Genomic DNA, 57,671 nt, shown 5'->3' with positions numbered 1-57,671 from the left:
ACCACCATCATCGAGACCGGTATCGACGTGCCGAGCGCCAACACCATCATCATGGATCGGGCTGATCATCTCGGTCTGGCCCAGTTGCACCAGCTGCGGGGCCGGGTTGGCCGCTCTCACCATCAGGCCTATGCCTACCTGCTCACCCCCCATCCCAAGCTGATGACCAAGGATGCGGCGAAGCGGCTGGAGGCGATCGCCTCGCTCGAAGATCTCGGCGCCGGTTTTGCGCTGGCGACCCACGATCTGGAGATCCGTGGCGCAGGCGAGCTGCTCGGCGACGATCAGAGCGGCCAGATCGAATCGGTCGGCTTCACCCTCTACATGGAGATGCTGGAGCAGGCGGTCGAGGCGCTGAAAAATGGCAAGGAGCCCTCGCTGGAGCAGCTGATGAGCCAGCACACCGAGGTGGAGCTGCGCCTGCCTGCGCTGCTGCCGGACGACTATATTCCGGACGTCAACATGCGCCTCTCCATGTACAAGCGGATCGCCAGTGCGGCGGACGAGCAGGAGCTGCGCGAGCTGAAAGTGGAGCTGATCGACCGCTTTGGCCTGCTGCCGGAGGCGACCAAAACCCTGCTGGAGCTGGCAGCCTTCCGCCAGCGTGCCACCGCCCTTGGCATTCGCCGGGTGGAGATGAGCGAGCGCGGCGGCTATCTCGACTTCACCCAGGAGACCAAGGTCAATCCGGCCTATCTGGTCAAGCTGCTCTCCAGCCAGCCACGGGTCTACAAGATGGACGGGCCGACCCGGCTGCGTTTCCAGATGCCAACCCAGGATCGCGCCATGCGCCTGAAACTGGTCGATGGCTTGCTGACGGATCTGGCCAACAACAGCCTGTAGGCGGAAAGCGAAACAAAACGGGAGCCACAGTGGCTCCCGTTTTGTTTATGTTGGCTGGTGACGAACGTCTCCCTTCTCCCCTTGTGGGAGAAGGGCCGGGGATGAGGGGGGCAGTGAAAACCATTCCCCTCACCCTGCCCTCTCCCAGAGGGAGAGGGAATCGCACCGGTAAACGTTGGGCTTCGCTGCGCTCAGCACCAACCTACACCTCTGACGATCAACCCTGATTAGCCGGATCCTCGTGGGCGGAGAACTCGCGCATAAAGGCCTCGGCCCGCTCCACCATCTTGGTCGAGCCCACGAAGTAAGGGGTACGCTGGTGCAACGCAGTGGGCTGGATATCCATGATCCGGCCAAAGCCGTCGGAGGCCTTGCCACCGGCCTGCTCCACCAGAAACGCCATCGGGTTGCACTCATAGAGCAGGCGCAGCTTGCCGTTCGGTGAGTTGGTGCCGGACGGATAGATGTAGATGCCGCCCTTGAGCAGGTTACGGTGGAAATCGGAGACCAGCGAGCCGATATAGCGGGAGGTGTAGGGTCTGTGGGTCGCCTCGTCGCGCTCCTGACAATATTTCAGGTACTTCTTCACCCCGTCCGGGAACTTGATGTAGTTACCCTCGTTGATGGAGTAAATCTTGCCCTCTTCCGGAATACGGATGTTCTCGTGGGAGAGGCAGAAGCAACCGATGGAAGGGTCGTAGGTAAAGCCATTGACGCCAAAGCCGGTGGTGTAGACCAACATGGTGGAGGAGCCGTAAACCACATAACCGGCGGCGACCTGACGGTTGCCCGGTTGCAGGAAGTCCTCCAGCGTCACCGGCGAACCCTGCGGGCTCAAACGGCGGTAGATGGAGAAGATGGTCCCGACCGAGACGTTGACGTCGATATTGGAGGAGCCATCGAGCGGGTCGATCAGCACCACATACTTGGAGTTTTTGGAGAGCGGCGAGTCAAAGGCCACGAAGTCCTCTTCCTCTTCCGAGGCCATGCCGCACACCTCGCCGCGCGCTTCCAGTGCCGCCTTGAAGCGTTCGTTGGCGTAGACATCCAGCTTCTGCTGCACCTCGCCCTGTACGTTTTCTGCGCCCATGGAACCGATGATATCCGCCAGTCCCGCCTTGTTGATCTCCCGGTTCACCACCTTGGCAGCAAGGCGGATCGAGCTGAGCAACGAGGTCAGCTCGCCAGTCGCGGTAGGATAATCCGCCTGCTTTTTGACGATGAACTCACCCATGGTGATCATGTTTCGCATTTTTGTTCCTTTAGATCGCATCCGTTGGCGTTGAAAACGTTTGCAGGCATCGGCAAAAAAAATGCCGATCTCCGGCGGCCTTGATTTGTAACCTAATGTAACGTCTGTTTTTTGTTTTTGCAGCGAATTAAGCAGCCTAATAATTAGGCTATTTCAGCTGATTTTATGGTAACTGGCGCCTTTTATACGGTTTCATTCGATAACTTTTGGCCCCTTAATTCGTGGTAATAACCTGCTGCAAGCCACGATCTGACTGGCCTTGCGCCAATAAAAATGGAGTCTGATGGGCCTGCTCATCCTTCAGCCATTGCCTCTTGAGATCCGATCGCCAATCCAGCACACTGATTTCGCTTTGGAAGCAAATAAAACTCAAGGATTATCAATGAACAAGACTCTCATTGCCGGCATGGTAGCCGGACTGTTTGCCCTTCCCGCCTGGGCTGCCCAGGTGCCTGCCGGTACCAAGCTGCTGCCGGATGCCCAACAAATCTACGTGACCAATATCGGCACCGAACCCACTACCATCGACCCCCAGCTGGTGGAAGAGAGTGCCGGCAGCGAGATCGTCAACGATCTGTTTGAAGGGCTCTACGTACTGGATAGCAAAGGCAAGACCCAGCCCGCAGGCGCTGTCAGCTACGAGGTCGACAAGACTGGGACCATCTACACCTTCAAGCTGAGACCCGAGGCCAAATGGTCTAACGGTGAACCGGTAACCGCCGCCGATTATGTCTACGGCTGGCAACGGGCAGCCGATCCCAAGACCGCCTCCAACTACGCCTGGTTTATCGAGTTAACCGGTGTGGTCAATGCTGGCGAGGTGATCCAGGGCAAGAAGAGCCCGTCAGAGCTGGGGATCAAAGCGCTGGATGACTACACCCTGCAGGTGACCCTGAAAAATCCGGTCCCCTTCTTCCTGAAGATGCTGGCCCACTACACCACGTTCCCGACCCCCAAGGCCACCATTGAAAAATTCGGCAAGGAGTGGGTCAAACCGGGCAACATCGTCTCCAACGGCGCGTTCGTGCTCAAGGAGTGGACCCCCAACGAGCGGCTGAGTGCCGAGCGCAATACTCACTACTGGGACAACCAGCACACCGTCCTGAACAAGGTGGTCTATCTGGAGATCGTCTCCGAAACCGCCGCTTACAACCGCTACCGCACCGGCGAGCTGCACTACACCACCTACCCGCTGGAGCAGTACAAGCACATCAAGAGCCAGAGCCCGCAAGATCTGGTCAGCGCCCCCATGCTCGCCACCTATTACTATGTGTTCAATGTGAACCGCAAACCGTTCGATGATCCGAAAGTGCGCAAGGCGCTCTCGCTGGCCCTCGACCGGGAGACCATCACCGACAAGATCCTGGGACAAGGGCAACTGCCCGCCTTCAGCCTGACCCCACCGAGTGTCGATGGTTTTGACCTGAAAAAACCGACCAGTCAGCAGCAGAGCAAAGAGGAGCGGATCAAGCAGGCCAAAGCGCTGTTGGCCGAAGCGGGCTATGGCCCGGACAAACCGCTCAGCGTGGATATCCTCTACAACACCAACGAGAGCCATAAAAAGATCGCGCTGGCTGTCTCCTCCATGTGGAAACACAACCTGGGGGTCACCGCCACCCTCAACAACATGGAGTGGAAAACCATGGTCTCGGCACTCAACGAGGGGGATTTCGGGGTGAGTCGCTACTCCTGGAACGGGGACTATAACGATGCCTCCACCTTCCTCGATATCCTGACCTCCAGCAGCAGCGCCAACAGCGGCAAGTGGTTCAACAAGGAGTACGATGCCCTGCTGGCCAAGGCCCACGACTCGCAGGATGCTGCCGAGCGCAATCAGCTCTACCAGCAGGCAGAAGCATTGATCGAGGCTGACGCCCCTATCGCGCCGCTCTACTTCTACGTCAAATCGCGACTGCTCAAACCGTTCGTCAAGGGTTATCCCTATGAGAGCCCGCAAGACATCGTCTATAGCCGGGACCTCTATCTGGTCGCCCAATAGACACTGACTACACAGACCAGCCAGATTTTGACGCCGCCATTGTTTTAGTTACAGCCGAAGGGGCTGGCTCAAGTCCAGACAATCTGAGTGAGACCACGGATATCTACAACAAGGAAACTCCAGAGCCACCTTCTGAACGACAAAACCCCCGATACAGCGTATCGGGGGTTTTGAGGTACAAAACACAAGCTAAAATGGGTAACCCGATTTCAGCCTCTAGATAAGGCTACATTGCACTTGATAGCTTGGCTCAACTGGCCCAAGTGATTATGTGATCAATCCACTCACCAGCCTGCTCCTCGTGAACCACTTTGCCACGCACGGATTGACCCGCCTGATGCATGGCGGAGCGACTGCCGGTCAGCAGCGGATGCCACTCTGGCAGAGTATCCCCGTCAGCCAGTAAACGATAGGCGCAGGTAGACGGGAGCCAATCATATTCGGCAATCTTGTCGTGAGTGATCTGCAGACAGTCAGGCTCTTTTTTGAAGCGATTAAGATAATCGGAACACTGGCAGGTCTTGGTATTGAGCAGGTTACAAGCCACATTGGTGAAAACCAGCTCATCTGTATCTTCATCAATGAGCTTGTTAAGGCAACATTTGCCGCAACCATCGCAGAGGGATTCCCACTCGGATTCAGTCATCTGCTGCAGACTCTTGGTCTGCCAAAAGGAGGATTGCATCATACCGCTCACTTAATATACCTGATGAAACGCGTGGTTATACCTATTGTTATCCCGAATTTCAAGGTTGGCATTGTCCACGGAGTTCTTTAGCAATAAAACCAGACATAAAAAAACCGGCGCCTTGGCGCCGGTTTTTGCTCACTGCGTCTCGATTACAGAGAAGCGGTGAAGGTACGGGTGATGACGTCTTGCTGTTGCTCTTTGGTCAAAGAGTTGAAGCGAACGGCATAACCGGATACGCGGATGGTCAACTGCGGATATTTCTCCGGGTTTTCCATGGCGTCCAGCAGCATTTCACGGTTCATCACGTTCACGTTCAGGTGCTGACCACCTTCCAGGTTGGACTCGTGATGGAAGTAACCGTCCATCAGGCCAGCCAGGTTGGCTTTCTGGGCTTCCATATCTTTACCCAGCGCGTTCGGCACGATGGAGAAGGTATAGGAGATACCATCTTTAGCGTAAGCGAACGGCAGCTTGGCGACGGAAGTCAGGGAAGCAACTGCCCCCTTCTGGTCACGACCGTGCATCGGGTTGGCACCCGGGCCGAACGGAGCACCTGAACGGCGGCCATCCGGAGTGTTACCGGTCTTCTTGCCATATACCACGTTAGAGGTGATGGTCAGAACAGACTGGGTAGCAACAGCACCACGGTAGGTGTTCAGCTTCTGAATTTTCTTCATGAAGCGCTCAACCAGGTCACAGGCGATGTCATCGACGCGAGCGTCGTTGTTACCGAACTGCGGGTATTCACCGTCGATTTCGAAGTCGATGGCAACGCCATCTTCGTCACGAACCGGCTTGACCTTGGCGTACTTGATAGCAGACAGGGAGTCAGCGGCTACGGACAGACCCGCGATACCACACGCCATGGTGCGATATACGTCACGGTCGTGCAGCGCCATCAGAGAGGCTTCGTAGCTGTACTTGTCGTGCATGTAGTGGATGATGTTCAGCGCAGCAACGTACTGCTTGGCCAGCCAATCCATGAAGCTATCCAGACGAGACATGACATCGTCATAGTCCAGGAACTCGGAGGTCACCTTGTCAGTTTTAGGACCGACCTGGATCTTGAGCTTCTCGTCGATACCGCCGTTGATTGCATACAGCATGGTCTTGGCCAGGTTGGCACGAGCACCGAAGAACTGCATCTGCTTACCAATCACCATCGGGGACACACAGCAAGCGATGGCGTAGTCATCGTTGTTGAAGTCCGGACGCATCAGGTCATCGTTCTCGTACTGAACAGAAGAGGTCTCGATGGATACCTTGGCGCAGTACTTCTTGAAACCGACCGGCAGCTTCTCGGACCACAGGATGGTCAGGTTCGGCTCAGGGGACGGGCCCATGGTGTACAGGGTGTTCAGCATACGGAAGCTGTTCTTGGTGACCAGGGTACGGCCATCAACGCCCATACCGGCCAGGGTCTCGGTCGCCCACATCGGGTCGCCGGAGAACAGTGAATCGTATTCCGGGGTACGCAGGAAGCGAACCATACGCAGCTTCATGACCATGTGGTCCATCAGCTCCTGGGCTTCTTGCTCGGTGATCAGGCCTTTCTTCAGGTCACGCTCGATGTACACGTCCAGGAAGCTGGAGGTACGACCAAAGGACATGGCGGCACCGTTCTGGGACTTGACTGCCGCCAGGTAGGCGAAGTAGGTCCACTGTACGGCTTCTTTGGCGTTCTTGGCCGGTACGGAGATATCGCAACCGTACTTGGCAGCCATCACCTTCATCTGTGCCAGGGCACGGTGCTGCTCGGAGATCTCTTCGCGCAGACGGATGGTGGCTTCCAGGTTGACGCCGTTTTCCAGGTCAGCTTGCAGGGACTTGAACTGGGCCAGTTTGTCGGCCATCAGGAAGTCGATACCGTACAGAGCGACACGACGGTAGTCACCGATGATACGGCCACGGCCGTAGGCATCCGGCAGACCGGTGATAACACCAGACTTGCGGCAGTTCAGGATGTCTTTGGTGTAAACGTCAAACACGCCCTGGTTGTGAGTCTTGCGGTACTCGGTGAAGATCTTCTCGACCATCGGGTCCAGTTGACGACCGTACACTTCGCAAGAAGTTTTAACCATCTTGATACCGCCGTTGGCGATGATGGCGCGCTTCAGCGGCTTGTCAGTCTGCAGACCAACGATCTGCTCCAGGCTCTGATCGATATAACCGGCATCGTGTGCGGTAATGGTGGAGGGCAGGTCAGTATCAAAATCGACCGGCGCATGAGTGCGGTTCTCGATCTTGATGCCTTCCATGACCTTGTCCCACAGCTTGGTGGTTGCTTCGGTCGCGCCAGCCAGGAAGGACTCGTCACCTTCATACGGGGTGTAGTTCTTCTGGATGAAGTCACGGGTGTTGACAGAGGTCTGCCATTCACCGGCCGCGAAGCCTTCCCATGCTTTTTGGAACTGTTCGTTAAGTTCTGCCATTTTTCATTACCTCACACGGTATTGATGTAGTATCCCGAAATCATCCTTAATGATGACGACGGAAGATAAACCAGTAAGTCAGACCAACCATCACGCCACCACCGATGATATTGCCGATGGTAACAGGGATGAGGTTGTGTAGGACGAAGTTGGATACGGTCAGGTCAGCAAAGGTTGCCGGATCCTGGCCGATGGCCTGCCAAAATTCCGGACTAGCCACGCTGTGGATAGCGATACCAACCGGAATCATAAACATGTTTGCGATGCTGTGCTCGAAACCTGCTGCAACGAACATGGCAACCGGCAGCAGCATGACGACTACCTTGTCAGTCGCGCTGCGGGCACCGAAGGCCATCCAGGCAGCAAGACACACCATCAGGTTACAGAGGATACCCAGCGCCACCGCTTCGAAGAAGGTGTGGTGAATTTTGTGTTGGGCCACTTTCAGGGCATTGAGGCCCCACTGACCATCCGCCGCGGTGTATTCCGCCGACATGATGATGAGGCCAACCATCAGCAGACCACCGATCAGGTTACCGAAGTAAACCAGCCCCCAGTTCTTGAGCAGTTGCGCCCAGCTGATGCGATTGGCGGCCTTGGCCACCAGCGTCAGGGTGGTGGAGGTGAACAGCTCGGCACCGAGCAGCACACACAGAATAAGACCGAGGGAGAAACAGAGACCACCAACCAGCTTGGCCATGCCCCAGGACATAGAGCCGGAACCGGTCGTGACTGTGATGTAGAAGATAAACGCGATGGCGATGAACGCGCCTGCGGTGATGGCCAATGGAATGACCTTGTATGCCGGCTTGGTGGCCTTGGCATAGGTGATGTCTTCAGCCAGTGCAGCGATGGCTTCGGGCTTGAGACAATCGAATGGGGATTCAGCTTTCAATTATTTTCTACCTGAATGTTTTGCCTGTTGAAATCATAACAAAGGCCCAAATGGCCAAAATTGACATTGATCAAGTTTATCAGACTGCGAATGTAATTTTACTACAAATATTTTAGTGCAACGGCTGCGCCAGTTTACACCAGGTTTCAGCTGAAACAGAAATGCCACGTTTTTAATACAATGATTTTAAAGAATTTATTGGCATGCACGTAAAGCAGGTATTGGCAAGATATCTTTGCAGTCCGGTTGCACATCCCCTGCCCTGTCATCAACCCCATTAGGGGTATTTTTTGTTTTTTATTTCATCTTTGAATAACAAACCCGTGCCTTGCCGCACGATAAACAGAAGGGGCCACACGGCCCCTTCCTTTACAGCAACGATCACGCCCAGTGATGGGCTCGCTTGGCTTTTTGCAGCTTCTCGTAGGCAGCCAGCAGCTTCTGGTGCAGCGGGAACTGGGAGAGCGACAAGTCGGCCGCCTCCAGCCCGTGGAAGCGCGCTTCGCCACTGGCGTTGGCCCATGCCTGGACCAGGGTATCTTCGCCATACATGCGGGTAAAGACGGCACGATACTGCTCCGGATCCCGCTCCTCGTCGAGGAACAACTCGACGCAGGCGCGCAGGGCGCGGTAGTAGCTGGCTCGCTCGGCAGTGAACACCGACTGGTTGAACTCCATGGTCCAGTCGATGAGATCCATCGCCGTCTCCAGCTCACCGGCGGCCAGCGCCAGCATGGCTTTCAGCTCGCCAACGCGCAGAGTGTGCAGTGCGGTGCCCTTAGCGGCGGCGATACCCAACAGCTCGCGGACACGAGTGCGCTCGTCGTGCCCCTCTTCATCCAGTTGATCAAACAACGCCATGTACTGTTCAGCATCCCACTCTAGTGATGGCAGCGCCAGGATCACTTCGCGCAGGTTGGCGCCCATGTTGTTGTTGGCCAGCAGCAGATCTTCGGCCGGATAGATGTCGGACATACCCGGCACCAGAATGCGGCAGGCGTAGACCCCCAGATGCTCGTAGTCGGCGATATAGACCGGCTGCTCCAGCTCGTGGAAGATGCCGATCAGGTGATCAAACTCCTCCTGCGAGGTGCCACGAAAATCCCAGTCGGCAAACTCGAAGTCCGCATCCTGCTTGAACAGATCCCAGCTGATAAGGCCGGAGGAGTCGATGAAGTGGGTCTCGAGGTTGTGGTGATCCGCCACCTGCTCGTTGTCGAATGATGGCGGCACGAACACATCGAGATCCTTGAGGCCACGGCCCTGCAGCAGCTCGGTGACGGTACGCTCGAAGGCCACTTCGAAGCGCGGATGGGCACCGAAGGAGGCAAAGCAGGTGCCGTTGCTCGGGTTGAGCAGCACCACGCAGATAACCGGATAGCGGCCACCCAGGGAGGCATCGAAGCTGTAAATGGGGAAGCCTTCGGCTTCCAGCGCGGCGATGGAGGCGGCAATCCCCGGATAACGGGCAATCACCTCGTCCGGGATCAGCGGCAGGCTCAGGGCCTCGGCGATGATCTTGTTCTTCACGTGGCGCTCGAACACTTCGGAGAGTGCCTGGGTGCGCGCTTCGGTGCGGGTGTTACCGGCACTCATGCCGTTGGAGACATAGAGGTTGCCGATGATGTTCATCGGGATATAGACCGTCTGGTGATCGGATTGGCGCTCGAACGGCAGCGCGACGATACCGCGTTCCTCGTTGTTTGACTGCAGATCCACCAGCATGTCGGCGGTCACTTCACCGTCCGGGTTGTAGAACTTGCGGGTGAAGCTGTCGAGCAGACCGGCCGGGAACTGATCACCCTCGATGGGGAACCACTTCTCGTTCGGGTAGTGAACGAAATCGCCATTGGCAACCTGCTCGCCCAGATAGAAGTCGGCGAAGAAGTAGTTGGTGGAGAGACGCTCGAAATATTCGCCGAGGGCGGAGGCGAGGGCCGCCTTCTTGCTGGCACCCTTGCCGTTGGTGAAGCAGAGGGCGCACTCCTTGTCCCGAATATGCACCGACCAGACGTTCGGCACGGGGTTGAGCCAGGAGGCCTCTTCGATATCAAAGCCCAGGGCTTGCAGCTTGGTCTGGAAGCGTTCGATGGAGTCTTCCAGCGCCGCGTCCTTGCCGGGAATAAACGTGTGGTCAGTCATCACAATATCCTGATTTTTATTGGCTCATGTTCGGCCGCAGATAATAGCAGGGGTCGGCGGCTTTGGCAGGACAAAAATCAGCAAACAGGGATGAGTCGCACGGTGAGAAACCGGCTTGTCCCCTCTCCCCCGCCACAAACAGAGCGGGCCCGGGGGTTACCCGGGCCCGCTGGTTACGCGACGCGAGAAACCGTCAGAGCTGCTTGCCCTGGCTGGCGATCACCTGGCTGTACCAGTGGAAGCTCGCTTTCTTGATCCGGCGAAGGGAGCCCCCCTGCTCGTCACGCTCCACATAGACGAAGCCGTAACGCTTCTGATAGCCATTGAGCCAGCTCAGGATGTCGGTGAACGACCAGGCGCAGTAGCCGAGCAGCTCGACGCCATCCTGCATCGCCTCCTGGCACGCCTTGACGTGGCTGCGCAGATAATCGATGCGGTACTCATCGTTCACCTTGTCGCCCGCCTCCAGCTTGTCGAACTCGCCGAGGCCGTTCTCGGTGATCATCAGCGGCAGACCATAGCGGGAAGAGAGGCGACGCAGGGCGATACGCATCCCGGTCGGATCGATGGCCCAGTCCCAGTTGCTAGTCTCAAGGTGCGGGTTGGGCGCCGTCTTGTAAAGACCCGGAATGCCGCTCGATGGCGTGGTGCCCTTCTTGCCGGTGGTGTTGATGCGCTGCAGGGTCTGACCACCCAAGGGGTTATCTGTGTAGGTCAGGGTGTAGTAGTAGTTGACGCCGATGTAGTCGGGCGTGCCCTCGCGCAACAACTCCAAATCGCCGGGCAGGATCTCCGGCGCCTCACCGTTTTCCCGCAAGTAAGCGAGCGCCGCCTGCGGATAGCGGCCAAAGCAGTAGGCATCCAGCCACCAGAGGTTGTTGAACTCCTCGGCATTCTCGTAAGCCAGCATATCTTTCGGGTCGCACGACGCCGGATAGGCAGGGGAGTAGGCAAAGCTCGGGCCAATCAAGCCATTTGGCACATGCTGGCGAAACGCCTTGATAGCACGGGCATTGGCCAGAAATGCGATATGGTTGGCGGCGAAGAAGCGCTTGCGGTCCTGCACTGCGGGCGGATGGGTGCCGAGCTGATAGGCGTTGGTCAGGTTGTAGTTCTGCTCGTTGAGCGACACCCAGTATTTCACCTTGCCCGCAAAGCGCTGATAGAGGGTCACGCAGTAGCGCTCGAAATCGGCGATGATCCGTCGATCTTCCCAGCCGCCGTATTCATCTTGCAGCGCTTGCGGCAGATCCCAGTGATAGAGGGTCAGCACCGGCTCGATCTTATGGGCCAGCAGGGTGTCTATCAGCTTCTCGTAGAAGGCCAGACCCGCCTCGTTCATCTCCCCCCGACCGGTGGGGTAGATGCGCGGCCAGCTCACCGAGAAACGGTAGGCCTTGAGCCCCATCTCGGCCATCAGCGCCACGTCCTCTTCCATGCGGTGGTAGTGATCTACCGCCACATCGCCGTTGCTCCCTTCAAAGGTCTTGCCCGGCAGCTTGGTGAAGAGATCCCACACCGAGGGCCCCTTGCCATCGGCATTCCAGCCCCCCTCCACCTGATAGGCAGCGGAGGCGGCGCCCCACAGAAAATCGCTCGGGAAGTCGTTGAACTTGTGGTGATGCATCTGGTGTTGCTCCTTCTGCGCTGATGGTGTCAGCCATCTCTGATAACTCGGCGCTCCTGTATGGGAGCGCCCGAAATGAATTGGCATCAGCATCCAACACTTCTAAAATTCCGTCCAATGACAAATATGACCACTCAACATTCCCGACAGGAATGAAAGGAGCCCTGATGGAGCTACGGGATCTGAAAGCCTTCGTCACTCTGGGGGAGGTATTGCACTTTGGCCAGGCGGCGGTGCGCCAGCATGTTACCCAGTCGGCCCTGAGCAAACAGATCAGGCGGCTGGAGGAGGAGCTGGGCGGCGAGCTGTTCGAGCGCAACGCCAGCACCACCCGCCTCACCGGACTGGGCAGGGCGCTGTATGAGGATGCCCGCGCCGTGGTCGTCCAGAGCGAGCAGCTCTCGCGCACCGCCCGCGACGTGCTGGCGGGCAATGTCGGCACCCTGCGCATCGGCTTTGGCGTGGCCACCAAGATCCTGGTGCCCGCCGCCATCGCCCGCTTTCGTGCCGAGCGACCGCAGGTGACCATCGAGCTCAACGATCTCTCCACCCACCACCAGCTACTGGCGCTCAGTGAAGGCAAGCTGGATCTCGGCTTTTGCCGCCTGCCCGCCCCCAAGGGGTGGCACGCCCTGCCGGTGGTCGAAGCCCACTTTGTCGCCGTGCTGCCCGCCAGCTACCGCGATGTGAGGGAATTGGCCGATCTGGTGGACAAGCCGCTGGCGATCCTGCGCCGGGACAAGGCGCCATCGTTTTACGATCACCTGATGAACTATCTGGCCCAGAGCGGGCTGCGTTTTCAGGGTATCCAGTACGTCAACGACTTCGCCGCCGGTGTTGCCACCGCAGCCGCCGAGATCGCCTGGACTCTGGTCCCCTCCTCCACCACCATAGAGCATCCGGATGTGCTCACCCTTCCTCTGAGAGATGGTGAAGCCTGCTGGACTATCGGGCTTATTCGTCCGCCCCACAGCAAGGGGCCCTTGATCGATGCCTTCTGGGCAACCATCGCCGATATGACGCCGAGATAGACACGCAGTGGAAAAACAGCAGATGGCAACAGCGCATCAACGATAGCGCGCTTCGATACGAGCCAACTCGCCACTTTGCCGCAACTGTTGCAGTACCCGGCTGAATTCATTCACCCGGGTATTAAAGCGGGAATGGTTGCCAATGCAGAGGTTGAACGGGGTCGAGGCGAGCCGCAGTGGCACCTCGACCACCAGCCCGGACAACCCCAGCTGGTTGAGTTTGAAGCGTGCCACCAGCGGATCGGTCACCATCAGATCGCCCCGACCCGCCGCCAGCATTTTGAAGACGTTATCGACGTTGATGGTGTGATGAACGGTGAAGCCGGCCAGATTCTCCTTGCCCCAGCCGTTGCCCAGATAGTCGAGAAAGGTGAACGTCTTGAGGTCGCCCAAGCCTCTGGCTTGCTGAAATTCCGCCATCCGGGGGTGACCAAGCTGAGTAAATATCGTCATGATCGTCGATGTGACTGGCTCAGCCACCATCAGGGTATAAGTGCGCCGCTCCAGTGTGGCGACAGTCACGAAGCCATCTGCCTGCGCCATCAGCACCATTTTTTGCGCCCGTTGCCACGGATAGCCTTCGTGGCGTATCCGCAGCCCCATCTGCGCCGCCACCCGATCCATCACGTCGATCATCAGCCCGCGCATCTTGCCCTGTTCGTCACGCCACGAATATGGGGCGAAGTCGTCAAAGTAGGCCATTTTCAACTCGCTAGCGGGCGCTGCCAGGGCACTCTGCCACATCAGCAATCCCCACAAGATTGCGCTCCCCAGACTGACTCTCATGGCCGCGACTCCATCCACCTCTGTCCACTCTGAGCCTAGTGCAAAGCAGGCTGCGGCAAGGTTCAGGATCCAGTGTAAAAAGTAGCCAGCAAAAAGAGAGGGGAAGCAGTGGCTTCCCCTCTCTCGTTAGCTTGTCAGCACACCACCTTATCGATGGCGGTCACAGCCTTCTGGTTACGCCAGCTCGGCGCGCAGCGCCTTGGTGGCATTGACCATCACCTTGAGCGCGGCCTCCGTCTCTTCCCAGCCGCGGGTCTTGAGGCCGCAATCCGGGTTGACCCACAGCCGCTCGGCCGGGATCTGTTTGGCCGCCTTGCGCAGCAACCCCTCAATCCAGCTCTGGCTCGGCACGTTCGGCGAGTGGATGTCGTAGACGCCCGGGCCGATTTCATTGGGGTAATTGAAGCGCTCGAACGCTTCGAGCAGCTGCATCTGACTACGGCTGGTCTCGATGGTGATCACGTCCGCATCCAGCGCCGCCACCGCCTCGATGATGAGGTTGAAGTCGCTGTAGCACATGTGGGTGTGGATCTGGGTGCTGTCCGCCACCGGGCTTGCGCTCAGACGGAAGGCGCGCACCGCCCAGTCGAGATAGGCCTGATGATCCTGTTTGCGCAGGGGCAAGCCTTCGCGGATCGCCGGCTCGTCGATCTGGATGATTTTGATGCCCGCTGCTTCCAGATCCGCCACCTCGTCGCGAATGGCCAGCCCGATTTGCAGGGCGGACTGCTCGCGGCTCACGTCTTCGCGCGGGAAGGACCAGCAGAGGATGGTCACAGGGCCCGTCAGCATCCCCTTGACCGGCTTGTCGGTCAGGCTCTGGGCAAACTGGGTCCACGCCAGCGTCATGGGGGTCGGGCGGTCGATATCGCGGGTGATCACCGGCGGCTTGACGCAGCGGGAGCCATAGCTCTGTACCCAACCGAAGCGGGTGATGGCAAAGCCGTCCAGCAGCTCACCGAAATACTCCACCATGTCGTTGCGCTCGGCCTCGCCGTGTACCAGCACGTCCAGCCCGATGGCCTCCTGACGCTTGATGGCATCGCGGATCTCCGCCTGAATGCCCGCCTCGTAGGCGCTGTCGTCGATGCGACCGGCGCGCCAATCCTGACGCAATACCCGGATCTGCGAGGTCTGCGGGAAGGACCCGATGGTGGTGGTGGGCAGCAGCGGCAGTTTGAGATCCGAGCGCTGCAGCTCGGCCCTGACCGGATAGGGGCTATGGCGATCAAAATCGCTGTTGGTCAGGCTGGCCAGACGGGATTGCACCGCACGCTTGTGGACCCGGCTGTCGGACTCCCGATCGACGATGGGCTGGCTGTAGGCGGTGATCTTGTCGAGCTCGCCGCCATCCAGATACTCTCTGAGCAGCCCCAGCTCGAAGCATTTTTGCAGGGCGAAGGCGAACCAGCTGCGGGTCTGGGGATCCAGCTCCTGCTCCAGGGTCAAATCCACCGGACTGTGCAGCAGGGAGCAGGAGGAGGCCACCCAGAGCCGCTCGCCGAGTCTGGCTTTCAGCGCCTTCAGGGTCGGCGCCAGCTTGGCCAGATTGGCGCGCCAGACGTTGCGACCATTGATCACCCCGGCGGAGATGACCCACTGGGCGGGCAGATGCGGCACCAGCGTCTCCAGCTGCTCGGGGGCGGCCACCAGATCCAGATGCAGGCCATCCACTTTCAGGCTGGTGATGATGTCGCGCTGATGAGCCACCGAGCCGAAATAGGTGGTGAGCAGCAGCTTGCAGGGGCCCACGAGGCGCTCGTAGGCATTGAGGTAGGCCAGACGCCACTCGTCCGGCAAGTCCAGCGTCAGCGCCGGTTCGTCGATCTGCACCCACTCCACCCCTTGCGCGGCCAGTTTCGCCAGGATCTCCTGATAGACAATCAGCAGGCGATCGAGCAGTTCAAGGCGAGAGAAGCCGCTCTCTTTCTCCTTGCCAAGCCACAGGTAGGAGATTGGCCCCAACAGCACCGCCTTGACCGGCAGCCCCAGCGCCTTGGCCTCTTCAACCTCGTCAAACAGCTGGCTCCAGCCCAGCTTGAAGCGCTGGTCACGGCTAAATTCCGGCACCAGATAGTGATAGTTGGTGTTGAACCATTTGGTCATCTCGGCTGCAGCCGCCGCCGGGCCGGTCGGCGCACGACCACGGGCCACCCGGAACAGGGTGTCGAGATCGGTCTCGCCATGACGGTGACGGGCAGGCACCGCATCCACCAGCAGGCTGGTACCGAGCACTTGGTCATACCAGGCAAAATCCCCCACCGGCAGCAGATTGACCCCAGCGCCGTGCTGGGCCTGCCAGTGGCGTTCACGCAGCGTCTTGCCCACGGCAACGAGTTCGGCCTGAGTGGTCTCGCCACGCCAGTAGGATTCGAGGGCAAATTTCAGCTCGCGCTTGGCGCCGATACGGGGGAAGCCCAGGGTGTGTGCGCGTGTCATAGGTTCATGTCCTTATGCTCATTCATCTGATGGGAAACTGGATGATTTAGCCATCCAGATGTTTACACATCCAAAATGACAAGATAAGGTGACGCTGGCTATTGAATCCTCTTCAACTGGCTCTCAAAGAATCCTCAACTGACCGCAAGTAAGGTTCATCGCGAGGATACAGAGGCCCGTTTTTACAAGAGTTAAGAAGCGCAGGAGTAAGAAGGCAGGATAAAGAGGTGCAGGAGGCTAAAGGTCAGGCCGCGCCGACAGCAACATCAGCGCCATACGCAATCTCACAAGGAGCCATCTTATGGCAGTGCCAAGCAATTTAGGGATAGAGATCAAACACTTGAAAACATTGACCGCGCTGGCCGATCAGGGCTCGCTGGCCGGTGCGGCGCTGACCCTCAACCTCACCCAGTCCGCCCTCTCCCACCAGCTCAAAGAGCTGGAGACCCGCCTCAATCTGGAGCTCTACCTGCGCAAAAGCCGCCCGCTGGTGCTGACCGCGGCAGGCAGCCAGCTGCTCGCCCTCGCCCGTCAGGTGTTGCCCGCCCTGGCCCAGACCGAGAAGCAACTGCAGGCCCTGCAGAGCGGCGATGCGGGCAGGCTGCATCTGGCACTCGATTGCCACAGCTGCATCCAGTGGCTGCTACCACTGTTGCCGGAATTTCGCCGCCAGTGGCCGGGAGTGGATCTGGAGGTGGAATCGGTGCCGGGCTTTGATGCCATCAATGCCCTGCTAGGCGGCCAGCTCGACCTGCTGCTCACCTCCGACGTGCAGGCCCGCGGCGATCTCCATTTCGAGCCGCTGTTTGCCTTCGATCTCACTCTGGTGATGGCGCCGGATCACCCCCTCTGCCACCAGAGCCGCATCGAGCCGGGCGATCTGGGGGCGGAGGTGCTGCTGGTCTATCCGGTGGAGCGCAGCCGCATGGATATCTTCAGCCGCTTTTTGCAGCCCGCCGGGGTGGAGCCCGCCCGCTGCAAGCCGGTGGACAACACCTCTGTTATGTTGCAGATGGCCGCCGCCGGGCTCGGGGTCGCCGCCCTGCCGCGCTGGGCCAGCGACGAGTTTGTCAGACAGGGGATGCTCTGCGCCCGCCCCCTCGGCAGCGGTATTCGTCGCCATATGTACGGCGCGGTGCGGGCCGCCGACCGGGATCAAGCCTGCCTGCAGAGCCTGTTCGCACGCATTCGCGGCAAGATGGGGGATGGTTGGAGCGCGGAATAAATCACAGCAGTGGCAGGCAATGCTGGCCTGACAAGGGGCAGATCAGTATCCTGATACTTTAATTTTGCTTAACGGTAGCCGCCATGTCTCAAGTCGATCTCAATCTCTTTCGCGTCCTTGATGCCGTGATCCGCTATGGCGGCGTCACCACGGCGGCCGAGATGATGGAGATGACCCCCTCCGCCATCAGTCAGGCCATCAGCCGTCTGACTGCGCTGGTGGGCGAGCCGCTGTTTGTGCGGCAGGGGCGCGGCATTACCCCCACGGCGCGGGCGCTGAGCCTGCACCACGAGATCATGGTGCCGCTGCACGACATGGAGCGCAGCCTGCAACGCACCGATCTCTTTGACCCCCATACTAGCCGACGCACCTTCCGCATCGCGGGGGTGCCCGATATCGACATCTTCTTCCTGCCCGAACTCAACCACCTGCTGCAGACCCAGGCACCCAACTGCCAGCTGGAGTGGAATACCCAGGTGCAGGACGAAGCCCTGCGCCAGAACAGCCTCTATCTGCACAGCGTGGATCTGGTGCTGGCGACCAAGCCGATGGCAGAGCAGGGGATCGAAAATGAGCAGATCATGTCGCAAGCCCTGCGCATCGCCTGCCGCAAGGATCACCCGAGGATCCGCCAGGCCCCCGACATGACCGCCTTCTTCAACGAAAAACATGTGGTGTTGCAGGCCAGACGGCTCGACAACCTGCTGCTCAACACCCTGACCAAGGCGCCGCTGCCCCCGCGCCAGATCGCCTACGAAAGCGACTCCCTGCTCACGGCCCTTCATCTGGTGAGTCGTACCGACTGGCTCTGCGTCGCCAGCCAGTGGCACATGGAGATGCTGGGTCATACTCTGGACCTGGCCAGCTACCCCCTCCCCTGGCTCTCGGAGGATTGCCCGGTCTACATGAGCTGGCACAAGAGTTCCAATCAGGATGCCGGGCTCAACTGGCTCAAGCAGCAGGTGAGAACCGTCTGCTCGATTTAAGCCGACTTAACGGTGAGCAACAGCCAGCACGGATCCTCGTCCTGACGGCGGCCCAACTGGCCTTCAGACTGACAGCGTCGTGCCGAAATAGCTGCGCAGCGCCTCCACCACCCGCCGCACCTTCTCCGGGATCTCCCGCTGCGGCGTGATGGCGTGGATCTCCATCGGTGCCACCCGAAAACCGGGCAGCAGTTCGAGCAGACGCCCCTGCGCCAGATCCTCACTGATTTCGCCTTCCGGCTGCAGCGAAATCCCCTGCCCCGCCAGCGCAAACTGGCGCAGGGGCAACACGTTGTTGCAGAGCACCTTGGGCTTGAATCTCACCCTGTGTTCCCCCCCTTTTTCATCCAGCAGCAGCAAGCCGCTGCCCAGCATCTCGCCACAGAGCCAGTCGTGGGTCGCCAGATCGGTGGGGGTGCGAGGCGTTCCCTTGCGCGCCAGATAGGCGGGCGCGGCGCACAGCAGCATCCGGGTCTGGCCCAGCTTGCGAGCCACCAGGGTCGAGTCAGGCAAACTGCCAACCCGCAGCGCCACATCGATCCGCTCGGCAATCAGATCCCGTTTCTCGTCATCTGCGATGATCTGGATGGTGAGGCCGGGGTGGGCCTGCAACAGCGGCGAGAGCGCCAGTGCCAGCGGCTGGCCCGCCATGCCCACCGGCGCGGTGATCCGCACTTCACCGAGCAGAGTATCGCGCACCTCCGAGAGGCGCAGCTCGGTCTCGCTCAGGGTCTGCTGCAACGCCCGGCACCCTTGCCACACCACCTCCCCCGCCTCGGTCAGACTGAGCCGTCGGGTAGAGCGATGGAGCAGGGTCAGCCCGAGCAGGTTCTCCAGCTGGCTGATATGCTGACTGACAGCAGAGGGGGTCATGCCGAGAGATTTGGCCGCCCCGGTCATGCTGCCCGCCTCCACTACGGCGGCGAAGATGGCGTAACGTCTGAGCTGTTCCATTATTAAATTCAGCTTATAAGTGAATGCATTTTTGCGGTGATTATTAAATCACATCCGGGGGCGTAGGATAGCCCCATTCCAACAGTGAAGGAGAGTTTCTCATGAAGATTGCCCTGATCGGTGCCAGCGGTTTTGTCGGTTCAGCCATCCTGAACGAGGCCGTCAGCCGCGGCCATCACGTCACCGCCATCGTTCGCGATGTCAGCAAGGTGGCCGCCCATCCGCAGGTCACTGCCGTGGCGGTGGATGCCCAAAACCCTCAGGCGCTGGCCGAGGTGCTCAAGGGGCACGATCGGGTGATCAGCGCCTACAACCCGGGTTGGAGTGCGCCGGATATCTACGACCAGTACCTCAAAGGGGCCAGCGCCATTGTCGAGGCGACCAAAGCCATCAATGGCTGGCTGCTGGTGGTCGGTGGAGCTGGCAGTCTGGAGGTCGCTCCCGGCGTACAACTGGTGGATACCCCGGAATTCCCGACCGAATGGCAACAGGGGGCCCTGGCCGCCCGTGACGGTCTCACCGCCCTGCGCCGTGAAACCGCCCTCGACTGGCGCTTTGTCTCTCCCCCGGTGTTCCTGGAACCCGGCGAGAAGCGCGGCGGCTATCGCATGGGGGGTGATCAGGTGCTGTTCAGTGGTGAACAACCTGCCAGGATCACGGTTGGCGATCTGGCCGATGGCGTGCTGAACGAGGCGGAAAAACCGGCTCACCTGCGCCAGCGCTTTACCCTGGGTTACTGAAAACCACGGGTGATTCAGGCCAGATATTCGCGGTCACTCCCCCGTTACTCCGGTCAGGTGAAAAACCGCTAAACCACAAGGGAGGCATCAGCCTCCCTTCTGCTTTGGGCATTTTCTGTTTTGGTCATTTTGCCGCTGGCAGCTTGCCTCTGGTTGCCCCTCCTCCGCTCATCATTCCACTTTCCCCCTCAACGGCTGCGCAATAAACAGCCACCCCATCAAGTGCCGAATTCCATTTCGAATTTTGTATATAACTAAGAATAATTTGTTGTTTCCGTCTTATAACACCGAACAGTAGCATCACCCTCATTCCAGATGGCGCCATACAGCAAGCACATACCGCCGTGCTGTCGTGCCACCCGTTTGCCGCTCATCAGGCCTGCCAACAGCGGAGGCCATGCAAGAGATGGCGCCAGAGATAACGAAAGAGTGAGGAGGTGTACATGGAACAGTCATCACTGCCGATCATCGATCTGGCTGCCCTCAAGGGGGCACCCGACCTGCGTCGCACTATGCTGGCCAAGTTGGCTGCGGCCGCCCGCGACGTCGGCTTTTTCTATCTGACAGGACACGGTCTGAGCGAGACCGAACAACGGGAAACCCTGGCGCTGGCAGAGCGTTTCTTTGCTCTGCCGGAGCAGGAGAAGCTGGCGGTGCAGATGGTCAATAGCCCCCACTTTCGCGGCTACAACCGGGTCGGCGCCGAGCTGACCCGCCAGCGACCGGATCTGCGGGAGCAGTTCGATATCATGAACGAGGCGCAGGCCCTGCCTTCGGCTCAGATCCGTGAACCCTGGCAGCGGCTGATCGGCCCCAACCAGTGGCCGACCGCCTTGCCCGAGATGAAAGCCCATCTGCTGGCGTGGCAAGATCGGCTGAGCGACATCACCCTCACCCTGCTGGCCGCTTTTGCCGAGGTGCTGGAGCAACCGGCCCAAGTGTTTGACGACAGCGTCCGCGTCGCCCCCTACCAGCACATGAAGCTGATTCACTACCCGGGGCAAGATGCGGGCGGCAGCAGTCAGGGGGTCGGCGCCCACAAGGATCCCGGCTACCTGACGCTGGTGATGCAGGACAATCACTCGGGGCTTGAGGTCGAGACGGCCGACGGCTGGATATCCGCGCCCCCCCTGCCAGGAGCGCTGGTGGTCAATATCGGCGAGCTGCTGGAACTGGCCTCCAACGGCTATCTCAAGGCGACCCTGCATCGGGTGGTGAGCCCGCCGCCCGGGGTTTCGCGCCTCTCCTGCGCCTTCTTTATGGCGGCGCGGCTCGATGCCACCGTGCCGCTGCTCACCCTCTCCCCCGCGCTGGCAGCACAGGCGCAAGGGCCGGAGAGTGACCCGGCCAACCAGCTCTTCTATCAGGTAGGGGAGAACGTGCTTAAAGGACGGCTGCGCTCCCACCCGGATGTGGCGGCGCGTCACTATGGGCCAGTGGAATCCGCTCGCCTCCCGCGCACTGAAAGCGAAGCGATACCGGCCTAAGCAGCGCAGAGATCCGCAGGCGGGTATATGCATAAGCCACAAGCCGCATGCACATACCCGCGTTGACAACAAACAACAAGCAACGAACTACAAAACACAACCAGTCATGGCCAGAGCGTGGCCAGAACGGAGTAATACGATGAAATTCAAGACCATGAGTGTGCACAGCGGCCAGCGGATCGATCCCCAGACCGGCGCCCTCACCACCCCGCTCTATCAGAGCAGCACCTTCAGCTACTTCAACGCTCAGGCGGGCAAGGAGCGTTTCGCCGGTCAGGCACCGGGCTTTATCTACAGCCGCTTTGGCAACCCCACTACCGCCGAGCTGGAGCAGAAACTGGCAGCCCTCGAAGGAGCCGATGAAGCGTTGGTAGTCGCGAGCGGCATGGCGGCAGTGAGCGCCATCATGTATGCGCTGGCCGACAGCGGCGATGAGGTGGCCTATATCGGCCCGCTCTATGGCGGCACCGATGCGTTTCTCAAGCAAACCTTCAGCCGCGCCGGTATCAAGGTCACCGCCTACGAGAGCGATCAGGATCTGCTGGCCAACATCCGTCCCGCCACCAAGGTGGTACTGTTCGAAACCCTGACCAACCCCACCCTCAAGGTGGTGGATCCACGGGTGGTGGTAGAGGCGGCCCGCAAGGTGGGTGCAATCACAGTGTGTGACAACACCTTCCTTACCCCCTACCTGCTGCGCCCGCTGGAGCTGGGCATCGACATCGTCATGCACAGCGGCACCAAGTATCTGGGCGGCCACGGCGACATTATCGCCGGGGTGGTAGCGGGCTCCCACGCCCTGATGAAGTCCATCCGCACCGTGGCCCTCAAGCATATCGGCTCCCCCATCGGCCCGCAGGAGGCCTACCTGCTGCAGCGCGGGGTCAAGACCCTGCCCCTGCGGATGGATGCCCATCTGCACAATGCGCAGAAGGTGGCCGAGTTTCTGGCGGCCCATCCGGCGGTGAAGAAGGTGATCTACCCGGGGCTTACCAGCCATCCGGGCCACGATGCCCTCGGCGCCTTCGCCAGCGGCTTTGGTGGCATGGTGAGCATTGAACTTGAAGGAGGGTTTGCACGCTGCGCCACCCTGCTCGACAACCTGCAACTGTTCGTGCAGGCGGTGAGCCTGGGCGATCTCGAGAGTCTTGCCTGCCATCCGGCCAGTACCACTCACGCCGCCATGGACGAGGCAAGTCGCCTCGCTGCCGGGGTCAATGACGACCTCATCCGCTTCAGTATCGGAGTGGAAGATGCGGACGACCTGATCGCCGATCTGGCAGCCGCGCTGGCGCAGATCTAACCGAGAGCTCGTTTCTCACTCCCGCCACATAGCTGCGAGTGAATAACCCCCAAACACAACAACGGCCCATCAAGGGCCGTTGTTGTTTGTCGCGATGTGGAAAATGCGGGATTTACTCCTCCCACACCACCACTTGCGATGAAGGCCAGCGCTCCCCGACATGGGCATATTTTTGCTCCAGCAGGTGACGCTTTATCTTCATGGTGGGGGTCAGTACGCCGTTCTCGATATTCCAGGGGGTTTTCACCACCAGAATGCCGCGAATTTTGGCATGGGATTCCAGCTGATCGTTGACCCGTACCCGCGCCGCTTCCAGTCTGGCGTTGATCTCGTCCCGATTGCCTTTCATGGCGCTCTCGGCCAGCTGCACCAGCGCAATGGGCTGGGGCATGCCATAACCGATTACGCAGAGCTGCTCGATGATGGGCTCCTGCCCCAGCAACCCTTCGATGGGCACCGGTGCCACATACTTGCCCTTGGCGGTCTTGAACACATCCTTCATCCGGCCGGTGATGGTGAGGTAACCCTCCCGGTCCAGCTTGCCCATGTCGCCGGTATGGAGCCAGCCCTCAGCATCGATGGCCTCGGCGCTGTGCTCGGGATCCTTGTAGTAACCCAGCATCATCCCTTCGCAGCGGCAGAGGATCTCCCCCTCGTCGGAGATCTTGATGGTCACCCCGAGCCCCGCCTTGCCGACGGTGCCGATCTTGTCGGCACGGAACGGGTAGTTGATGGTGGAGTAGGCGTGGTTCTCGGTCATGCCCCAGGCTTCCGTCACCTTGAGGCCGATGCTCAGATACCACTGCAGCAGCGCAGGGGAGACCGGCGCCGAGCCGCAGCCGAGCACCCGGGCCTGATCCAGCCCCAGCCCCTTTTGCAGCTTGCGTTTGATAAGACCGGAGATGAGCGGGATCTTGAGCAGCAACTCCAGTTTCTTCTGGGGTAGCTTCTCGTGGATCTTGATGCGGAACATGGCCCACAGCCGTGGCACCGAGATAAAGACGGTGGGACGGCAGCGTTTGACGTCTTCGATAAAGGTGTCGAGGGATTCGGGGAAGGCGATCTCGGCGCAACCATAGAGGCTGCCGCCGTAGACATAGACCCGCTCGGTAATGTGGGCCAGCGGCAGGTAGGAGAAGCCGCGATCATTGGCGCACAGCCCCACCGTCTCCACCAGCTTCTCGCACGACCAGGCGTAGCGCTCGACGCTCAGCATGGCCCCTTTCGGCTTGCCGGTACTGCCGGAGGTGTAGACCAGACTCAACAGGGAGTCAGGGGCCTGCACCGGGCTGTCAGCAATGGGCTCGTGCGCTTCCAGCAGGTCGTCCCACTGGTGGCTGGCCGGCATGGTGTCGTAGGGGAAGGCGATGCGCAACAGATCGGCGGGCACGCCAGCCTCCTGACTCTTCCAGTCATCCAGCTTGCCGACGAAGATCGCCTTGGCTTCGCTGTGGCGCAGCACATATTCGATGGTATCGACGTTGGCCGTCGGGTAGATGGGCACGCTCACATACTGCCCCATCTGCATCGCCAGATCGGCGATAAACCACTGGGCGCAGTTCTTGGAGAGCAGCGCCACCTTGTCACCGGCTACCAGCCCGAGGTGGCGCAAGGCCGTCACCATCCGCCGCGCTTCATCGGCCACTTCACCCCAGGTGAAGTCGACATATTCGCGGTTGATGGTTTGACGCAGGTAGGTTCGATCAGGACACTGCCGCTCCCAGTGATAGAGCATCTCGAGCGGCAGTTTATTGGCAATGCGTGAGGAGGAGGCCATAGTTTAATCCCTGAAACAAAAGGCGAAACTTATTATTAACCTTTCACTAACTTCAGGGAAGAATAAACTCAAACTTCTGTTTGAACTGTGTATCCGATCAAGCTTCTGCCTGTTGTTGCAAACGAATCCACATTGCCTGCACCAGTTTCTCATCCTCTTCGGAGAGCTCACCTTGCAAAATGGCCTCGTTGAGGCTGCGCAACACATAGCTCTTGACGTCCCGCACCAGGGTCTTGCCTTCCAGCTCGGCCCGGGCAACCGCCAATGAGATATGACCTCGCAGGTAACCCCCCGCAAACAGCTCATCGTCGGTTGCGGTGGCAACCATGCTGTCGATCAGTCCCAACAACTTGTGCTCAAAATCGTGAATCGTCATGTAACGCAGCCTCATTTGCGGCAAAAAATTCGGGGGTATGGAACCGCAATCCGGTTGATTGCGGCTCTCTGGCGCCAGGCCAGCAGCATCCCTGGCGTCCTATTCCGGGTTGGCCACCGGGTAGATGACCTGATCCTTGTATCCCGTGGTTATTCGCAGATAACCACGCAACGCCCGGTTTAATTCGGGATCATCGGTGTCCACCAGCAGCGGCCTGCCCGCAAGAGCGGCAAGCTTGGCCTTGGTTGCCAGCACCTGGATATTATCCAGCCCGACACACCGAATCACCTCTGGACTCAATTGCTGATTTCCGCGCCCGAACAGATGTCCCTGTCCGCCGATCAGGGTAATGATCAGTCGGCAGCGACGGCCGCGGATCCGGGTCAGGATCTCGGCGGCGCTGAGATCCTGCCCGATAAGTCGGCCATTTTCCACCAGATCCACACCGAGCAAGGTATTTTCCAGACCCAGCTCGGCCATGCAGGCCGCCACCGTGCTGCCGGAGCCCATCAGATAGAGGGTATCGGTCTCCATCTGCTCTACCACACCGGCAGCGAGATCCGCCAGCACCAGCTCTTCAGACTCCTTGCCCCCCTGCTTGACTGCTTGTATGTAACGCAGATCGCCGGGCACCTTCAGCTGACCGTAGTGGCGGGCCCGCACCTTGCCCGCGCGAAATGCCTCCTCGTCGATGTCGCGCACCTCGGCATCGATCAGGCTGAGCAGTTCACCGGCGATCATCCGCGCCACCACTCGCCCGCTGGCGGCGGGCGTCACCCCGTAGACACCGGAGTGGATCTTGCATCCCGCCGGAATGCCGAGCACATGGCAGGACGCCCCCACCGCCGCGCAGATATCGCGCGCCGTGCCATCGCCACCGGCAAACAGCAGCAGATCGACCCCGGCTTCGCGCATCAGCCCGGCGGCGTGGCGGGTGTCATCGGCCGAGGTGCTCCCCCCGAGCGGTTGATAGATGATCCGACAGGGCAATCCCAGCTCGCGGGCCACCGCCTCCCCCATCTCTCCCGCCACCGTCAGCAGCTCGAACGGTGCCGTCAACTCGCACAGTGGCAACAAGGCTTGCCGCGCCCGCTCTTGCGCTTTGGGCACGGCGCCACGGGCCAGCGCCTCGGCCACCACCCCGTCACTGCCCTTGAGCCCCACTGCGCCGCCTATCCCGGCGACCGGATTGATGATGAATCCTAATCGAAACATGCCTGCCTCCCTTGCGATGGCCACCATTTTTATCTTTTCCCCCCTCAGGGACAAGCGCTGGCGCCCCTGCTAGAATGCGCTGCTTCAATTTTCCAACCAATTTTCAACCAAGGTTCAATCATGCTGGAATGGGTTCTTGATCCCTCTGCCTGGGTCGCACTCGCCACCCTTACCCTGCTCGAGATCGTGCTGGGTATCGACAACATCATCTTTATCTCCATCCTGGTGGGTCGCCTGCCGGAGGCGCAGCGTCAAAAAGCGCGCATTCTGGGTCTGGGGCTCGCCATGGGTACCCGGATCCTGCTGCTGCTCTCGCTGGCCTGGGTGATGCGCCTCACCGATCCGCTGTTCACCGTGCTGGGTGAGGCCATCTCCGGCCGCGACCTGATCCTGCTGCTGGGGGGCCTGTTCCTCATTGGCAAGAGTGCCCACGAGATCCACGTCACCCTGGAAGGGGCAGCCGAGCCGGAGAGTGTCAGCAAAGCGGCCTCGGGCTTTATCAGCACCCTGATCCAGATCGCCATTCTGGACATCGTGTTCAGCCTCGACTCGGTGATCACTGCGGTCGGCATGGCCGATCACGTGCCGGTGATGGTGCTGGCCATCATGATCGCCGTCTTCATCATGATGTTCGCCGCCAAATCCATCGGTGATTTCGTCGATGCCCACCCCACCATCAAGATGCTGGCCCTCTCCTTCCTCACCCTGGTGGGCTTCGCCCTGATGGCCGAGGGGATGGATCTGCACATTCCGAAGGGCTACATCTACTTCGCCATGGCCTTCTCGCTGGTGGTGGAGATGATCAACATCCGTCTGCGCAGCCATCACGACAATAACGGGCAAAACAGCGCGCAGTAATCTCACGCCACATGCCCCCGCGACCCCAGCTGTCGCGATCAAAAAGAGCGCCGGTCAGGCGCTCTTTTTTTATGGGTAACAAAACGATAAGAAGGGGTTATTGATCGCTGATGACGATGGCGACCCGGCGGTTGGCGGCCCGCCCCTCTCTGGTCTTGTTATCCGCCAGCGGCATGGTCTCGCCACGGCCATGGATCTCCAGATTGGTGGGCTTCATGCCGACCGAGACCAGCACATCGGCCACCGACTGGGCCCGCTTCAGAGAGAGCTGCTGGTTGTAGCTGCTCTCGCCGGTATTGTCGGTGTGGCCATCCACCCGCGCCTTGTCCAGCCCTACGCCAAGCAGGGTCTTGCCCAGCTTTTCAACGGATTGGCGAGTCTGGGGATTGAGCGCCCCCACGTTGTTGGCAAACAGCACCCGGTTGGCCAGATCCAGCGTCCACCCCTCATCGGTCAGATAAAAGCCCTGCTCCTTGAGCACGGCAATCTGCTCCGGGGTCAACCCCTTGGGCGCGCTCTGGCAACCGGCCAGCAGCGACAACATCAACCCCAGCAGGGTGACTTTCAACAGGTGGGTGATCTTCATGGTTTGCTCCTCTCTTTTTCTATGTTGTTCATGCCTGTTGAGCCAGCTCGTCCGGCTCTCTGTGACGCCCCCGTTTAGTCTGATACATGGCCGCATCGGCCTGCTCACACAAGGCGCTGGCACTCATGCCTGCCTGATAGATGGCAAAGCCGATGCTCACCCCGGCCACCAGCTGACGGCCATCACGCAGCGCCACCGGCTCGCTCATCGCCTGTTGGATGCGGCCTATCACCTCATCCACCTCATGCCGCTGATCGAGCGGGCCAACCAGCACCGCAAACTCGTCGCCACCGAGGCGAAACACCAGATCGTCAGGACGCAGCTGATGTTGCACCCGTCTCGAGAGCGCGATCAGCACATCGTCGCCGCCGTTGTGGCCGAAGGTATCGTTGATCTGCTTGAAGCGATCGCAGTCGAGATAGAGCAGCGCAAACCCCTCTTGCTCGCCAAGGGAGATGGCCTGCGCGAGCCGCGCTTCAAACAGGGCGCGATTGGGTAGACCGGTGAGGGCATCGTGGGTCGCCTGATGGAGCAAGCTCGCATTCTCGCGGGCTTGCTGGGCCTGCCAGGCTTGCAATTCATCCAGCAGGGAGTTGAAGTCATCCCCCAGCTCGTTTAGCTCAACGATATCGGCCGGTGGCGCCCGCATCCCCAGGGTGCGTTGCCGGCGTACCGAGTGGGCAACCCGTGCCAGTTTGCGCAGCGGTGCGGTGATGGAGACCTGCATCCGGCCAGCCACATAGAGAGCCACCAAGGCGCTCACCACCAGACAGACCACCATCGCCAGCAGTGCCGAGAGTAAAAACAGCAGCAGGTACTCGCCATGACCGCGCAACTCGATGGTGGCGATCTGCTCGCCACCCCGCAGCATGGGCGTCTTGACCGGCCCCGGCATCAGCAGTTGGGCCAGATAGTCTTCGAGCGTCACCAGCGGATTGCTTCTGGGCCGCACCCAGCTGGCGAGCGGTTTCCCATCGGTAAGGACGATGCGAGCCTCGGCGACCTCCTCGTGGGCGACAATCCCGCCGAGCGCCTCGCTCGCCGCCTCCTCATCGTGGAACACCACCGCCGCCTCGGCGCTGTAGCTGATGGCGCGGGCTACCAGCTCCAGATTGTGGGCGGCGTAAAAGCGCACCACCAGCAGGGCAACCAGCGTAAAGAAGAGTCCCGCCACACTGACGGCTGTGATGGCGGCCACCAGATGGGTTCGCCCCAGGCTCTGACGCAGGGTCAGACGGCGGGGAGCCGCGCTCACCTGTCGTCTCATGGCACCCCCTTGTCGGCATGGGCCAGCTTGAGCACGGCGGGATGCACCCGCACGCCACTGAGCGCCAGGGCATCGAGGTTGACGTTAAAGCGCACCCGTTCACTCTGCGGCGAGGCCTGCAGACAGAACACCGAGCTGGTAGAGCAGTCGTGGTTGTATTCGCTGATGCTGAGCACAGGGTGGCCCTGCAAGCGGGCAAACAGCGCAAGCCGGGTCGGTTCATCGAGTACCCCCAGATAGAGCACATCGCAGTTGTCGCTGATCGCGGGGTCGCTCGCCTCGTAACGATTGACCTGAACGGTGCGGCCATTGGCCTGACGATCGATGGTAAAGAGGGCGCCGGCATATTCGGTCGGCGCCGCCACGCACAGGCGCAGCACCGCAGGTTCGGTGGGCCAGCGGGTATAGCTCAGAATATCGAGCACCAGCTCTCTGACGGCCATCGCCCGGCTCTCCGCCGCCGTTTCCGCCAGTGCGCGGGGCAACAGCAGCCCGAACGCCACCAACAGGAGCGCCAGACGAGCAAGGGGACGGGGGGAAACGAGTAACAGCATGATCAGATACTGGCCGCCTTGACAATACCGCAGCAGTGGCACTGCGGTTCGGGTAAATGAACCCTGATAGTAAGGTGGCTTATGCTGCTCTGACAACTCTCCCCTGCCCTCGTTTTCGGGCGCAGTGTCAATAAACGCAAGAGCCCGTCTGGTGACGGGCTCTGTGATAGCAGGCATCAAGCGCGAGCTCACTTCTTGCTGATGCCATATTCCCGCAGCTTGTTGGCGATGGCGGTATGCGACACGCCCAGGCGCTTGGCCAGCTGGCGCGTTGACGGGAAGGCGGGATAGAGCCGGGCCAGCAGCTGGCTCTCGAAGCGCTTCACCGCATCGTCCAGATCCCCTTCAAACCACTCGTCGATAAGCGGCGCGGTATCGGCCGCCACCGGCAGATCGATCTGCTCGGGCCCCAGCTCATCCCCTTCCAGCAGGGTCATGGCGCGATAGAGGCAGTTGCGCAGCTGGCGCACGTTGCCCGGCCAGCGGTAAGCGGTCAGGTAGTCGGCCATGTTGCGGGTAAAGCGCGGACGGGGCCGCTGCAATTCGCTGGCAAAGCGGGAGACAAACTGCTGGGCCAGCACCATGATGTCCGCCTTGCGCTCGCGCAGGGGGGGCAGTGCCAGACTCAGCACGTTGAGGCGGTAGTAGAGATCCTCGCGGAAGGTTCCCTCGTGCACCAGATCCAGCAACTGCTTCTGGGTGGTACAGATGAAACGCACGTTGACCTTCACCTCCTGCTCGTCACCGACCCGGCGAAATACCCCATCCTGCAGCACCCGCAAAAACTTGGTCTGCAGATGAGGAGACATGTCGCCGATCTCATCCAGCATCAGGGTACCGCCGCTGGCCAGCTCCAGCACGCCGCGCTTGCCCTCGGTGTTGTTGCCAAAGGCGCCGGGGGCATAGCCAAACAGCTCGCTCTCGGCCACGTTATCGGGCATGGCCGCGCAGTTGAGGGCCATAAAGGGGTGGCTGGAGCGCAGGCTGGCACCGTGACAGGCGCGGGCCAGCAGCTCCTTGCCGGTGCCGGTCTCGCCGACGATCAGCAGCGGCGCGTCCTGCATCGCCAGTTTGCGTGCTTGCGACAGCACCTCTTTCATCTTGGGGCTCTCGGCCTGCAGATGCTCGAAGCCCCCCACTTCCACCGCATGAAGCGCGCTGAAGTGCAGGCCGACCCGACGGGCAGATTTGAGCACCACCACGGCTCCGGCCAGCGCCTGCTTGCCGCGAGCTTCTGCCACGAACAGCGGCATCAGGTCAGCGAGATACTCTTCGCCATTGAAACTGAGCTTGCAGGTCTGCGGCTTGATCTCGCTCGCCTCCAGCCAGCGAGTGAAGGAAAAGCCCTTGACCAGCGAACCGAGCGCCACACCGCGCACCTCCTCCACCGGCAAGCCGAGGGTGGTGAGGGCCGACTGGTTGGCCTGGGTCACCTTACCCTTGCTGTCGAGGGAGAAGACCAGATCCGGCAGCGCCTTGAGCAGCGCCTCAATTTCGTGGTGCTCTCGCTCGGAGGGCATGTAGGGGATGGTCTTGACGTCGTAGACGCCGGGAATGCGGCGGATCTCCGGCATCAGGTGCTGAAAATCACTGAACTCCAGCTCGGGAAAGTTGAGATAGATGATGCCTGAGGTATCGATTTCGATGCCGCGCAGATCGATATTGTGCTCCACCAGGCGGTCGAGCAGTTCCCGGGTCAGGCCCAGGCGGTCTTCACAGCTGACTTCAAGACGCATTCGGGACACACTTCCTAGCTAACTCTATGAATGAGCGGATAATACAGTCTCGATCCCCCCAGTGCGAGCGCCAGCCCATAAAAATGCGGGCCCGCCCCGCTTTCGCAGGCAGGCCCAAACCAGCACGAGTCACGGTTTGCGCACATCGTCAGCTGATTAATTGATCCGTGCGCGCCGCCATAATGAAGTCGTTGCGGTGCAAGCCGCCAATCTTGTGGGTCCACCAGCTGACGGTCACCTTGCCCCACTCGGTCAGAGATGCAGGAAGAGGGATGATCCGCCTCAACCTGCTCTCAACTTATCTGGGCAATTGATCGGTACGTGCTGCCATGATGAAGTCGTTGCGGTGTAATCCGCCGATCTTGTGAGTCCACCAGCTGACGGTCACCTTACCCCACTCGGTCAGAATGGCCGGATGGTGAAACTCCGCCTCCGCCAGTTCCCCTAGGCGGTTGGTAAAGGCCAGCGCCTCCTTGAAGTTGCGAAAAGTAAATTCCCGCCGCAGTTGCAGCGCCCCCTCCACCACCAGTGGCTGCCAGTCGGGAATAAGCTGCATCAACTCGCGCAGCTCCTCATCGCTCACCTTGGGGGCATCGGCGCGGCACGCTTCACACTGCTGGCTGGCCAGTTCGGACATGGGTTACTCCTGCTTGAATTAATGAAAAATTAATGAATATGAAATAGGGTTGTTTGCCTGTGGTCAGCTCGCCTGCTTGCCGCTGGCAACCTCAAAGCGCGGCGGATAGAGGCCAAGCCGACTGGCCTCGGCCAGAGCAGCCATGATCTCCTCCCCGGTCAGCTGGTAGAGATGATCGAGACTCGGCAGCACAAAATAGGTGGGCTGCATGATGTCGATACGATAGGGAGTGCGCAGCACGGTCAACAGATCGAAGGGTTGCAGTAGCGGCTGGCCGGAGAGGGCATAGGCGGTCTCGCCGATAGAGGAGAGAATGCCGCCGCCGTAGATCCGCAGCCCGTCAGGTGTCGCCAAGAGGCCAAACTCCACAGTGAACCAGTAGAGCCGCGCCAGAAAGACCCGCTGCTCCTTGCTCACCTGCTGCCCCAACTGGCCGTAAAGGTGGGTGAAGTGGGCAAAGGCCGGATTGGTCAGCATGGCGCAGTGGCCGAAGATCTCGTGAAAGATATCGGGCTCCTGCAGGTAGTCGAGCTCGTCCCGCCGCCGGATAAAGGTCGCCACCGGAAACTGGCGATTGGCCAGCAGGGCGAAGAAGCGATCGAACGAGATGAGCGCTGGCACTGCCGCCACCGACCAGCCGGTCGCAGGCTGCAAGACGGCGTTGATCTCGGCCAGCTGGGGGATGCGATCACGGGGCAATCCCAGCCTGTCGAGACCGGCCAGATACTCGTTACACCCCTTGCCAGCAAGAGCGGCGAACTGGCGTTCGATCAGGATCTGCCAGGTGTCATGCTCCTCGTTGCTGTAGTGGATCACCCCGTCAGCATCCGGCTGGTGTGCGGTATAACAGGTTGCCATAGCGGTTCCATCCTCTGGCGCCACATCAAGGCGCCTTGCCGTTTCATCACGGTTTCACTGTAACGAAATGGCAACAAAAAAAGCAGCCGACCCATGAGTCGGCTGCCGGAAATAGTTGTAAATAAATTGTGACAACCCGCTAACCAATCCCCACTACAACTTGACCATGATATGGCGCGGCACCGTGTAATCCTCCAGCGCATAGAGGGAGAGATCCTTGCCGTAGCCCGACATCTTCATGCCGCCGTGGGGCATCTCGGAGGTGAGCATGAAGTGGGTGTTGATCCAGGTGCAGCCATATTGCAGGTGGCTGGCCACCTTGCTGGCGAGACTCAAATCCTTGGTCCAGACCGACGAGGCGAGACCATAGTCCGAGTCGTTGGCCCACTGCACCACCTGCTCGGCGTCGCTGAAACGGGTCACCGACACCACGGGACCGAACACCTCGCGCCGCACGATCTCATCCTCCTGCCGAGCCCCGACAATCAGGGTCGGCTCGAAGAAGAAGCCGTTGCCGGGGCGGATCTTGCCGCCCGCCGTCACCTCCACATGACCGCTGCTCTGAGCCCGCTCGACAAAGCTGGCGACCCGGTTGCGCTGTCTGTCCGAGATGAGCGGCCCCATCTCGACCCCCTCCTCGTACTGGCTGCCCACCTTGATGGAGGCCACCGCATCGGTCATGGCAGCGACGAACTTGTCGTAGATCTTGCCCTGGGCATAGATACGGCAGGCGGCGGTGCAATCTTGCCCTGCATTGTAGAAACCGAAGGTGCGAATGCCCGCCACCACCGCCTCCAGATCCGCATCGTCGAAGATGATCACCGGCGCCTTGCCCCCCAGTTCAAGGTGGGTGCGCTTCATGGTGCGGGCGGCGCTTTGCAGGATCTTCTGGCCGGTGGCGATATCGCCGGTGAGCGACACCATCCGCACCAGCGGGTGCTCCACCAGCGGCGCCCCCACGCTCTCGCCTCGCCCGCAGATGACGTTAATGACACCGCGCGGGAAGATCTCGCTGGCCAGCTCGGCAAGGCGCAGGGCGGTGAGCGGGGTCTGCTCGGAGGGTTTGAGCACCACCGTATTGCCCGCCGCCAGCACCGGCGCCATCTTCCATGCCGCCATCATCAGCGGATAGTTCCAGGGGGCGATACTGCCCACCACCCCGATGGGATCACGGCGGATCATGCTGGTGTGCCCCTCGATATACTCCCCCGCCAGCGGCCCTTGCAGGCAGCGAGCCGCCCCGGCAAAGAAGCGGAAGCAGTCCACCACCGCGGGCAGCTCGTCGTTGAGCACTGCCAGATAGGGTTTGCCGCAGTTGAGGGATTCGAGCGCCGCGAACTCCTCGGCGTGGTGCTCGACGAGATCCGCCAGACGCAGCAGCAGGTTGCTGCGCTGGGCCGGGGTGGTGCGGCTCCACTGGGCGAAGGCGCGCTGGGCACCGTTCACCGCCCGGTTCACCTGTTCGAACGAAGCTTCCGGCACGGCGGCGATCTGCTCGCCGTTGGCCGGGTTGAGAATCGGTTCGGCCTGCCCCTCGCCGGTCACAAACTGACCATCAATCAAGAGTTGGGTAGAGAGTTTCATGGTTGCATCCTTGCGCACGCGTTGAGTCATTATTTGCCACTGCCAGCGACATCATGGGTGTCGCGAGTGAGGTAGTAGGCAAGCAAAATGGGGATAGTGGTGAAGGCCACTATGATGAGGGCCACCACATTGGTGACCGGCCTGTCTCGGGGGCGGATCAGCTCCTGATACATCCAGATGGGCAGCGTGGTCTGCTGGCCCGCCGTGAAGGTGGTGACGATCACCTCGTCAAAGCTCAGGGCAAAGGCCAGCATGCCCCCCGCCAGCAGCGCCGTGGCCAGATTGGGCAGGATCACGTAGCGCAGGGTCTGGAAGCCGTCGGCCCCGAGATCCATCGACGCCTCGATGAGGCTCTGGTTGGTGCGGCGAAAACGGGCCAGCGCATTGTTGTAGACCACCACCACGCAAAAGGTGGCGTGGCCGATAACGATGGTCCAGAAGCTGAACGGGATCTCCATCAAGCCGTAGGCCGAGCGCAGCGCGATACCAGTGACGATGCCGGGCAGCGCGATGGGCAGCACCAGCAGCAGTGACACAACCTCCTGACCGAAGAAGCGGCTGCGGACAATGGCCCCTGCCGCCAGAGTGCCGAGGATCATGGCCACCAGTGTCGCCAGCCCCGCTACCTCCAGCGACAACTGGATGGCACGCCACACATCGGGACGATTGAGGGTCACCTCGAACCATTTGAGGGTGAGCCCGGGGGGCGGAAACTGGTAACTCTTGCTCTCGCTGGTGAAGGCGTAGAGGAAGATAAACAGAATGGGAAAGTGCAGGAACAACAGCCCGCCGATGGCGGCGTACTTGAGCAGGCCCGAAGGGCGCTGTCCCTGACTGATCACTGAGCTAGCTGACATGACGGCCTCCTTGCTGCCGGTTCAAAGCGATAGGGTCAAAGCGCATCAAAAGCCCCCAGTCGTTTCGCAATCGCCAGATAGATGGCGATGATGAGGATTGGCACCAGCGAGAAGGCGGCTGCGAAGGGCAGATTGCCCGCCGTTCCCTGCTGCATGTAGACCACCTGACCGATATACATGGTCGAGTTGCCGATGATGCCGGGGATGATGTAATCACCGAGGGTCAGCGAGAAGGTGAAGATGGAGCCCGCCACCACACCGGGCAACGCCAGCGGCAGGATCAGATTGCGAAAAGTCTGGGCGGGTGTCGCCCCCAGATCGCTACTCGCCTCCAGGAGGGAGCGCGGAATACGCTCCACTGCCGCCTGAATGGGCAGGATCATGAAGGGCAGCCAGACGTAGACGAACACGATAAAGGTGCCAAGCCGCGAAAAAGAGAGCGACGGGCCCCCAATCACAGGTAGCGAGAGGATGGCATCAAGCAGCCACTCCAGCCCCATACTGTGCGCCAACCAACTGATGACACCCTCCTTGGCCAGGATCAGCTTCCAGGCATAGACCCGCACCAGATAGCTGGACCAGAGCGGCAACATGATCCCCACATAGAACAGCGCCCGGGTCTTGCCACTGGTGTAGCGCGCCATGTAGTAGGCAACCGGAAAACCGAGCAGGGCGCAGGCCAGGGTCACCAGCAGCGACATGCCGACGGTGCGACCGATCACATCGAGATTCTCCGGCCGCAGCAGGGCGACAAAGTTTTGCAGCCCCAGCTCGTGGCGCACCTGACCGCTGAACTCATCCAGCCCGAACAGGGAGTTGGAGAGCAGCATCAGCAAGGAGCCGACATAGATGATGCCGAGCCACAGCAGCGGCGGCCCCAGCAGGATCGCCAGCAGCAGGCCGGGTCGGCCATAGAGCAGGGTCGAGAGGCGCCGCAGCGGCCTGAAACGGGCAGGGTCGGGCTGATGGTTCATGGCAAGACTCGCACTGTGAGGGGCACTCATGGCTGCGCCCCTTGATGAGTGGCGCTCAGGCGATGGATGGCCTGCTCCGGCCAGCTGAGGCTGACCTGGGTACCACGGCTCAGGCGGGCCTGCCCCTCATTGGGATGGTTGACGATGATCTCGATCTGCTCCCCGAGGCTGACCCGATAACGGACGAAGGGGCCCAGATACTCCACTTCGCGGATCTCCCCCGACCAGCCCGGCGTACCCGCCTCACTGAGCCGGATCCGCTCCGGGCGCACCATCATCTGGCTGCCGTCGCCGCACAGCCGTCTGGCCTGCTCTCCTTCGAACAGATTGACGGTGCCGACGAAGCGGGCCACAAACGGCGTCGCCGGGGCGTCGTAGATGGTATCTGGCGCGGCGATCTGCTCGATCTTGCCCTGACTGAAGATGCAGATCCGGTCGCTCATGGAGAGCGCCTCCTGCTGATCGTGGGTGACGAAGATAAAGGTGATGCCAAGCTGGCGTTGCAGCGCCTTGAGCTCAAGCTGCATCTGCTCGCGCAGCTTGAGATCGAGGGCCCCCAGCGGCTCGTCCAGCAGCAGGATGCGTGGCTGGTTGATGAGGGCCCGGGCGATGGCGATGCGCTGGCGCTGGCCGCCGGAGAGCTGGCTTGGGCGACGTTTGCCGACGCCGGGCAGCCGCACCAGCTCCAGCATCTCGTCCACCTTGCGGTAGCGCTCGGCCTTGGCGACCCCCTTGAGCATCAGGCCATAGCCGATGTTGTCGCGCACATCCATGTTGGGAAACAGGGCATAGTCCTGAAACACCGTGTTGAGGTTGCGATCATAGGGCGGCACGGTGGAGCAGGGTTCGCCAAACAGGCGGATCTCCCCATCGCTCGGGTACTCGAAGCCCGCGATCATCCGCAGGCAGGTGGTTTTGCCGGAACCGCTCGGCCCCAGCAGGGTAAAGAATTCCCCGGAGGGGATCTGGAAAGAGATGTCATCGACCGCCTTCACCTCGCCATAGTGGCGACTGACCCGGTCAAATTGTACGGCGTTCATGGGGCGTCCTTGTCTGTGCTGGGATGGGCCGGACTCCTGTCCGGCCCATTGGTTATCCGGTTTGGGTGGTTGTGCAGAGGAGGTGCAACTCCCCTGCCGTTGGTAAGATGGCAGCCGTTGCGACCACCTTGCTCAACCTGCCTTAGCGACCGCCCAGAATGGCGATATAGTCGGAAACCCAGCGGTAATAGGGCACGCAAGTTCCCTGGCTCTTGCACTGGGAGACCGGAGTGCGCCAGAAACGAACCCGATCGAAGTTGTCGATACCGTTGGTTTTGCACCCGGTCGGGCCCAGCAGGGCATTGCCCTCGCAGGCGGCAGGCACCACAGGCACCGAGCCAAACCAGGAGGCGAGATCCCCCTGCAGCTTGTTGTTCAGGGAGTGCTCCAGCCACTTGTAAGCGCAGGTGAGGTTCTTGGCATCGCTGTGCACCATGCTGGTATCGGCCCAACCGGTGACACCCTCTTTGGGCACAGTGGTGGCGATAGGTTGCTTGTCGGCGATCAGGGTATTGGCCTGGAACGGCCAGGAGCCGGAGGCAACCACCCCTTCATTCTTGAAGTCATCGATTTGGACGAAGGCATCATGCCAGTAGCGTCCCACCAGCTGGCGCTGCTTGCGCAGCAGATCGAGGGAGGCCTTGTACTGATCCTCGTTCAGCTCGTAAGGATCTTTGATGCCCAGCGCGGGCTGATGGGTCATCAGATAGAGGGCGGCATCAGCGATGTGGATCGGGCCGTCAAAGGCTTGCACCCGTCCCTTGTTGGACTTGCCATCCGCCAGGGTCTGCTCCTCGAACACCACGTTCCAGGAGTCCGGTGCCTTGGGGAACACCTTGGTGTTGTACATCAGGATATTGCCGCCCCACTGGTAGGGCACACCGTAGTGCTTGCCATCCACCGTGTGCCAGGGGGCATTTTGCAGCCGGGGATCAATCTTGCTGTAGCTCGGAATGAGCGCCAGATTGAGCGGCTGCACCTTGCCACCAGCAATAAGGCGCAGACTGGCATCGCCGGAGGCGGTCACCAGATCGAAGCCCCCCTCGTTCATCAGCGCCACCATCTCGTCCGAGGTGGCTGCCGTCTTGACGCTCACCTTGCAGCCGGTCTCTTTTTCGAAGCCGGTCACCCAGTCGTAGTTCTTGTCGGTCTCGCCACGTTCGACGTAGCCCGCCCAGGCCACGATATTGAGCTGGCCTTCACCCTTGCCGAGCTCGGTCGGGGCAGCCTGGGTCTGGCCTGCCAGCAGCGCCGGCACAAGAGCCAGCATCAGAGGGGTCAATTTCATCATGCACTCCTTGCATTGTGTTGACTTGCATCAGGTGAAGGAACGCCGCCATGGGCGTTAACATCCTGTTAACCAGCAATGAGCTTAGGGGAGTGGCAATACGATGAATATTTCAATTTTTGGTGGCTTAGGTATCAGCTAAATCGATATCGAGTGCAGATGAATCTGAATTTTAGTGGCAACCCCGCAAGAGATGGCTAGCGAGGGAGCGCCTGACGGGCCCGCAACCGGCTCTGATCCCGCGCGATATCGATAAATTCCCGCGCCGTCCAATCCAGCCGAGAACCACGGCGCCACACCAGCCCGATATCGATGGCGGGAATGGGCTCCTTGATGGGGCGCGCCTCGACCCGCTCCTGTTCCAGCGACCAGGGGCGATAGGCAAAATCGGGCAACAGGGCAACCCCGAGCTGGCTCGCCACCAGACTGCGCACCGCCTCCACCGACGCGGTGCGCAGCACGATGCGAGGAGAGATGCCGTAGCGGCGCAGGCCGCCACCGATGATCTGATCGAGCTGATCGGCGGTCAGCGAGATCATCGGCTCCTCCCCCAGTGCCGTCAGGGAGAGGGTCGACTCGGCGCAGAGCGGGTGGTTGGCGGCCAGCCAGAGCCGCAGCGGCGAGCGGGTCAGCAGCTCGGTATCGAACGCCTCTTGCCGGATGGTGCGGTTGGTCATCAGGATCCCCACATCCACCTCACCGTTGACGATCTGGTGCTCCAGAAAAGGCTGTTCATCCTCCTTCACCTCGATCTGTACCGCCGGAAAGGCGCGGCGAAAACGGCCAAGCGCCTCCGACAGGTAGTAACCCGCCACCAAGGTGGTCACGCCAATGGTGAGTCGCCCTTGATCCTGTTGAGCGACTGCTTTGAGGGAGTGGCTCGCCTCGGTCATGGCGCCGAGAATGCGGCGGGCGTGGAGCAAAAACTGGTGCCCCTGAGTGGTGAGGGTGACGCCGCGCGGGTTGCGCTCGAATAGCGGGGCACCCAGCTCGGTCTCCAGCTCGCGAATGGCGCTGGTGACCGCCGACTGGGAGATATGCAGCTCGGCGGCGGCGCGACTCACTGAAAAGCTGTCGGCCACGGCCACAAAATAACGGATCTGGCGAAAGGTAAAGTTCATCGGGCATCCTTGCCGATTGGTACGATTGGTGTGATTGATACGATTGACTGCCAGCTTAACCGTAAACAGGCGCCTCGCCAAAGTCGGGCCATGCTGCCAACTCAATGATCTGACGATTAAAACCATGCCCCTGCGGCTTGGCGAGCACGACAGGGGCATGGGTCATCGCAGCAAGGTGCAGATAGGGCTATCAGGATTTATTGAGATACCCCGCCAGCTGGCCGATCAGCCGCTTGCGCAGCTCACCGAGTTTCGGTTTCTCGTCCGCACACCAGGGCAGCGGGCGGCACGCCTCTATGGTGCGCAGGCCAAGGCGGGCGGTGAGCAGCCCCGCCCCCACCCCTTGTGCCGCACGGGCGGAGAGCTTGGCGGTAAGCTCGGCGCCCAGCAGATCCATCCCCACCTCGGTCACCAGCTCGGTGGCACCGGCGTAGAGCATGTTGCGAAACACCTGACGAATGAGGCGAATGCGGCTCCAGTAGCCAAGCTCGATGGCGTAGACATCGGCGATATCCTCGATCATCCGCAGGTTGCGCCACAGCATCAGCATCATGTCGACGGTAGCGAGCGGGCTCAGCGCCACCAACACCGCGGCCTCCCCCGACCATTTGGCCACCCGCGCCTGTGCCAGCTTGTCGCGCTCGCCGAGTACCAGCTGACTGTAGAGGGTCAGCACCTCCCGATCGCTGTGGCTCTCGTCGAGCTGGGCCAGCCAGGTTTGATACCCCTCGCGCCCCTTGTCGCCACTTTTGACCGCCAACCCTTCGCAAAAGGCCTGCCCCTGCCCGACTCCCTGATGGGCCAGCAGATCTTCTGCCCGCGAGCGCACATCCTGACGCCGCTTGAGGGTACGCAGTCGCAACCACTCGCGCCCCACCACGCTGGCAGTCCCCGCCGCCACCAGCGCTGAGGCTGCCAGCCAGGCGCTGCCCCAGAGCGGGGTGGTGAGGAATTGATCGTAAAGAAAGGCGCCATATTGCCCCAACGAGAGCAGACCGACCGCCCCCAGCCCCCACGCCAGCAGCCGATGGCGGCGGCGCGGTTTGATGACGAGGGTGCTCTCCACCTCGGTCAAATCGTCCAGCTCGTCGAGCCGCTCGAAGCTCGCCTCCTCCAGCCGCTGGGCCGGTGCGGGCGGTCGCTCGTTACTGGCCACCGTCAAGGTAGGCTCAAGGATCACCTTGCCCTGCAGCGGCGGCCGCTCTTTTATCTGATCGTTCATCGCCTTGTTCTCCTGAAAACAGTCTCCTGTGTGCAGCGCAGGAAACAACCCCGAGCCGCACACCGTTATTCGAGGTGATCCCCGAGCAGAAACTCCAGCGCCGCATCGAGCCGGATATGGGGCAGCGCCTGATGGGCGCTCATGGGCATGGGACGAAACGCCTGAAAATCAAAGCCCTGACTGTTCCACCACTGCGCAGGGGGAATATGGGGTGGCACCTCCCCCGGGAACAGCAGCAGCGATTCACCGCTCAGGCTGGTGCCACGGATGGCGGGGAACTCGCGGCCATTGGCCACCCCCTTGCCCACTTCGGTCGCCTTGATAGCGGCGAGCGCCAGACACTCTGTGGTGATCCCCTCAAAACGGGCCTGCCCGCGGCCGCTGCGCACCAGATGTTGGAGCAGGGAGACCATGGGCGCATGCTGTTCGGGGGTGACGTGATCGGCCTTGCTCGCCACAAACAGCAGCTTGTCGATGCGCGGCGAAAAGAGCCGCCGCCACCAGTTGCTCTTGCCATAGGCAAAGCTCTCCATGATGCGGGCGATGGCCTGCTGCATGTCGCCAAAGCTGGCTGCCCCGGCATTGAGGGGCTGCAGGCAGTCCACCAGCACGATCTGGCGATCAAAGCCGGCAAAGTGCTGCTGATAAAAACCCTGCACCAGATGCTGCTTGTACTGCTCGAAGCGCTGCTTGAGGGTGGCGTAGAGGGTGCCATCGGCGGGTTCGCTGGCAGGCATCTCCCACACCCAGGGGACAAATTGCAGCATGGGGGCACCGGCATACTCCCCCGGCAAGACGAAGCGGCCGGGCTGAATGAGGTGCAATCCCAGCTCCTGTTTGCAGGCATGAAGATAGGCGGTGTAACGCTCGGCCAGCTCAGCCACCGGCCGCTCTTCGAAGCGCTGATCGGCCTGCCACCCGGGTGTCAGCCAGCTGGCGGCGAGTGCTTGCAGCTCTGGGCGACGCAGCTGCTCACGCACCTGTTCACTCCACTGCTCGTAGTTCATCTCAAGGAGCGGCAAGTCGAGCAGCCACTCCCCGGGGTAGTCCACCAGATCCACGTAGAGGGTGGAGATCTCCCCCAGATGCTTGCGCAGGGGATGACGGGTGCGATAGCGAATTTCGAGGCGAACCTCGGCCACGCCGCGGGTGGGCTCGGGCCAGGCCGGTGGATCGCCAAACAGGGAGTCGAGGCCACGTTCGTAGGCAAAGGTGGGAATATGGGCATTGAGCTGCGGCACCCGGCGGGCGCCGAGGATGCGCCCCTGACGCAGGGCATCCCACAACGGCAAACGGCCATCGATGGCCGCATGTTCCAGCTGGTTGACCAGCGCCGTGATAAAGGCGGTCTTGCCGCTGCGCGAGAGGCCGGTCACCGCCAGCCGGATATGGCGATCCCGCACCCGGTTCACCACGTCGTTCGCCTTGTGTTGCAGGCGAGTCAACTTCTGTTCCAGTTTATTGAGTATCAAGGCTTGATCCGTTCTCCCTTGGTGGTTGCATCCGGCGTGTTTGGCCGTGCGATAGGTCGACCACTTATCCACGTCTGGATAGTTGGTGTCGATGGTGGCGCATCACAAAAGACTCCACCATCGACATTGGGTGCTTCAGCAGGCACTTTCGACAGGCACTACAGCTTGCGAAATTCCCGCTGCAGGGTGAACTCTCTGGAGGTCACCAGCTTCTCGATCCGCTGAACTCTCGGCTCCAGCGCGTCAAGTTCCTGCGCGATACGGCCCAGCGCCTGATGAGGGGTGACACCTGCCTGCCAGCTGCGCGCCTTCATCCGCACCTCGGCAAAGTCGGCATCCTCTTGCGAATAGAGGGTGACCGGCTTTTTATCGAGCAAGAACCAGGCGGCGATATAGGCGGTGAAGGTGATGAAACCGGCGAAGATAAGGCCACTGATGGCGAGCAGCCGCACGATCCAGGTCTCTACCCCGAAGTACTCTGCCAAACCGGCACAGATCCCGGCTATCTTGCCGCGCTGGGGATCGCGATAGAGGTTACGCCCTTCACGACTGACACTGCTCATACCTTGTTCCTCCAACCGGGTACTTCCGCATCCAGAATCGATTCCAGCGCGCCAACCCGCTCCTGCATCTTCTCGGTGCGGGCCAGCAACCCTTGCAGCTGTTCCCGCTCGCTATCGGCAAGACCGGCGCCAATCCGCCCCTTGGCACGGTAGTGCAGCACCAGCCAGATGGGGGCCACCACCACCATGAAGACCACCATGGGAACCATCAATACGCCCAGCAGATCTTCCATCTGTTACTCCCCCTGTTTACCTTCGCTCTTGCTGTCGCCCTGGCCCAGCTTCTGGCGCATGGCTTCCAGCTCTTTGCTTATCTGATCGTCCACTTCCAGCTCGGCAAACTGCTGCGCCAGCGCCTTGTCGGACTGACCCAGATCGGCGCGCGCTTCCATTTCGTCGATACGACGCTCCATCCGCTCGAACTTGCTCACCACCGCCTGGCTCTCGCCACGGGCTACCTGGCTCTGCACATTGAGACGGCTGCTGGCCGCTTCGGTGCGAATGGCCATCGCCTTTTGACGGGCGCGGGCATCTTCCAGCTTGGCTTCGAGCTGGCGGATCTCTTCAGCCAGCTTCTCGATGCCGCTGTCGACCGCCTGCTGCTCGCGGTAGAGGGTCTCTGACAACTCGGTCTGTTTCTTCTTCTCGATAAGGGCTGCGCGGGCCAAATCTTCACGCCCCTTGGTCAGGGCCAGCTCGGCCTTGGCCTGCCACTCATCGACCCGCTCCTGATGACGGGCGACCTGACGGCCAATCTCTTTCTGGCTGGCGAGGAAGCGGGCCAGATTGGAACGCTCCTTGACCAGCTCGTCTTCCATCTCCTGGATGATCAGGCGCACCATCTTCTGGGGATCTTCTGCCTTGTCGAGCAGGGCCGTCAGGTTGGAATTGATGATGTCGGCCAGACGGGAAAAAATACTCATGATTGCACTCCTGTTATTGGCATGGCGTTGTTTCTCCATTGACAATGGCAACTTGTGTGCCAATCTGGAACAAAATTTAACTTGTTGATTTATATGGGGCAGAATGGCTGGATTGCAAGATACCTCGCGCAAGTGATGATTAAATTCACCAACTTTTGGTAAGATTGACCAGCTTTTACAACTGACAGGGATCACTATGACCACGGCCACGGAAAGCCTGCTGGGGGAATCCAACGCATTTCTCGAGATCATTGAGCAGGCCTCACGGCTCGCCCCGCTGCGCAAACCCGTGCTGATCATCGGTGAGCGGGGGACGGGCAAGGAGCTGATCGCCCACCGCCTACATTATCTCTCGGCGCGCTGGGATCAAAGCTTTGTCACCATCAACTGCGCCACCCTGAGCGAGAGCCTGCTGGAGACCGAGCTGTTCGGTCACGAGGCGGGTTCGTTTACCGGCGCGGCCAAGCGCCATCAGGGCCGCTTCGAGCGGGCCGATGGCGGCACCCTGTTCCTCGACGAGCTGGCCACCACCAGCGCCCGGGTGCAGGAGAAGCTGCTGCGGGTCATCGAATATGGCGAGTTCGAGCGGGTGGGCGGGGCCAAGCCCCTCAAGGTGGATGTGCGGCTGGTCTGCGCCACCAACGAGGATCTCCCTGCGCTCGCCGACAAGGGGCAGTTTCGCCACGATCTGCTCGACCGGCTCGCGTTTGATGTGATCACCCTCCCCCCCTTGCGGGAGCGGCGGGAAGATATCCTGATGCTGGCGGAGCACTTCGCCCACAGCATGACCCGGGAGCTGGGCTATCCGCTGTTTGCCGGTTTCTCGCGTAAAGCAACCCAGTTACTGCTTGATTACCACTGGCCGGGCAACGTGCGGGAGCTGAAGAACGTGGTGGAGCGCAGCATCTACCGTCAGGGCAATCCCCAGCTGCCGCTCTCGACCCTGGTGATCAACCCGTTTGATTCACCCTGGCGACCACAGGCTACGCAACCTGCGCAAGAGGCCCGAAGCGAGGTACAATCCGCATCCCCCCTCACCCTGCCGCTCGATCTCAAGCAGGCGGTGGCGGAATACGAGATTAATTTACTCAAGCAAGCGATGCAGCAATCCCAGTATAATCAGCGCAAAGCCGCTCAACTGCTGGCCTTAAGCTATCACCAGTTCCGTGGCATGCTACGCAAGTATCAGCTGCTGGATGGCGATAACGATGCAGAACAAGAGTGAAGGAGCGCAGTTGATGCCGACGCCAGCAACACGCCAGCCTTCGCGCTGGCACATTTGTATCAAAACGTGCGTACAAAGCCCCTATAAGAACATGGTTCAACAATGAGAATGCTCACACCCTTGCTGCTGGGTCTGCTGGTGCTGGTCACCGGCTGCCAGAAGCAACCCGAGGCCTCCAAAACCGGACTCATCTATTGTGCTGAGGGCTCACCCCTCTCCTTCAATCCCCATGTTTCCAACTCCGGGGTGACACTGGATGCCAGTGCCCGTCCGCTCTACGACCGCCTGCTGGAGGTGAACCCCAACACCCTGGCGCTGGAGCCGGCGCTCGCCACCAACTGGCAGATCAGCGAGGATGGCCTCACCTATACCTTGACTCTGCGCAAGGGGGTGACGTTTCACCATACCCCCTGGTTCAAGCCCACCCGCACCTTCAATGCCGATGACGTGGTCTTCACCTATGCCCGCCAGCTTGACGAGCAGCACCCCTACCACAATGTCTCCGGCGGCGATTACCCCTACTTCTACAGCCTGGGGCAAGATCTGCTGATCAAGCGGGTGAGCAAGAAGGGGCCGCAGACGGTGGTATTCGAGCTGAACCAGCCGAACGCCTCCTTCCTCGCCACCCTGGCCAGCGACTATGCGGTGATCCTCTCCGCCGAATACGCCGAACAGATGCTGCAGGCGGGCACGCCAGCCCTGCTGGATAGCCGCCCCATCGGCACCGGCCCGTTCAGCTTCAAGGAGTATCGCCACAACGAGTTCATCCGCTATCTGCGCCACCCCGGCTACTGGGGCGGCGATGCCAAGATTGAACAGCTGGTCTACGACATCACTCCCAAATCCGCCAAACGGCTGGCCAAGCTGCTGACCGGCGAGTGCGACGTGATGAGCACCCCTTCCGCCAGCCAGCTCTCGGTGATCAAGCAAAATCCGGAGCTGAGCCTCTCGGTCCAGTCGGGGATGAACGTGGCCTTTTTGGCCCTCAATACCCGCAAGCCGCCGTTCAACAACGTCAAGGTTCGCCAAGCCATTGCCAGCGCCATCAATATCGACAACCTGTTGCAGGCGGTCTATTTCGATACCGGCCTGCCCGCCAACAGCCTGCTGCCCCCCCTCTCATGGGGTTACAACCCCAGCCTGCCCGAGCGCAAGCCCGACTTGAAACGGGCGCGCCAGCTGCTCAAGGAAGCGGGACTGGAAAAAGGGTTCGAGATGCAGGTGCTGGTACAACCGGACGCCCGCCCCTACAACCCCGATGCGGTCAAGACCGCCCAGCTGATCCGCAGTGATCTGGCCAAGGTCGGGATCAAGCTCAAGATCGTGCAACGGGAGTGGCCGGTGATCGAAGGCCGCCTCACCAAGGGGCAGTACGACAGCCTGCTCTCCGGCTGGATTGCCGACAACGCCGATCCGGACAACTTCTTCCGCCAGCTGCTGAGCTGCTCGGCGGTGGAGCGGGGCAACAACTACAGCCGCTGGTGCAGCCCGGCCTTCGATCAGCTGCTGGATGATGCGGTCACCACGCCCCAGCTCTCGTTCCGGCTGCGCAACTACTACTATGCCCAGACCCTGCTTAACGAACAGCTGCCGCTGATCCCGCTGGCGCACGCCTTGCGTACCCAGGTCAGCCGCAGCGACATCGAGGGGCTGACGCTGATGCCCTTTGGCGGCACCTCCTTCAACCAGGCTCACAGGGAGTAAGCATGCTTCTATACACCTTGCGCCGCATCAACCTGCTGCTCATCACCCTGCTGGCGCTGACCTTCGTCGCCTATCTGCTGGACTATCGGCTGATCGGCCATCAGATCAGCTTCTGGAGCGGCTACCCCGACTTCCTGCGCCGCATTTTTGCAGGGGACCTGGGGCTATCCAGCGTCTCCGGGCTGCCGGTGCTGGACGAGATCCGCCACTACTTCCCGGCGACCCTGATCCTCTGTCTGGCCGCCTTTGCCATCTCGCTGCTGGTGGGGATCCCTCTTGGCACCCTGGCGGCACTGTCACAGGGCAAGACGCTGGATCTCTCCATCATGACCGCCGGTCTGATCGGCTATGCGGTGCCGGTGTTCTGGCTGGCGCTGCTGGTAGTGATGCTCTTTTCGCTAGACCTTGGCTGGCTACCCGCATCGGGTCAGATCAGCCTGCTCTATGACGTGCCGCCCATCACCGGCATCGCGGTGATCGATGTGCTGCTCAGCCACGAGCCCTGGCGGCAAGCGGCGCTGCACGATGCCCTGCGCCACCTGATCCTCCCGTCACTGGTGCTGGCGGTGGTGCCCACCACCGAGGTGATCCGCCATGTGCGCAGCTCCCTCATCGACGTGATGAAGCAGAACTACATCAAGGCGGCGGCGAGCCGGGGGCTTTCCAAGGCGCAGATCGTCTGGCGCCATGGTCTGAAGAACGCCTTGCCGCCGGTACTGCCGCTGCTGGGTCTGCAACTGGGCAGCGTGCTCACCTCCGCCATGATCACCGAGGTGGTGTTCGAGTGGCACGGGATCGGTCGCTGGCTCATCAGCAGCATCGCCCTGCAGGATTACGCCGCCATTCGTGGCGCCACCCTGGTGGTCGCCAGTTTCGTGATCCTGACCAGCGTCAGCACCGAGTTGCTGACCACCCTTATCTATCCGGCACGGCGCAAAGAGTTGTATGCCAAACAAGATTGAACGCGCTCATGGCGTGACCAGGAGCCAGGTATCCTATGCAAGATAAATCGAACATCTATCCCGAGCTCAAGATCCTCTCGCCCCTTGAGCAGACGTGGGCCTCCTACAGCCGCAATCCGCTGGCCATGGCGGGGCTCTGGTGCTTTTTGCTGTTGCTGCTCATCACGCTGGTAGGGCCGCTGGTCGTCCCCTACGGCATCGATGAACAGCATGCCGACAAGCTGCTGCTGGCCCCCTCCTGGGCGGCGACCGGCAATATCGACTACTTCCTCGGCACCGATGATCTGGGGCGCGACATGCTCTCCCGGCTGGTGGTGGGGGCGCGGCTCACCTTCGGTTATGCGCTGGTGGTGGTGGTGATCGCCATGGTGGTGGGCTCCGCCATCGGCATCCTCGGTGGCATGAGCAAGGGGCTCAAGTCGAGCGTGCTGCACCACCTGCTCGATACCCTGCTCTCCATCCCCTCCCTGCTGATGGCCATCATCATGGTCGCCATCATGGGGCCGGGTTTTGGCAATACCCTGATTGCCATTACCCTCGCGTTGATCCCGCCCTTTATCCGGGCCACCTACAACGCAGTGCATGCCGAGATGCAGAAGGAGTACATCACCGCCAGCCGCCTCGATGGCTCGCCTCCCTTCAGGATCATGCGGCTGGCCATTTTGCCCAACATCGTCGAAACCCTGGTGGCCCAGACCACCCGCACCTTGTCGGCAGCCATCCTCGATATCTCGGCAGTCGGTTTTCTTGGCCTCGGTGCTCAGTCCCCTCAACCGGAGTGGGGCACCATGCTGGCCGATTCGAGCGACCTCATCTATCTCGCCCCCTGGACCGTCACCCTGCCCGGCATCGCCATCCTGTTTAGCGTGCTGGTCACCAATTTAGTTGGTGAAGGCATTCGTGAAGCACTCAAAGAGGGGAATGACTGATGCCTCTGCTCGACATACGCAATCTCACCATCGAGATCGACACCCCGCAAGGCAAGGTCAAGGCGGTGGACAAGGTGAGCCTGACCCTGACCGAGGGGGAGATCCGCGGTCTGGTGGGTGAATCCGGCTCAGGCAAGAGTCTGGTGGCCAAGGTGATCGTCGGTATCGAGAAGGATAACTGGACGGTACGTGCCGACCGGATGCGCTTCAACGACATGGATCTGCTGACCATGGCCCCCAAGGAGCGCCGCCGCATCATGGGTCGCGAGATCGCCATGATTTTTCAGGATCCCATCAGCTGTCTCGACCCCTCCGAGGAGATCGGCACCCAGCTGGAAGAGGCGATCCCGACCGATTCGTTCGAGGGGCAATTCTGGCAGCGCTTCCAGTGGCGCAAGAAGAAGGCCATCGCCCTGCTGCACCGGGTCGGCGTCAAGGATCACCGCAAGGTGATGCGCGCCTATCCCCACGAGCTGTCGGATGGCATGTGCCAGAAGGTGATGATCGCCATGGCCATTGCCAACAAGCCGCGCCTGCTGGTGGCCGATGAGCCCACCAGCGCCATGGAATCCACCACCCACTCCCAGATCCTGCGGCTGCTGGACAAGATGAACAAGCTGGGCAACACCACCATCCTGATCATCAGTAACGACATCGCAGCGATCGCCAACCTGACCGATACCATCAACGTGATGTACTGCGGCCAGATGGTGGAGGTGGGCACCCGGGAGCAGATCCTCGAGACCCCGCATCACCCCTATACCGATGCGCTGCTCAAATCGATCCCCGACTTTGACAAGCTGGTGCGCCACAAGTCGCGCCTCGAAACCCTGCCCGGCGTCATCCCGCCGCTGCAACACCTGCCCATCGGCTGCCGTCTGGGGCCACGCTGCCCCTACGCCCAGAAGCAGTGCGTGCAGACCCCGCTGATGAACAAGATCAAGGGCCATCAGTTCAGCTGTCACTTCCCGCTGAACATGGAGGAGCCGAAAAAATGATGACCGTTAATGCCCCCATGAAGGAGCCCCGCTTGTGATCGAGCCATCCCTGTTGCAGGTCAGAGGCCTTAGCAAAACCTACCAGAACCGCACCGGTCTGTTCCGTCGTCAGGCGGTGGAGGCGATCAAACCTCTCTCGTTCGACCTCGAAGTTGGGCAGACTCTGGCCATCGTCGGCGAGGCGGGCTCCGGCAAGAGCACCCTCGCCCGCATTCTGGCTGGCATGATCGAACCCACCAGCGGCGACATCGCCATCGACGGCCAGCTGATGGTGCACGGTGATTACCAGACTCGCTGCAAACTACTGCGGATGATTTTTCAGGATCCCAACACCTCGCTGAACCGCAAGATCCGGGTCGGCCAGATCCTGGAAACCCCGCTGCGCCTCAACACCGAAATGAGTGAAGAGGAGCGCCGCGAGAAGGTGGTGCAGACCCTGCGCATGGTGGGGATGCTGCCGGATCACGCCCTGTTCTACCCGCAGATGCTCTCCTCCGGTCAGCAGCAGCGGGTGGCGCTGGCGCGGGCGCTGATCCTCAACCCCAAGATCGTGGTGGCCGATGAGGCGCTCTCCACGCTGGATATCTCGGTACGCTCCCAGATCATCAACCTGCTGCTGGAGATGCAGGAGACCATGGGGCTCAGCTATGTGCTGGTGGCCAACGATCTGGGCATCGTCAGCCACATCAGCGACGAGGTGCTGGTGATGCATGAAGGGCGCGTGGTGGAGCGCGGCAAGACCCTCAAGGTGTTTGCCGATCCCCAGCACGAGGTGACCCGGCGTCTGATCCAGAACTACAACAACGAATACCGTAAATAGAGAGGCGCTGGCCGTCTCCCTTGCCGCTGTTTTCGCCGCGCTCACACGGCGGGATCAAAAAAGCCCACTGCATGCAGTGGGCTTTTTGTTATCGGAGTTGCGGCTTAGGCTTGCAGCAGCAGGCGGTTGATGCGGGAGACGAAGCTCGCCGGATCATTCAGCCCGCCCTGCTCGGCCAGCTGGGCCTGTTCGTGCAGCAGGGTGACCCACTCGCCGAACAGCGCCTCGTCTTCGATGGTGTCGAGTTTCTTCACCAGCGCGTGGTCGGGGTTGAGCTCCAGAATGTACTTCTGCTCCGGTACCGGCTGACCGGCGGCGCGCATCAGCTTGATCATCTGGGTGCTCATACCGTAAGCGTCGGTGACGATGCAAGAGGGTGAATCGGTCAGACGGTGAGTAACGCGCACCTCTTTCACCGCTTCGCCGAGGCTCTTCTTGACCCGCTCAACCAGACCAGCGTTGGCCTTCTCGGCCTCTTCCTGGGCCTGCTTGGAGGCTTCGTCTTCCAGATCGCCGAGATCCAGTTCGCCACGGGTGACGGAGATAAGCTGCTTGCCGTCGAACTCGGTCAGGTGGCTCATCAGCCACTCGTCCACACGCTCCCACATCAGCAGCACTTCGACACCCTTCTTGCGGAAGATCTCGAGGTGCGGGCTGTTCTTGGCAGCGGCATAAGAGTCAGCAGTGATGTAGTAGATCTTCTGCTGGCCTTCCTTCATGCGGCCAACGTAATCCTCAAGAGAGACGGTCTGGGCTTCACCCTCGCCAGCGGTGCTGGCAAAGCGCAGCAGCTTGGCGATCTCTTCGCGGTTGGCGTAATCCTCGGCCGGGCCCTCTTTGAGCACGTTGCCGAACTCTTTCCAGAACTTGGCGTACTTCTCGGCATCATCCTTGGCCAGCTTGGAGAGCATGGTCAACACGCGCTTGGAGCACGCCTTGCGCAGGGAGGCGGTCACCTTGTTGTCCTGCAGGATTTCACGGCTGACGTTGAGCGGCAGATCGTTGGAATCCAGCACCCCTTTGACGAAGCGCAGGTAGGTCGGCATAAACTGCTCGGCGTCATCCATGATGAAGACACGCTGCACGTAGAGCTTCAGACCGTGCTTCTGCTCGCGGTTGTAGAGGTCGAACGGTGCGCGGGCCGGTACGTAGAGCAGGCTGGTGTACTCCTGCGCCCCTTCCACCCGGTTGTGACCCCATAGCAGCGGATCTTCGAAGTCGTGAGCGACGTGCTTGTAGAACTCCTGATACTCCTCGTCCTTGATATCTTTCGGGTTGCGGGTCCAGAGTGCAGTCGCGCGGTTGACCTGCTCCCACTCGCCCGGAGTACCGACGATGGTTTCGCCATCCTCTTCACGATCCGGGGTGCCCTCTTTGAACATCTCGACCGGCACGCTGATGTGATCGGAGTACTTGCTCACCACGGAGCGCAGACGCCAGTCGTCGAGGAACTCTTCTTCCTCGGCACGCAGATGCAGGATAACGTCGGTACCGCGACCCTCTTTGGTCACGTCAGCGACGGTGAAGGAGCCTTCCCCTTCCGATTCCCACTGCACACCCTGCTCCGGAGCAGTACCGGCGGCACGGGAAACGACGGTCACCTTGTCGGCAACGATGAAGGCGGAGTAGAAACCGACCCCAAACTGACCGATCAGCTGGGAGTCACGGCCTTGATCGCCAGAGAGGTTTTTGAAGAATTCTGCGGTGCCGGACTTGGCGATGGTACCCAGGTGCTCGATCACCTGATCACGGGTCATACCGATCCCGTTATCGGAGATGGTCAGGGTACGCTTCTCTTTATCCACCACCAGACGCACACGCAACTGGCCGTCGTTTTCGAACAAAGAGGCATCGGAAAGCGCCTTGAAGCGCAGCTTGTCCGCCGCATCGGAGGCGTTGGAGATCAGCTCGCGCAGGAATACTTCTTTGTTGGAGTAGAGGCTGTGAGCCATCAGGCTCAGCAGTTGTTTAACTTCAGTCTGAAAGCCGTGGGTTTCGGCATGAACACTTTGGGTCATGGACCAATCCTCAGAAACATCGGGTTGAACATATGCCCAACCTAGATGGGGACGGCCAATCAAATATCAAGGGGCGAGTCTGCAATCCTGCTCACTCGCCCCTTTAAATCAGCTCAAACGGCTATTTATTGTCCAGTTCGCCCCCTGTTGATTCGGGGGCAACAAACCGGCTCACCTTGTTATTTCAAGCGCTGCCGCCCCATCAGGGAGTGGGACAGCGTGGTGCCATCCACCAGCTCCAGCTCACCCCCTACCGGCACCCCGTGGGCGATGCGGCTCACCTCCACCCCGGCATGACGGGCCATGTCAGCGATATACCAGGCGGTGGCATCCCCCTCGATAGTGGGATTGGTGGCGAGGATCAGCTCGCTGATGTGCTCATCCTTCAACCGGCGCTCGAGAATATCGAGCCCCAGCTCCTCCGGACCGATGCCGTCCAGCGGCGACAGATGGCCCATCAGCACAAAGTAGCGACCGGAGAACTGACCGGTCTGCTCGATGGCGGCCACATCCGCCGGGCTCTCCACCACACAGAGCAGGCCGTTTTCTTCCCGCTTGGGATTGGCGCAAATATCGCAGCGATCGTTCTCGGTAAAGGTGCGGCAGTGGCTGCAATGACCAATCTCGGTCAGGGCGCGAGAGAGCAGCTGGGCCAACCGCAAGCCGCCGCTGCGCTCACGCTCGAGCAGGGTAAAGGCCATCCGCTGGGCAGACTTGGGCCCCACCCCCGGCAATACCTGCAGGGCTTTCATCATCTCATCGAGCAGGGGACTGAACTTCATAACACTCCTTACACAGGCCTGCCCCTCGCTACCACCAGGGCCACGACGGGTCAGCAAAACAGGATAACGCCATTGGCGCAGGACTATACCCGAGCCAGCCCCCCATCGCCATCGGCTTGCCCACAGCGCCCGCGAAAAACGCGGATAGCAAAAAGCCCTGATGTTTCCATCAAGGCTTTCAATCTGGCAGTGCACTATGGCGCTGAACGTCAGATCCGCGCCGACAAGCCACAGAACTATTCGGCATTGCCGCTTTTTAAGACGAGCCGCAGCTTCGGACAAACCAAGCGAAGTTTTTCGCTCCACACTGCCAGCACCACGTCTGGATGGCGCCTAAAAACAAAAAACCGACCATCAGGTCGGTTTTTGCAATTTGGCGGTGAGGGAGGGATTCGAACCCTCGAAATCACTCACTAAAGCATTGTGAATCAACCAGTTACGGTTTTAAACAAAACAAAACAAAACAAAACAAAACAAAACAAAACAAAACAATGTCATGTTTATGTTGCACTGTCAATATAATTAATCATTAAATTATGGTATGTTTCATACCAATTACATTATATTCCAAACGCAATAGCTTCAGCATACTTATTAATTTAGAGAAAAACTCTCTTCTAGTAATAAATGACGTATAGCATAAAATATGTAGCCATTTATTATTCTAAAGCCGCTGAAAGACTAGTCATAATTTTTTGTTTTATTTTCTTTTTTAGTAACGCTCGCTCTTGTTCAAACAAAACACTTTGCTCTAATAAAGCTTTTTCAACCATAGACTTACACTTTATTTCGTTCAGCTTTATACTTTTATCAACTAAAGATTTTATGTCATCCGTGACTAAATGCGCCCATTTTCTATTCGCTTTGATCGCGGCTACAGCCCCCTTTCCAATTGGTAACGAATTTAAAATTGTAGAATCTATTAGGCCTAATCTAGAAAGAACATAAATAGACAATGCTAACTCCTCTGTGATCTTTGATTGGGTGTTATTTGCTCCTTTATGACTTCCATGTTCTTTGGTATCATTCATGTTTTCTTGATGAGTCCCCCACTGCAAGTTATTTATATCATTGTTATGTCGCCCCAAGCTCCCGTGTCTAGCATACGGCTTAGATATATCCTCGCCAATAAACGCTATTAATCTCGCTCTATGAAGAAGTAAAGATTTTGAGCGTTTCACTCTATTTGTATCAGCTGATATAGTAACATCAAAGTTAAGGTATGGACCTTTTGAAGTCTTTCTAGTAGATACTCTCCGATATTTCCCATCAAGTACTTCTACAACATTTATTTTTGTACTTTTATAATCAAACTCTCTATCTGATATTAAATAACGCTTATCATTTTTTATCTCAATGTCCTTTATAGGTTTCCATGAAACCCCTTGTTTTTCTGTAATAACGTTAAATTCCATACTATCTATATATATAGTCATAAGACCACTCTGTTTATAATCATGACATCTAGCGTCATCAATTTTTATTTTGCCACATTAATATTCATATAAATTAATATAAGAAAAAGTATGCCTATTGAAAAGTATTTGTTGGGACATTGCGAACTTTACTAAAACCCCAAGCGTCGGTATCATCTATTAACTCATTTGCATCGGATGTAATTCCAACTGCTTCAAATACTCGGAAGACAATTGGCATTGCAAATACATAGGGCACAGGTTGATATTCCTGATAACAATCAAAATTAACTATGCGCGTCGCCCTCTCATGGAAAGACATATTCTGCTCACTAGGTTCCTGTGGCACAACAATATTTTTATCCATGGTTAATGGAATAGAGTACTCTCTAGATCTTTTAATGAATTTTTCGGAGTCTACAAATGGAGATGTATGAAATACATTTCTTAGAGTGAAACATGAGAAAATATCTCGATTATCGTCTGTAGCTTTTAACATGTGAAGATAACAATTGGATAACGAAGCTACTATTTGTACAAAAATAGAGTAGTCAACTATTTTTATGTTTGAGTGACCTAAGTCATAGGCAAGCTGACAGTACTCTTTGCAATAATTATTTTCACCATGGGTTTTGATAAACTGACTCAAATCAAACAAATTCAATGGAATATCAAATCGTGCTACGCCATCATGCCACCACCTCAATGTAAGTGTCGGTTGACTTGGATCACTAACCTGTATTTGTCTTGCAATAAACCCATCTGTAGTTGAGTTAACTCCAGTCATTGGGGCATGTACACCTAAAATGTTTTTATTTGTATTTCTTACAATATTAGAAAACTCAGAAAATGACAGTTTTTTTGAAGGCCCAAGCTGTCCCTGTGCCGGTTTTAAATAGATATATGCCCATGGCGCGTCGGCTTGGTTGGATGGAAGCATAGGGACATCTGTTAGAAATTTAGACATTTTAATTTTTTTATCATGACCACGCTGCCACAATTCATCAAGAATATATCTATCTGTCTCTTCTCTGGGCTTAGATTGATCAGCCAACCTTCGATATATTCTGCCAGAAGAGTGTATATGAGGGGTGTTATGGCTCATAGGAATTCCAATAATTAGAATTGATCTCCCCTCTGCTAGCCCAATATCAACAAGTGGTCCGTGGATTATTTTTTCTTCATATAAAACCTCAGGGTTAATATGGGCCGAGGCCGCTTCTCTAATATCTCTAGATATTTTTTCTAAATCACTTCTTTGTACACCAATGAATTCCGCAGCAGTACGGCACCCATCAGAGCTTTCACTAACACCAAGGATTAACCAACCGCCATATTGATTGGCAAAAGCAGACATATGCTTTGCATAGTCGACAATTTTCAACCCCTGAATCTTATAGTCAATATACCAACCCTCTGAAACATCCCTTAATAAAAGAAGATCCTCCTCGTCAATATCATCAAGATGACTTTCAAATGGATAATAAGAGTAATTAAGCAACGCATTTCTCCCTATACCTACCAAATGGCTGGAACTACAATTGATATTTGGCTTTAATTAAAATTAATATATCTATATATAACACCATATACTATATCAGGGCGAGACCGTGAACTTACAGTTGGCAATATGATGTAAAAATGTTGCCTGTGATTTTGATTTGACCTCAAGATCAGCTTGTGATCTTATGCTCTCTTTTTAGGGACTCTCCATGCCGATTGATGCCGTTCTAACTCAGTTTTTTGCTGACATTCATGATCGTCGCCAAAACGCAAAAATTAATTATGCCTTCTATGACGTACTGTTTCTTACCGTTTGCGCGGTGATCGGGGGCGCCGACGGCTAGGGGATGCCTGAAATAGAAAAGTTACCACTTTCAAAGTCGATTATGTGTTCTGGGAAACTAATGTCCGACGATTTAGTTCTAAAGCGTTGCACCCTTCTAATCAATTCAATGGACATAGATAGCGTCCTTAATTAAAGGACATAGCATTCAACTCAGCGGGAATATGATACTTTAATGCTGAACGGTACGTATTCTTTAATGCTTGAAGAAAATTCAACATTATCCAAACCATAATCATTTTTAATAAACTGTGAAACCATGTCCATCTCAGGAAATAGTTTTGCTTTTGAAATGCCGACCCCAGATAACTGTTTCAAAATGCTCAACTTATCTGATGACTTGATAATGTATCGCTTATGTTTCGGCCTAAAAATCCACTCATCGGGAAGAGTAGCTGGAATGTGTTTATTTTGCCCGATACCAAACAATAAAAACGCACCATCTTGCCGGACGACTCTAGGGTTATCCATTTTTGGCTTTACACAAACTACACTTTTTACATGATTCGGGTTTATTCTTTCCAAAAAATGTGGTTTTTCTTGTTTAATATCATGCATTAGCTTTAAAGCATGATGATTTTCTTTATGATGAAACTTACTATAATCTCCATCAAATCGTTCAGCCACTTCAAAATCAGCTTTAGCCCATGCAACGTTAGACACAACGCTGACAGTATCGCTATCGAAATATTTAACCTCTGACTTAGGGATTTTAAAGAAAATAATTTCCCCATCCCTTTCATATTCGCCAACGCAAGCAAAATAAAGCGCAACCAATGGATTCTCTGTAATGTCAAGCAATCTTGTAGGTAAATCATAGTGCTGCATTTTTACTAGCTTTTCAAAACTGCTCTTCATAGAGATGAATTCGTTAGGGCAGCGCATGATAATCTCTCGAATGATCTTGTCTTCATTTGAAAACCAACGCTGATTTCGATATATCGAAGGCAGTAGCGAGAATTCTTTATTAGCATGCCCACGAAAGAAAAATAAACTATCTCTATCTTCCAGCTCTGGCATAATCCCAAGTAGAGTTCTCAGGCTCCCTAGCTGTGTTTCTTTTATTTCCAATGTCACTCCTTATTTTTATTTAAACGCCATCTACTGGCTCAGGCGGCCAATATTCGTACTAGGGCGAGAGCACAGATTCCAGTACAGGGCGGGAGCACACTTTGTTGATATTTTAACCAAAGAATAACTGAGCCCGATAGTCGTCATTCCAGCCGGCTCTT

48 protein-coding genes and 2 pseudogenes (1 of these 50 running past the window's edge) are annotated in these 57,671 nt (G+C 58.9%); 16 read left to right on the top strand and 34 right to left on the bottom strand.

All coding sequences use genetic code 11. From position 1 onward, the window contains the following. Positions 1-843: the final stretch of a transcription-repair coupling factor gene (gene mfd, locus PG888_RS10495; protein ID WP_182939733.1), read on the top strand. Its footprint begins 2,625 nt before the window's first position; the window shows 843 of its 3,468 coding nt (coding positions 2,626-3,468); its start codon lies off the left edge, out of view; it ends in the stop codon at positions 841-843. A gap of 217 nt (positions 844-1,060) precedes the next feature. Here the strand turns inward: mfd and fbp are convergent, their stop codons facing one another. Continuing rightward, complete coding sequence (gene fbp, locus PG888_RS10490; protein ID WP_005336993.1) at positions 1,061-2,095, bottom strand: class 1 fructose-bisphosphatase; 1,035 nt, start codon at positions 2,093-2,095, stop codon at positions 1,061-1,063. A gap of 382 nt (positions 2,096-2,477) precedes the next feature. On the opposite strand from fbp, the gene PG888_RS10485 reads away from it, so the two are divergent. Then, complete coding sequence (locus tag PG888_RS10485; protein WP_182939493.1) at positions 2,478-4,094, top strand: peptide ABC transporter substrate-binding protein; 1,617 nt, start codon at positions 2,478-2,480, stop codon at positions 4,092-4,094. Positions 4,095-4,344: 250 nt separating this feature from the next. On the opposite strand, the gene PG888_RS10480 is transcribed toward PG888_RS10485, so the two are convergent. From PG888_RS10480 to PG888_RS10460, 5 genes are all read right to left on the bottom strand, one after another. Beyond that, positions 4,345-4,779, bottom strand: coding sequence for a YcgN family cysteine cluster protein (locus PG888_RS10480; protein WP_075112995.1), 435 nt, complete (start codon positions 4,777-4,779; stop codon positions 4,345-4,347). A 155-nt stretch (positions 4,780-4,934) separates the two neighbouring features. Further along, positions 4,935-7,217, bottom strand: a complete 2,283-nt coding sequence (pflB, locus tag PG888_RS10475; protein ID WP_042062283.1) for a formate C-acetyltransferase — start codon at positions 7,215-7,217, stop codon at positions 4,935-4,937. A gap of 46 nt (positions 7,218-7,263) precedes the next feature. Further along, positions 7,264-8,112, bottom strand: coding sequence for a formate transporter FocA (gene focA / locus PG888_RS10470; protein ID WP_042062281.1), 849 nt, complete (start codon positions 8,110-8,112; stop codon positions 7,264-7,266). Positions 8,113-8,493: 381 nt separating this feature from the next. Next, positions 8,494-10,254 (bottom strand): 30S ribosomal protein S12 methylthiotransferase accessory factor YcaO, encoded by a 1,761-nt coding sequence (gene ycaO, locus PG888_RS10465; protein ID WP_182939492.1) that lies wholly within the window; start codon positions 10,252-10,254, stop codon positions 8,494-8,496. Positions 10,255-10,447: 193 nt separating this feature from the next. After that, positions 10,448-11,881 carry a glycoside hydrolase family 1 protein gene (locus PG888_RS10460; protein ID WP_182939491.1) on the bottom strand — a complete coding sequence of 478 codons (1,434 nt, stop codon included), beginning with the start codon at positions 11,879-11,881 and terminating at the stop codon, positions 10,448-10,450. Positions 11,882-12,048: 167 nt separating this feature from the next. Between PG888_RS10460 and PG888_RS10455 the strand changes: the two genes are divergently transcribed. Beyond that, entirely contained in the window at positions 12,049-12,912 is an 864-nt protein-coding gene (locus PG888_RS10455) for a LysR family transcriptional regulator (RefSeq protein WP_182969147.1), read from the top strand. Positions 12,913-12,948: 36 nt separating this feature from the next. Here PG888_RS10455 and PG888_RS10450 read toward each other — a convergent pair whose 3' ends face one another. Both PG888_RS10450 and metE read right to left on the bottom strand, forming a co-directional pair. Then, positions 12,949-13,698, bottom strand: coding sequence for a substrate-binding periplasmic protein (locus PG888_RS10450; protein ID WP_182939489.1), 750 nt, complete (start codon positions 13,696-13,698; stop codon positions 12,949-12,951). Positions 13,699-13,872: 174 nt separating this feature from the next. Further along, positions 13,873-16,137 (bottom strand): 5-methyltetrahydropteroyltriglutamate--homocysteine S-methyltransferase, encoded by a 2,265-nt coding sequence (metE, locus tag PG888_RS10445; protein ID WP_182939488.1) that lies wholly within the window; start codon positions 16,135-16,137, stop codon positions 13,873-13,875. 301 nt (positions 16,138-16,438) lie between these two features. Between metE and PG888_RS10440 the strand changes: the two genes are divergently transcribed. Together PG888_RS10440 and PG888_RS10435 are read left to right on the top strand one after the other, a co-directional pair. Then, positions 16,439-17,362: a LysR substrate-binding domain-containing protein gene (locus PG888_RS10440; RefSeq protein WP_270693314.1), complete on the top strand. Its 924-nt coding sequence runs from the start codon at positions 16,439-16,441 to the stop codon at positions 17,360-17,362. 83 nt (positions 17,363-17,445) lie between these two features. Then, positions 17,446-18,348: a LysR family transcriptional regulator gene (locus PG888_RS10435; protein WP_139405969.1), complete on the top strand. Its 903-nt coding sequence runs from the start codon at positions 17,446-17,448 to the stop codon at positions 18,346-18,348. A 63-nt stretch (positions 18,349-18,411) separates the two neighbouring features. On the opposite strand, the gene PG888_RS10430 is transcribed toward PG888_RS10435, so the two are convergent. Next, positions 18,412-19,302, bottom strand: coding sequence for a LysR family transcriptional regulator (locus tag PG888_RS10430; protein WP_182939486.1), 891 nt, complete (start codon positions 19,300-19,302; stop codon positions 18,412-18,414). Positions 19,303-19,403: 101 nt separating this feature from the next. Here PG888_RS10430 and PG888_RS10425 point away from each other — a divergent pair, with 101 nt between their 5' ends. The 3 genes from PG888_RS10425 (at position 19,404) to PG888_RS10415 (ending at position 22,832) form a co-directional block, all read left to right on the top strand. Beyond that, positions 19,404-20,042 carry an NAD(P)-dependent oxidoreductase gene (locus tag PG888_RS10425; RefSeq protein WP_182939485.1) on the top strand — a complete coding sequence of 213 codons (639 nt, stop codon included), beginning with the start codon at positions 19,404-19,406 and terminating at the stop codon, positions 20,040-20,042. Between the two features lie 443 nt (positions 20,043-20,485). Next, a complete protein-coding gene (locus PG888_RS10420) occupies positions 20,486-21,529 on the top strand; it encodes an isopenicillin N synthase family dioxygenase (protein WP_182939484.1) in 1,044 nt (347 codons plus the stop codon). A 139-nt stretch (positions 21,530-21,668) separates the two neighbouring features. Then, positions 21,669-22,832, top strand: a complete 1,164-nt coding sequence (locus tag PG888_RS10415) for a trans-sulfuration enzyme family protein (protein WP_182939483.1) — start codon at positions 21,669-21,671, stop codon at positions 22,830-22,832. 112 nt (positions 22,833-22,944) lie between these two features. On the opposite strand, the gene PG888_RS10410 is transcribed toward PG888_RS10415, so the two are convergent. The 3 genes from PG888_RS10410 to PG888_RS10400 form a co-directional block, all read right to left on the bottom strand. Next, positions 22,945-24,609: an AMP-binding protein gene (locus PG888_RS10410; protein ID WP_182939482.1), complete on the bottom strand. Its 1,665-nt coding sequence runs from the start codon at positions 24,607-24,609 to the stop codon at positions 22,945-22,947. A gap of 97 nt (positions 24,610-24,706) precedes the next feature. Next, positions 24,707-24,985 carry a YfcL family protein gene (locus tag PG888_RS10405; protein ID WP_042062259.1) on the bottom strand — a complete coding sequence of 93 codons (279 nt, stop codon included), beginning with the start codon at positions 24,983-24,985 and terminating at the stop codon, positions 24,707-24,709. A gap of 99 nt (positions 24,986-25,084) precedes the next feature. Continuing rightward, the gene (locus tag PG888_RS10400) at positions 25,085-26,200 is read right to left on the bottom strand and encodes an ATP-NAD kinase family protein (protein WP_182939481.1); all 1,116 of its coding nucleotides are present in this window, start codon (positions 26,198-26,200) and stop codon (positions 25,085-25,087) included. A 120-nt stretch (positions 26,201-26,320) separates the two neighbouring features. Between PG888_RS10400 and PG888_RS10395 the strand changes: the two genes are divergently transcribed. Further along, positions 26,321-27,058, top strand: coding sequence for a TerC family protein (locus PG888_RS10395; RefSeq protein ID WP_005352619.1), 738 nt, complete (start codon positions 26,321-26,323; stop codon positions 27,056-27,058). 97 nt (positions 27,059-27,155) lie between these two features. Here PG888_RS10395 and PG888_RS10390 read toward each other — a convergent pair whose 3' ends face one another. The 17 genes and pseudogenes from PG888_RS10390 to pspA form a co-directional block, all read right to left on the bottom strand. Next, entirely contained in the window at positions 27,156-27,644 is a 489-nt protein-coding gene (locus PG888_RS10390; protein ID WP_182939480.1) for an OmpA family protein, read from the bottom strand. 28 nt (positions 27,645-27,672) lie between these two features. Continuing rightward, a complete protein-coding gene (locus tag PG888_RS10385; protein WP_182939479.1) occupies positions 27,673-28,911 on the bottom strand; it encodes a diguanylate cyclase domain-containing protein in 1,239 nt (412 codons plus the stop codon). Then, complete coding sequence (locus PG888_RS10380) at positions 28,908-29,465, bottom strand: YfiR family protein (RefSeq protein ID WP_139405984.1); 558 nt, start codon at positions 29,463-29,465, stop codon at positions 28,908-28,910. Before PG888_RS10380 ends, PG888_RS10385 begins: the two co-directional genes overlap by 4 nt. Positions 29,466-29,653: 188 nt before the next feature. Continuing rightward, positions 29,654-31,201: a transcriptional regulator TyrR gene (gene tyrR, locus PG888_RS10375; protein WP_058051631.1), complete on the bottom strand. Its 1,548-nt coding sequence runs from the start codon at positions 31,199-31,201 to the stop codon at positions 29,654-29,656. 148 nt (positions 31,202-31,349) lie between these two features. Next, a pseudogene (locus PG888_RS10370) lies at positions 31,350-31,838 on the bottom strand (4a-hydroxytetrahydrobiopterin dehydratase). Positions 31,839-31,901: 63 nt separating this feature from the next. Beyond that, the gene (gene phhA, locus PG888_RS10365) at positions 31,902-32,696 is read right to left on the bottom strand and encodes a phenylalanine 4-monooxygenase (RefSeq protein WP_182939478.1); all 795 of its coding nucleotides are present in this window, start codon (positions 32,694-32,696) and stop codon (positions 31,902-31,904) included. Between the two features lie 153 nt (positions 32,697-32,849). Beyond that, entirely contained in the window at positions 32,850-34,280 is a 1,431-nt protein-coding gene (locus tag PG888_RS10360) for a gamma-aminobutyraldehyde dehydrogenase (RefSeq protein ID WP_182939477.1), read from the bottom strand. Positions 34,281-34,309: 29 nt separating this feature from the next. Beyond that, positions 34,310-35,137: an ABC transporter permease gene (locus tag PG888_RS10355; protein ID WP_182939476.1), complete on the bottom strand. Its 828-nt coding sequence runs from the start codon at positions 35,135-35,137 to the stop codon at positions 34,310-34,312. A 35-nt stretch (positions 35,138-35,172) separates the two neighbouring features. Then, on the bottom strand, positions 35,173-36,141 hold the full coding sequence (locus PG888_RS10350) for an ABC transporter permease (protein WP_182939475.1): 969 nt from the start codon (positions 36,139-36,141) through the stop codon (positions 35,173-35,175). Continuing rightward, entirely contained in the window at positions 36,138-37,151 is a 1,014-nt protein-coding gene (locus PG888_RS10345) for an ABC transporter ATP-binding protein (RefSeq protein ID WP_058051635.1), read from the bottom strand. Before PG888_RS10345 ends, PG888_RS10350 begins: the two co-directional genes overlap by 4 nt. Before the next feature lie 142 nt (positions 37,152-37,293). After that, complete coding sequence (locus PG888_RS10340) at positions 37,294-38,439, bottom strand: ABC transporter substrate-binding protein (protein ID WP_042657598.1); 1,146 nt, start codon at positions 38,437-38,439, stop codon at positions 37,294-37,296. A gap of 197 nt (positions 38,440-38,636) precedes the next feature. After that, positions 38,637-39,560 (bottom strand): LysR family transcriptional regulator, encoded by a 924-nt coding sequence (locus PG888_RS10335; protein ID WP_005346246.1) that lies wholly within the window; start codon positions 39,558-39,560, stop codon positions 38,637-38,639. Between the two features lie 190 nt (positions 39,561-39,750). Beyond that, positions 39,751-40,782, bottom strand: coding sequence for a YcjF family protein (locus tag PG888_RS10330; protein WP_182939474.1), 1,032 nt, complete (start codon positions 40,780-40,782; stop codon positions 39,751-39,753). Between the two features lie 65 nt (positions 40,783-40,847). Further along, positions 40,848-42,254, bottom strand: coding sequence for a YcjX family protein (locus PG888_RS10325; RefSeq protein ID WP_182939473.1), 1,407 nt, complete (start codon positions 42,252-42,254; stop codon positions 40,848-40,850). A gap of 158 nt (positions 42,255-42,412) precedes the next feature. Further along, positions 42,413-42,817: an envelope stress response membrane protein PspC gene (gene pspC, locus PG888_RS10320; RefSeq protein ID WP_021231384.1), complete on the bottom strand. Its 405-nt coding sequence runs from the start codon at positions 42,815-42,817 to the stop codon at positions 42,413-42,415. Continuing rightward, positions 42,814-43,050 (bottom strand): envelope stress response membrane protein PspB, encoded by a 237-nt coding sequence (pspB, locus tag PG888_RS10315; RefSeq protein WP_005333672.1) that lies wholly within the window; start codon positions 43,048-43,050, stop codon positions 42,814-42,816. Before pspB ends, pspC begins: the two co-directional genes overlap by 4 nt. 3 nt (positions 43,051-43,053) lie before the next feature. Continuing rightward, positions 43,054-43,740, bottom strand: coding sequence for a phage shock protein PspA (pspA, locus tag PG888_RS10310; protein WP_182939472.1), 687 nt, complete (start codon positions 43,738-43,740; stop codon positions 43,054-43,056). Positions 43,741-43,936: 196 nt separating this feature from the next. Here pspA and pspF point away from each other — a divergent pair, with 196 nt between their 5' ends. From pspF to PG888_RS10280, 6 genes are all read left to right on the top strand, one after another. Then, positions 43,937-44,965, top strand: a complete 1,029-nt coding sequence (pspF, locus tag PG888_RS10305; RefSeq protein WP_182939471.1) for a phage shock protein operon transcriptional activator — start codon at positions 43,937-43,939, stop codon at positions 44,963-44,965. Between the two features lie 108 nt (positions 44,966-45,073). Next, the gene (gene sapA / locus PG888_RS10300; RefSeq protein ID WP_182939732.1) at positions 45,074-46,669 is read left to right on the top strand and encodes an ABC transporter substrate-binding protein SapA; all 1,596 of its coding nucleotides are present in this window, start codon (positions 45,074-45,076) and stop codon (positions 46,667-46,669) included. 2 nt (positions 46,670-46,671) lie between these two features. Continuing rightward, on the top strand, positions 46,672-47,631 hold the full coding sequence (locus PG888_RS10295; protein ID WP_042657605.1) for an ABC transporter permease: 960 nt from the start codon (positions 46,672-46,674) through the stop codon (positions 47,629-47,631). A gap of 35 nt (positions 47,632-47,666) precedes the next feature. Further along, complete coding sequence (locus PG888_RS10290; RefSeq protein ID WP_042657606.1) at positions 47,667-48,560, top strand: ABC transporter permease subunit; 894 nt, start codon at positions 47,667-47,669, stop codon at positions 48,558-48,560. Then, a complete protein-coding gene (locus PG888_RS10285; protein WP_042657607.1) occupies positions 48,560-49,558 on the top strand; it encodes a peptide ABC transporter ATP-binding protein in 999 nt (332 codons plus the stop codon). The genes PG888_RS10290 and PG888_RS10285 overlap by 1 nt, the downstream gene beginning before the upstream one ends. A gap of 34 nt (positions 49,559-49,592) precedes the next feature. After that, complete coding sequence (locus PG888_RS10280) at positions 49,593-50,378, top strand: peptide ABC transporter ATP-binding protein (protein WP_182933976.1); 786 nt, start codon at positions 49,593-49,595, stop codon at positions 50,376-50,378. 104 nt (positions 50,379-50,482) lie between these two features. Here PG888_RS10280 and htpG read toward each other — a convergent pair whose 3' ends face one another. The 4 genes from htpG to PG888_RS10260 form a co-directional block, all read right to left on the bottom strand. Continuing rightward, positions 50,483-52,396: a molecular chaperone HtpG gene (htpG, locus tag PG888_RS10275; RefSeq protein ID WP_042657608.1), complete on the bottom strand. Its 1,914-nt coding sequence runs from the start codon at positions 52,394-52,396 to the stop codon at positions 50,483-50,485. A gap of 179 nt (positions 52,397-52,575) precedes the next feature. Further along, positions 52,576-53,178, bottom strand: a complete 603-nt coding sequence (gene recR, locus PG888_RS10270; RefSeq protein WP_042062229.1) for a recombination mediator RecR — start codon at positions 53,176-53,178, stop codon at positions 52,576-52,578. Positions 53,179-53,837: 659 nt separating this feature from the next. After that, a complete protein-coding gene (locus PG888_RS10265; protein WP_182969152.1) occupies positions 53,838-54,614 on the bottom strand; it encodes a hypothetical protein in 777 nt (258 codons plus the stop codon). A 94-nt stretch (positions 54,615-54,708) separates the two neighbouring features. After that, positions 54,709-56,094 (bottom strand): AlbA family DNA-binding domain-containing protein, encoded by a 1,386-nt coding sequence (locus PG888_RS10260; RefSeq protein ID WP_182969153.1) that lies wholly within the window; start codon positions 56,092-56,094, stop codon positions 54,709-54,711. A gap of 211 nt (positions 56,095-56,305) precedes the next feature. On the opposite strand from PG888_RS10260, the pseudogene PG888_RS10255 reads away from it, so the two are divergent. Further along, positions 56,306-56,437: pseudogene (locus PG888_RS10255) on the top strand (transposase family protein); the annotation flags it as partial. 155 nt (positions 56,438-56,592) lie between these two features. Here the strand turns inward: PG888_RS10255 and PG888_RS10250 are convergent. Beyond that, the gene (locus PG888_RS10250; protein ID WP_182969154.1) at positions 56,593-57,510 is read right to left on the bottom strand and encodes an FRG domain-containing protein; all 918 of its coding nucleotides are present in this window, start codon (positions 57,508-57,510) and stop codon (positions 56,593-56,595) included. Positions 57,511-57,671: the final 161 nt, after the last annotated feature.

This window comes from Aeromonas sp. QDB23, assembly GCF_027707745.1.
Taxonomy (GTDB): domain Bacteria; phylum Pseudomonadota; class Gammaproteobacteria; order Enterobacterales; family Aeromonadaceae; genus Aeromonas; species Aeromonas allosaccharophila.
This window is presented reverse-complemented; position numbering and strand designations above follow the sequence as displayed.

Bases quoted from the DNA above. Each gene is read 5' to 3' on its own strand.
- pflB (WP_042062283.1), bottom strand. From the start codon at position 7,217: ATGGCAGAACTTAACGAACAGTTCCAAAAAGCATGGGAAGGCTTCGCG.
- htpG (WP_042657608.1), bottom strand. From the start codon at position 52,396: ATGACCCAAAGTGTTCATGCCGAAACCCACGGCTTTCAGACTGAAGTT.
- PG888_RS10285 (WP_042657607.1), top strand. From the start codon at position 48,560: ATGCCTCTGCTCGACATACGCAATCTCACCATCGAGATCGACACCCCG.
- recR (WP_042062229.1), bottom strand. From the start codon at position 53,178: ATGAAGTTCAGTCCCCTGCTCGATGAGATGATGAAAGCCCTGCAGGTA.
- PG888_RS10265 (WP_182969152.1), bottom strand. From the start codon at position 54,614: ATGACTATATATATAGATAGTATGGAATTTAACGTTATTACAGAAAAA.
- PG888_RS10400 (WP_182939481.1), bottom strand. From the start codon at position 26,200: ATGTTTCGATTAGGATTCATCATCAATCCGGTCGCCGGGATAGGCGGC.
- tyrR (WP_058051631.1), bottom strand. From the start codon at position 31,201: ATGCGTCTTGAAGTCAGCTGTGAAGACCGCCTGGGCCTGACCCGGGAA.
- PG888_RS10480 (WP_075112995.1), bottom strand. From the start codon at position 4,779: ATGCAATCCTCCTTTTGGCAGACCAAGAGTCTGCAGCAGATGACTGAA.
- PG888_RS10330 (WP_182939474.1), bottom strand. From the start codon at position 40,782: ATGAACGATCAGATAAAAGAGCGGCCGCCGCTGCAGGGCAAGGTGATC.
- fbp (WP_005336993.1), bottom strand. From the start codon at position 2,095: ATGCGAAACATGATCACCATGGGTGAGTTCATCGTCAAAAAGCAGGCG.
- phhA (WP_182939478.1), bottom strand. From the start codon at position 32,696: ATGGCAACCTGTTATACCGCACACCAGCCGGATGCTGACGGGGTGATC.
- PG888_RS10355 (WP_182939476.1), bottom strand. From the start codon at position 35,137: ATGTCAGCTAGCTCAGTGATCAGTCAGGGACAGCGCCCTTCGGGCCTG.
- pspA (WP_182939472.1), bottom strand. From the start codon at position 43,740: ATGAGTATTTTTTCCCGTCTGGCCGACATCATCAATTCCAACCTGACG.
- PG888_RS10430 (WP_182939486.1), bottom strand. From the start codon at position 19,302: ATGGAACAGCTCAGACGTTACGCCATCTTCGCCGCCGTAGTGGAGGCG.
- PG888_RS10290 (WP_042657606.1), top strand. From the start codon at position 47,667: ATGCAAGATAAATCGAACATCTATCCCGAGCTCAAGATCCTCTCGCCC.
- PG888_RS10450 (WP_182939489.1), bottom strand. From the start codon at position 13,698: ATGAGAGTCAGTCTGGGGAGCGCAATCTTGTGGGGATTGCTGATGTGG.
- pspF (WP_182939471.1), top strand. From the start codon at position 43,937: ATGACCACGGCCACGGAAAGCCTGCTGGGGGAATCCAACGCATTTCTC.
- PG888_RS10350 (WP_182939475.1), bottom strand. From the start codon at position 36,141: ATGAGTGCCCCTCACAGTGCGAGTCTTGCCATGAACCATCAGCCCGAC.
- PG888_RS10440 (WP_270693314.1), top strand. From the start codon at position 16,439: ATGGCAGTGCCAAGCAATTTAGGGATAGAGATCAAACACTTGAAAACA.
- ycaO (WP_182939492.1), bottom strand. From the start codon at position 10,254: ATGACTGACCACACGTTTATTCCCGGCAAGGACGCGGCGCTGGAAGAC.
- PG888_RS10380 (WP_139405984.1), bottom strand. From the start codon at position 29,465: ATGCTGTTACTCGTTTCCCCCCGTCCCCTTGCTCGTCTGGCGCTCCTG.
- PG888_RS10485 (WP_182939493.1), top strand. From the start codon at position 2,478: ATGAACAAGACTCTCATTGCCGGCATGGTAGCCGGACTGTTTGCCCTT.
- PG888_RS10340 (WP_042657598.1), bottom strand. From the start codon at position 38,439: ATGAAATTGACCCCTCTGATGCTGGCTCTTGTGCCGGCGCTGCTGGCA.
- PG888_RS10455 (WP_182969147.1), top strand. From the start codon at position 12,049: ATGGAGCTACGGGATCTGAAAGCCTTCGTCACTCTGGGGGAGGTATTG.
- pspB (WP_005333672.1), bottom strand. From the start codon at position 43,050: ATGGAAGATCTGCTGGGCGTATTGATGGTTCCCATGGTGGTCTTCATG.
- PG888_RS10345 (WP_058051635.1), bottom strand. From the start codon at position 37,151: ATGAACGCCGTACAATTTGACCGGGTCAGTCGCCACTATGGCGAGGTG.
- PG888_RS10415 (WP_182939483.1), top strand. From the start codon at position 21,669: ATGAAATTCAAGACCATGAGTGTGCACAGCGGCCAGCGGATCGATCCC.
- PG888_RS10460 (WP_182939491.1), bottom strand. From the start codon at position 11,881: ATGCATCACCACAAGTTCAACGACTTCCCGAGCGATTTTCTGTGGGGC.
- PG888_RS10405 (WP_042062259.1), bottom strand. From the start codon at position 24,985: ATGACGATTCACGATTTTGAGCACAAGTTGTTGGGACTGATCGACAGC.
- PG888_RS10435 (WP_139405969.1), top strand. From the start codon at position 17,446: ATGTCTCAAGTCGATCTCAATCTCTTTCGCGTCCTTGATGCCGTGATC.
- PG888_RS10425 (WP_182939485.1), top strand. From the start codon at position 19,404: ATGAAGATTGCCCTGATCGGTGCCAGCGGTTTTGTCGGTTCAGCCATC.
- PG888_RS10385 (WP_182939479.1), bottom strand. From the start codon at position 28,911: ATGAGACGACAGGTGAGCGCGGCTCCCCGCCGTCTGACCCTGCGTCAG.
- PG888_RS10420 (WP_182939484.1), top strand. From the start codon at position 20,486: ATGGAACAGTCATCACTGCCGATCATCGATCTGGCTGCCCTCAAGGGG.
- PG888_RS10390 (WP_182939480.1), bottom strand. From the start codon at position 27,644: ATGAAGATCACCCACCTGTTGAAAGTCACCCTGCTGGGGTTGATGTTG.
- sapA (WP_182939732.1), top strand. From the start codon at position 45,074: ATGCTCACACCCTTGCTGCTGGGTCTGCTGGTGCTGGTCACCGGCTGC.
- metE (WP_182939488.1), bottom strand. From the start codon at position 16,137: ATGACACGCGCACACACCCTGGGCTTCCCCCGTATCGGCGCCAAGCGC.
- PG888_RS10360 (WP_182939477.1), bottom strand. From the start codon at position 34,280: ATGAAACTCTCTACCCAACTCTTGATTGATGGTCAGTTTGTGACCGGC.
- pspC (WP_021231384.1), bottom strand. From the start codon at position 42,817: ATGAGCAGTGTCAGTCGTGAAGGGCGTAACCTCTATCGCGATCCCCAG.
- PG888_RS10395 (WP_005352619.1), top strand. From the start codon at position 26,321: ATGCTGGAATGGGTTCTTGATCCCTCTGCCTGGGTCGCACTCGCCACC.
- PG888_RS10295 (WP_042657605.1), top strand. From the start codon at position 46,672: ATGCTTCTATACACCTTGCGCCGCATCAACCTGCTGCTCATCACCCTG.
- PG888_RS10335 (WP_005346246.1), bottom strand. From the start codon at position 39,560: ATGAACTTTACCTTTCGCCAGATCCGTTATTTTGTGGCCGTGGCCGAC.
- PG888_RS10410 (WP_182939482.1), bottom strand. From the start codon at position 24,609: ATGGCCTCCTCCTCACGCATTGCCAATAAACTGCCGCTCGAGATGCTC.